Consider the following 57,671-nt stretch of genomic DNA (forward strand, 5'->3'; position numbering starts at 1 on the left):
CCGGGCGACCCGTTCGAGTGGCTCGGCGCGCGCCGTCACGTGCTGACAAGACGCGCGCTGATAGCGGTGGTTCATGCTGCTCACCCCTCGGACCACGGCCTCCCGGCCGAAGGCCCTCCGTACCCCCCGCATCGCCGCCGCCCTGATCGCCGCGGCCGCGTCCACCGCGCTCCTCGCGGCCGGCGCACCGTCACCGGCCACCCCGCTCGGCATCGGCGACCGGCTCTTCCCGCACCTGGGCAACCCCGGATACGACGTCGAGACGTACGACATCGCCTTCGCCTATCACGGTGACAACCGCAAGCCACTGGACGCCGTCACCAAGATCTACGCCCGCGCGACCGACCACCTGGAGCGCGTGAACCTCGACTTCGCGCACGGCACAGTGCGCTCCGTCGAGATGAACGGCGAGCGCGCAAACTTCGAAAGCAGCGGCGAGGACCTGGTCGTGACGCCGACCACGTCGGTCGGGCGCGGCGACCGGATGATGATCACCGTCCGGCACACCAGTGACCCGGTGCCCGCGAAGGGCACCGAGGGCGGCTGGCTGCGCACCGGCGACGGACTGGCCATGGCCAACCAGGCGGACGCCGCTCACCGGGTCTTCCCCTGCAACGACCATCCCGCGGACAAGGCGGAATTCACCTTCCGGATCACCGCGCCCCAGGGGCTCACCGCTGTCGCCAACGGCCTCCCGGCCGGCACGACCCGGAACGGCGCCGCCACCACCTGGGCGTACCGCTCCCACCACCCCATGGCGACCGAGCTGGCCCAGGTGTCGATCGGGCGTTCCACCCTGGTGCACCGGGAGGGGCCGCACGGCCTTCCGGTACGCGACGTGGTGCCCACCAAGGACCGCAAGGTCCTGGAGCGCTGGCTGAAGAAGACGCCCGGCCAGATCGGCTGGATGGAGCAGAAGGTCGGCCGCTACCCCTTCGAGGTGTACGGGATCCTGGTCGCCGACGCGAGGACCGGCTTCGAACTCGAGACGCAGACACTCTCTCTCTTCGAGAGAGACATCTTCACCCGTCCCGAGTACCCGGAGTGGTACGTCGACGCGATCATGGTGCACGAGCTGGCACACCAGTGGTTCGGCGACAGTGTCAGCCCGAAGTCGTGGTCGGACCTCTGGCTCAACGAAGGCCACGCCACCTGGTACGAGGCTCTCTTCGCCGAGGAGAAGGCGGATCGGCCGCTGGCCGACCGGATGCGGAACGCCTACCGCCATTCGGACCGGTGGCGCGCGGCCGGCGGGCCCCCGGCCAGGCCGAAGGCGCCCGCGCCCGGACAGAAGATCAGCATCTTCCGTCCCGTCGTCTACGACGGCAGTGCCCTGGTGCTCTACGCCCTGCGCCAGGAGATCGGCCACGAGGCCTTCGACCGCTTGGAGCGGGAGTGGGTCCGCATCCACCACGACGGCAACGCCGAGACCGCCGACTTCGTGCGGCTCGCGTCCCAGGTGGCCGGGCGTGATCTCGGCGGATTCTTCGACGGCTGGCTCTACGGCGAGAAGACGCCGCCGATGCCGGGGCATCCGGAGTGGAAAACCGGGAAATAACCCGGATGACGAGACGGGCCGTGCCGTGCAACCATCATCGGGTCGACGGCACGCCCGTCAGGGACATCCCCTCGGGGACATCTCAGGGCACCATCGGCCGGTTCCGGGAATCTCCGGACCACGCCGGGCGTTGTCGACTGTGACGGATCCCGCATCCGTCGCCTTTCCCATCGACGAATCGACGTAAGGACCAAATGACCTCCTCTTCTTCCCCTTCCCAGGACGCACAGAGCTTCGCGCAGAACTACCCCGAAGGTCTTCGGGCCGATGCCCTGATGGAAGAGGACGTCGCCTGGAGCCACGAGATCGACGGAGAGCGGGACGGCGAACAGCTCGACCGCTCCGAGCGCGCGGCTCTGCGCCGCGTCGCGGGCCTCTCCACCGAGCTCGAGGACGTCACCGAAGTCGAGTACCGACAGCTCCGCCTGGAGCGAGTCGTGCTCGTCGGAGTGTGGACTTCGGGAACGGTCCAGGATGCGGAGAACTCCCTCGCCGAGCTGGCCGCCCTCGCCGAGACGGCGGGCGCGCTCGTGCTCGACGGCGTCGTCCAGCGCCGCGACAAGCCCGACCCCGCGACGTACATCGGCTCCGGCAAGGCCCTGGAGCTGCGCGACATCGTGCTCGAGACCGGAGCCGACACCGTCGTCTGCGACGGTGAGCTGAGCCCCGGCCAGCTGATCCACCTCGAAGACGTTGTCAAGGTCAAGGTGGTCGACAGGACCGCCCTGATCCTCGACATCTTCGCCCAGCACGCCAAGTCCCGAGAGGGCAAGGCGCAGGTCGCCCTCGCGCAGATGCAGTACATGCTGCCGAGGCTCCGCGGCTGGGGTCAGTCGCTCTCCCGTCAGATGGGTGGCGGCGGCGGTGGCGGCATGGCCACCCGTGGACCCGGTGAGACCAAGATCGAGACGGACCGGCGACGGATCCGCGAGAAGATGGCGAAGATGCGCCGGGAGATCGCGGAGATGAAGACGGGCCGCGACATCAAGCGGCAGGAGCGCCGGCGCAACAAGGTGCCCTCGGTAGCGATCGCCGGCTATACGAACGCGGGCAAGTCCTCGCTGCTCAACCGCCTCACAGGCGCGGGCGTACTGGTGGAGAACGCGCTGTTCGCCACCCTCGACCCCACCGTGCGCCGGGCCGAGACGCCGAGCGGCCGGGTCTACACCCTGGCGGACACCGTCGGGTTCGTGCGGCATCTGCCGCACCACCTCGTGGAGGCCTTCCGCTCCACGATGGAGGAGGTCGGCGACTCGGACCTCATCCTGCACGTGGTGGACGGTTCGCATCCGGTGCCCGAGGAGCAGCTCGCCGCGGTGCGCGAGGTGATCCGCGACGTGGGCGCCACCGACGTGCCCGAGATCGTCGTGATCAACAAGGCGGACGCGGCGGACCCCCTGGTCCTCCAGCGCCTGCTGCGCAACGAGAAGCACGCGATCGCGGTCTCCGCGCGGTCCGGTGCCGGAATCGAGGAGCTGCTCGCGCTCATCGACACCGAGTTGCCGCGCCCCGAGGTCGACATCGAGGCCCTCGTTCCGTACACCCACGGCCAGCTCGTCTCGCGGGCGCACGCCGAGGGCGAGGTGCTCTCCGAGGAGCACACCGGCGAGGGCACGCTGCTCAAGGCCCAGGTGCACGAGGAGCTGGCCGCGGAGCTCGCTCCGTATGTGCTCGCCGCGCACTGAGCCGAGCGCCTGACCCGGTAGCGCACGTGGCGAAGGCCCGCCCCCTTTCGTAGGGGGCGGGCCTTCGCCGTGTCAGGTGTGCCGTGCGGCTACTGAGCGCCGTACTTCTTGCTCATCATGTCGTAGACCTGCTCGGCGCCCCTGCCGAGCTGGGGGCCGGCCAGCCAGGTGTTCTCGGCCGGGCCGATCGAGGTGTTCGACACGAGCTTCGTCTTGCCGCCCACCATCCGGAACCAGCCGCCCCCGGACGAACCGCCGGTCATGGTGCAGCCGATGCGGTACATCGTCGGCAGGGACGGCGACAGCGAGAGCCGACCCGGCTTGTCCACGCACTTGTGCATGTTCAGGCCGTTGTACGGCGGGGCGGCCGGGTAGCCCCAGGCGCCCATCGAGCTCACGCTCTGCGCGGCCGGGGTCGAGAAGTCGACGTCGAGCGCGTTGCCGACCGTCTCCTCCAGGGACTTGCCGCCCTGCTCCGGCTTCACGTGCATGACGGCGTAGTCGTACGTCGCACCCGCGCCACCCGTCGGACCGCCGTCGTTCATCCACTCGCTCGAGGTCGAGACCCAGTCCGCCCAGTACTGGCCGTAGGGGGCGATTTCCTGCGGGGCCGCGTTGCGCAGCTGGGCCTCGGACTTGCCCAAGTCGTTGTAGGACGGCACGAAGGCGATGTTGCGGTACCAGCCGCCGTTCTGGCCGGCGTGCACGCAGTGGCCCGCGGTCCACACGAGGTTGGACTTACCGGGGTTGCGCGGGTCCTTCACGACCGTGCCGGAGCAGACCATCGACCCCTCGGGGGAGTCGAAGAAGATCTTGCCGACCGGGGCGGCGTGCTTGTGGTACGGCGTCTTCTCGGGCTTGGCCTGGACCGGAGTCGGCTCCGGATCGGTCGCGCCTTGGCCGGCGGACGCGTCCTTCGCGGCGATCGTCTTGTTCGGGTCCTTGGCCTTCCGCATCCGCTCGGGCTTCCAGAGCCCTTCGATGACCGGGTTGGCGAAGTCCTTGGCCTCGCGCACCCAGTCGTCCTTGTCCCAGTTCTTCCAGGCGCCGTTCTTCCAGTCGTCCAGGTTGATCCCGTTGTCCTTCAGCTTGTCGGCGAGGCCGTCGGGAAGCTTGGTGTCGGAACCGGAATCGGAGCCGTCGGCTCCCTGGGACTCGGAGCCGTCGGCTCCCTGGGACGTGGTGGTGTCCGGCTTGTCGCTCGCCTTGTCGTCGCTCGGGCCACAGGCCGTGGCGGTGAGCGCCAAGGTCGCCGCGAGCCCGGTGGCGGCGAGCGCGACCCGCCGTCCACGGCTGCGCGCCAACGGCGCACGAGTGGAACGCATGGTGCTGGTACCCCCGTTGAAACGTGTGATTGCCATGTACGTGTCATGCATCGGCGCAGGGCTCCGTGGCACCCGCTGTGACGCGACACCTCACTATGCCTGTGAGGTTGGGGACGAACGGCGGCGGGGTCGTGAAGGTTTTCGGCGCCCCGCCGCCGTGCTTCTCCAGCGGACTTCTCCGCTGGGCTTGTCTTCCGGCTTTGTCTCCCGGGGCCGCCGCGGGCTTGTCTCCCGGGCCTGCCCCAGAGGGGTGTCTACTGGTCGGCGAACTTCTTGCTGACCGCGCTGTAGATGCCCTTGGCCTCCTTGCCGAGGCGCGGACCGGCCAGCCAGCCCGCCGTCACCGGACCGATGGAGGTGTTCGACACCAGAGCGGGCTTGCCGTCCTGGCCCTCGGCGACCCAGCCACCACCGGACGAACCGCCCGTCATGGTGCAGCCGACGCGGTACATCGTCGGGTCGGGCTTGCTCAGCGAGAGCCGGCCCGGCTTGTCCGCGCACTGGAACAGCTTCTGGCCGTCGTACGGCGGCGCCGCCGGGTAGCCGGTCGCCGTCATGGTGTCGATCTGGGGCACCGCCGGGGCGTCGAAGTCCACCGGGAGCGCCGAACCGACCGTCTCCTCGAGCGACTTGCCCTCGCTGCCCTTCTCCGGCTTCACGTGAATGACCGCGAAGTCGTACGGCGCACCCTTGCCGCCCGTCGGACCGCCCTGCTCGATCCACTGGTCGGAAGTCTGCGCCCAGTCGCCCCACCACACGCCGTACGGAGCGACCTCTTCCTTCGGAGCGTTCTGCAGCTCCTCGGCCGACTTGCCGCTGTTGTTGTACGAGGGGACGAAGATCATGTTGCGGTACCAGCCGCCCTCGGCGCCCGCGTGCACGCAGTGACCCGCGGTCCACACCATGTTGGACTTGCCCGGGTGGGCCGGGTCCTTCACGACGGTCGCGGAGCAGACCATCGAACCCTTGGGGCCGTCGAAGAAGAGCTTGCCGGACTCGGCTGCCCGGTCGTGGTACGGCGCGCTCACGGCGGCCGCCCGCACGGGCTTGGGCGTCGGGTCGGTGACGCCCTGGTCACCGGAGATGTCGCTGTCGTCGACGCTCCGGTCGGGGTTCTTGTCAGCGTCCCGCATCCGGTCCGGGTCCCAGAGGTCCTCGATGATCGGGTTGACGAAGTCGCCGGCCTCGCGCAGCCAGTCGTCCTTGTTCCAGTTCTTCCAGGCGCCGTTCTTCCACTCGTCCAGATCGATCCCGTTGTCCTTGAGCTTGTCCTTCCAGGCGTCCGGGATCTGGATCTTGTCGTCACCGTTGCTGTCGCCGGGCTGTGCCGAGGACGAGTCGCCGCCGGCGTTGTCCTCGGTGGGACCGCAGGCCGTGGCGGTCAGAACGAGCGCCGCGCCGAGCGCCACAGCCGCCACGGGGGCGGTCCTGGTGCGCGCGCTCCTCCTATTGCGAACGGTGAAGAGCGGACGTATGGGTCGCATCGTGAGAATCCCCCTGGGCCTCGAAATTGTTTCAAAGTGCTGGACATCCGGGTGTGGAACACCCGTCGCCACCGGTGCGGCACCCCTTGGCCATGCTTGCGTTGGGTTTGCTCTGATTTGCTCGGGGGAGCGGTGCACCTGTCGCTGATGAACGGCCCCCACACTATGCCGGTGCCGTTGGGGACGGCCGACGGAAGGGCAACGGTTCCGTCACGGCAAGGATCTTCGGGTTGCCCGTGATCCCCCGGCGTTTTCGTCGTTGGTACGTACGGGGGAGTCGCGGCCTGCGTTCATCCCCCTGCCAACTCGCCCGCGCAGCCGCCCACATGAGCTCCCCGAGCCGCATCGGACGGACGCGCTCGTCCGCAGCGGGAGGACCAACAGTCGTGGCCGTGACCGAGCCTGCGCCCGCGGCAGTGTCCGCAGGGAACTCCGCAACGCAGTCCGTGGCGCAGTCCATGGGGCAATCCACCGCGCAATCCGCAGCCCACGAGGGGATCCTGCGCCGCCAGTCGGCGCGCGAGTCCGCGGCGCGTACCTACGCGCGCGCCCTGCCGATCGTGCCGGTGCGGGCCCGCGGCCTGACGATCGAGGGCGCGGACGGGCGACGCTACCTCGACTGTCTCTCGGGCGCCGGGACGCTGGCCCTCGGCCACAACCACCCCGTGGTGCTTGAGGCGATCCGGAAGGTCCTCGACTCCGGGGCGCCGCTGCACGTCCTCGACCTGGCCACACCGGTCAAGGACGCCTTCACCACCGAGCTGTTCCACACGCTGCCGCGGGGCCTCGCCGAGCGTGCGCGCATCCAGTTCTGCGGCCCCGCGGGGACGGACGCGGTGGAGGCGGCGCTGAAACTCGTCCGTGCCGCCACCGGCCGCAGCCACCTGCTCGCGTTCACCGGCGCCTACCACGGGATGACGGCCGGGGCGCTCGAAGCATCCGGCGGCGCATCCGATGTACGGGTCGCGCGCCTGCCCTATCCGCAGGAGTACCGCTGCCCGTTCGGCCTGGGCGGCGCGCGCGGCGCCGAGCTCTCCGCCCGGTGGACCGAGAACCTCCTGGACGACCCCAAATCAGGCGTGACGACACCCGCCGGCATGATCCTCGAACCGGTCCAGGGCGAGGGCGGAGTCCTCCCCGCTCCCGACGCCTGGCTCCGCCGGATGCGCGAGATCACCGCCGCGCGTGACATCCCCCTCATCGCGGACGAGGTACAGACGGGCGTCGGCCGCACCGGAGCCTTCTGGGCCGTCGAGCACAGCGGCGTCGTCCCGGACGTGATGGTTCTCTCCAAGGCGATCGGCGGCAGCCTTCCCCTTGCCGTCGTGGTCTACCGGGACGACCTCGACGTCTGGCCGCCCGGCGCGCACGCCGGCACCTTCCGCGGCAACCAGCTCGCCATGGCAGCGGGCGCGGCGACCCTCGCCTACGTCCGCGAGAACGGCCTCGCCGAACGCGCCGCCACCCTCGGCGCCCGCATGCTCGCCCAACTACGCTCCCTGGCCGCCCAGCACCCCTGCATCGGCGAGGTCCGCGGCCGGGGGCTGATGATCGGCGTGGAACTGGTGGACCCGGCTGCGGAGCCAGGGGGGCCGGATTCGATGGCCGGACCGAAGGTGAGGCCGGAGCCGGGAATGATCCCGTCACCCACCACGCCTACCACGCCCACCGCGCCCGCCCCGCAAGGGCGCCCAGAGACTCCGTCAGCGGTCACCCGGGCCGGAGCCGCGCCCACCCCGCCAGGCGCCACCCGGCTCAGCCCACCCCAGGCAGCCGCCACCCGGCTCAGCCCACCCCCGGACGACCCCTTCGCCGCCTCACAGCCCCGCCCACCGGCCCCCGATCTGGCCGCGGCCGTGCAGCGCGAGTGCCTGCGACGTGGCCTCATCGTCGAAATCGGCGGCCGCCACTCCAGCGTCGTACGACTCCTGCCTCCCCTCACCCTCACCGACGAACAGGCGACCGCGGTCCTCGACCGCCTCGCCGACGCGCTGGCCACCGCGGCGCGTGCCCACCACGCATAGCCAAGACGGACCCGGGCCGCTCCGGCTGACACGAGTCGCCGAGCGCGTACCCGTCCCGTTGCCACACGGAGCCCCGAACAACCTCACAAGGAAGCCCTCTTGAACGCCACCCCCGCATCCGAAGGCCGCCCCCAACCCCACGCCCCGGGTGCGTGCGGCGCACACACCTCACTGGTGGCGGAGTCCAACACGGTCCCCCGGCAGAAGGGTGGCGGCCAGGACGCCGAACGCCTGCGCGGCACGTCCACCGACCTGTTGGAGCACCCCGACCCGCACGTCGCCGCACAGACCGCGGCCGTCGAGAACCTCCTGCGCTGCTGGGTCAGGGAGAACAACATCCCCGCTCCGGACCGCGGCGTCCTGCGCATCCCTCTCCAGGCCAGCGGAACGGCCCTGCTCGTCCCCGTGCACTACTGGTCGGCCACCGGCTGGCACCGCTTCAGCCTCCCCTATCTCGAGGACGGCCCTGCGAGCGCCCCACCCGTGGACGCCGTCACCGTCGCCGCCCTCCTCGGCCGCGAGACGGCCCGCCGCGCCACGGATCCGCCACCGGACGGTGCGACCGAAACGACTGCACCGACCGAATCAGCCTTGACTGAAGCGGCCGAGCCGGGCGAGCCGACTGACCCGGGCGACGGTGCCGACCTGGTCGGCCGGGTCGCCGACTCGGTCCGGCGCACAACCGCGTTCATCGCCTACCGCCGCAACAGGCCCGACGACGAGCCCGACCTCTTCCTCGCCGCCGAACAGTCCCTGCTCCTCGGCCACCCCCTGCATCCGACCCCCAAGAGCCGCGAGGGCCTGTCCGACACCGAATCCCGCCTGTACTCCCCGGAGTTGCGCGGCGCCTTCGCGCTGCACTGGCTGGCCGTCGACCGCTCCGTACTCGCTTCCGACTCGGCCTGGACCGAACGCGGCCGCGCCGTCCCCGCCGACCAGCTCACCGCCCGCCTCGCAGGTCCGGACCTGCCGCTCCGCGACGATCGCGTCGCCCTGCCCGTGCATCCCTGGCAGATCCGCGAGCTCCGGCACCGCTCCGCGACCGCCGCGCTCCTCGACGCCGGACTGCTCCAGGACCTCGGCCCTCATGGCGCCCCGTGGCACCCCACCTCCTCCGTCCGCACCCTGTACCGCTCCGGCGCGGCCGCCATGCTGAAGCTCTCGCTCGGCCTGCGCATCACCAACTCCCGCCGGGAGAACCTCCGCAAGGAACTGCACCGCGGCGTCGAGGTCCACCGGCTGCTGCGCAGCGGCCTCGGCGAAGAATGGCAATCGGTCCACCCCTGCTTCGACGTGGTGCGCGACCCGGCATGGCTCGCCGTCACCGGTCCCGACGGCACGCCGGTCCTCGGGCTCGACGTCATGATCCGACACAACCCCTTCCGTCCCGGTGACGACGCCACCTGCATCGCCGGCCTGGTCTCGCCGAGGCCCACACCGCTGCCCGCCTGCCAGGAACCTCGTGCGATGCGCTCCCGGCTCGCCGAGACCGTCACCCGGCTCGCCGGACGAACGGGCCGGTCCCGGGGGGCCGTTGCCACCGAGTGGTTCCTGCGCTACCTCGAAGCCGTTGTGCGCCCTGTGCTGTGGCTCGACAGTGAAGCGGGCGTCGCCCTGGAGGCGCACCAGCAGAACACCCTCCTCCTGCTCGACCCCGACGGGTGGCCCGTGGGCGGCCGCTATCGGGACAACCAGGGCTACTACTTCCGCGAGTCCCGCCGCGCCGAACTCGAACGACGCCTTCCCGGCATCGGCCAGGACAGCGACACCTTCGTCTCCGACGAGGTGACGGACGAGCGGTTCGCCTACTACCTCGGCATCAACAACGTGTTCGGCCTCATCGGAGCCCTCGGCGCCGAACGGCTCGCGGACGAACGGCTCCTGCTCGCCGCCTTCCGCCGCTTCCTCGGCGATGTCGCGACAGGGCCCGACAGGCTGCGCAGCTCTCTGCCCACGACCCTGCTCGACTCACCCGCGCTGCGGTGCAAGGCCAACCTGCTGACCCGGTTGCACGGCCTCGACGAGCTCGTCGGCCCCGTCGACACCCAATCCGTCTACGTCACCATTCCCAACCCCCTTCATTCCTGAGGAACATGCCCCACCTCTGCTGACAGGAGCGACGACGTGCCTCCCACCGATGCGAGCACCGATGCCGGGACCGAATCCGCCGCTGCCGGCGCCGACTGCACGGACACCCTCGACCTGCGCCTGCCCGAGGAGCTCGTCGCCCTGCTGGCCGAGGGCGACGGGCATGGGGCCGCGGTGGAGGACGATCTCCTGGACGGCGTCGGAGGCTGGGGCCCTGTCACCACTGCCGCCGGTGTCTTCCAACTCGTACCTGTACGTCTCGAACGCGACCTCCCGCTGATCAGCCGATGGATGAACGACCCCGCCGTGGCGGCCTTCTGGGAACTGGCGGGGCCCGAAGCCGTCACCGAGGCCCACCTGCGCCGACAGCTCGACGGGGACGGGCGCAGCGTCCCCTGCCTCGGCGTGCTCGAGGGCATGCCGATGAGCTACTGGGAGATCTACCGGGCAGACCTCGACCCCCTGGCCCGTCACTACCCCTCGCGTCCGCATGACACAGGAATCCACCTCCTCATCGGCAGAGTCGCCAACCGCGGCCGAGGCCTCGGCACCTCGCTGCTCAGAGCCGTCGCTGACCTGGTGCTCGACCGTCGCCCCGCATGCGCACGCGTCGTAGCTGAACCCGACCTGCGCAACACCCCCTCCGTCTCCGCATTCCTGAGCGCCGGCTTCCGCTACTTCGCCGAAGTGGAACTGCCCGACAAACGCGCGGCCCTCGTGGTCCGTGATCGGGCCCTGCGCGCCGTGCTCTGACCCGATCACTCTTAGTACACCGCTCGCCCCGATCCGGTTCCCTCCCCGAGGAGTCCCCGTGCCGAATCCGTCCCCCAGCCCGATTCCCAGCCCCTCCGCAGAGCTGTACGACCCACCCGAGCTGACCCAGGACAGATGGCGCGAGGCCGGGCGCCGCTTGCTGGCCAAGATGATCGGAGAATTCGCGTACGAGGAGATCATCCGGCCCGTACCCGTACATACAGCCATTCCCGTACACGCGCCCATGCCCGTATCCGCACCCGAACCCGCATCCGCAGCGGACGGGAAGGTGGGCACCTACCGGCTCCACCTCGAACCGGCCGAGCCGGAGGAGCCCGCCGCGTCGGTGGGGGAGCAGGACGGGGCAGCCATGCCGACGGGGGAGCAGGACGGGGCAGCCACGTCCACAGGTGAGCCGAACGGGACGGCCAGGGCGGCCCGGCGGCAGGGCGCCTGCCTCACTTTCCGCGCGCGCCGCGGCTCGTACGGCAGTTGGCATGTGGACCCGGTCAGCCTGACCCTCACCGAGGGCGACGGGCCGGCCGTCTCCTTCAGCGACCCCCTGCGGTTCCTGGTCATGGCCCGCAGGACCCTGGGCCTGGACGGTGCCACACTCGGACACCTGATCCGCGAGCTCACCGTCACGCTGAGCGCCGACACCCGCATAGATCACACGGCGCTCAGCGCCGCCCGACTGGCCGACCTCGGCTACGCGGAACTCGAGGGGCACCAGACCGGCCATCCCTGGCTCGTCCTCAACAAGGGACGCATCGGGTTCTCCGCCTGCGACACCGATCGATGGGCGCCCGAGGCCCGCCGCTCCACGACTCTCCCATGGATCGCCGTCCACACCAGTCTCGCCGTGTACAACGGGGTCACGGGACTGGAGACCGCGCAAAGCCTCTATGCCCGCGAGCTCTCCGCCGCCACCCGCACGTCCTTCGCGGACTTACTCCGCGCACGCGGACTCAATCCGCAGGAGTACCTCTACCTCCCCGTGCACCCCTGGCAGTGGGACGAGATCGTGCTGCCGCTCTTCGCTCCGTCCATCGCCGCGGATGCCATCGTCCCGCTCTGCAGTGACGGTGACCTACGCCTGCCTCAGCAGTCCATCCGTACGTTCCTCAACGCTTCCCGCCCCGACCGGCACACCGTGAAGCTTCCGCTGTCGGTCCTCAACACGCTCGTGTGGCGAGGTCTCCCCACAGGCCGCACGGTCGCCGCGCCCGCCGTCACGGCCTGGATGCACGCGCTGCGTGACGCGGACCCCTTTCTGCGCGACGAATGCGGAGTGATCCTTCTGGGTGAAGTCGCGTCGGTGGCCGTCGAGCACCCTCTGTACGACGAATTGGCGGAAGTGCCCTACCAGTACAGGGAATTGCTGGGCGCCATCTGGCGTGAGCCGGTCAGCCGGTACCTCGCACCGGGTGAACGCGCCCGTACGCTCGCCTCGCTCACGCACACCGACCCCGACGGCCGTGCGTTCGTCGCGGAGCTCGTGGAGCGCTCAGGGCTGACTCCCAGGGTATGGCTGAAGCGGCTCTTCGCCGCTCTGCTGCCTCCGCTGCTGCACTTCCTGTATCGCTACGGCACAGTGTTCTCCCCTCACGGGGAGAACACCATCGTCGTCTTCGACGACAAAGACGTCCCCGTCCGGCTGGCGGTGAAGGACTTCGTGGACGACGTCAATGTGAGTGCCGTGCCGCTTCCCGAACAGGACTCGATGCCGGACGACGTCCGCGACGTGCTCCTCACCGAGCCCCCCGGCTTCCTCACCCAGTTCATCCACTCGGGTCTCTTCGTAGGCGTCTTCCGGTATCTCGCGCCCCTCTGCGAGGAGCAACTCGGCGTTCCGGAGCACGACTTCTGGTCCTGTGTGCGTGCGGAGATCCTCCGGCATCAGGCCCGCGCCCCGGAGCTGAAGGAGCGGTACGAGATGTTCGACCTGCTCACACCCCGTATCGAGCGGCTCTGCCTGAACCGGAACCGGCTCCACCTCGACGGGTACCGCGACCGGCCCCAGCGCCCGCACGCCGCCGTGCACGGAACCGTGCCCAACCCTCTCCACCAGCCTTGATCGCCGGATTGTCAGTGGGGCACCGTAGGGTGGTCGCGCTATGACGAAGCCCTCCCTCCCCGAGCTCCTGCACGCCGCCGTCACCGCTGTCGGCGGCACGGAACGCCCTGGCCAGGTGTCCATGGCCGAGACCGTCGCCGAGGCGATCGACGACGGCTCACACCTGCTGGTCCAGGCCGGCACCGGCACGGGTAAATCCCTCGGCTATCTGGTGCCGGCCCTGGCCCACGGTGAGCGCGTGGTGATCGCGACGGCCACCCTCGCCCTGCAGCGCCAGCTCGTGGAGCGAGACCTGCCGCGCACGGTGGACGCGCTGCATCCGCTGCTCCGCCGCCGCCCTCAGTTCGCGATGCTCAAGGGCCGCTCCAACTACCTGTGCCTGCACCGTCTCCATGAGGGCATGCCACAGGACGAGGAGGAGGGGCTTTTCGATCAGTTCGAGGCGGCCGCTCCCACCAGCAAGCTGGGCCAGGACCTGCTGCGCATGCGGGACTGGGCGGACGAGACCGAGACCGGCGACCGCGACGATCTGACCCCTGGGGTGTCCGACCGTGCCTGGTCCCAGGTCTCCGTCTCCTCCCGGGAGTGCCTGGGCGCTTCGAAGTGCGCCTATGGGGCGGAGTGCTTCGCCGAGGCGGCCCGCGAGCGCGCCAAGCTCTCCGACGTCGTCGTCACGAACCACGCGCTGCTCGCCATCGATGCCATCGAAGGCGCACCCGTGCTGCCCCAGCACGAGGTGCTGATCGTGGACGAGGCCCATGAGCTGGTCTCCCGCGTCACCGGCGTGGCCACGGGCGAGCTCACCCCGGGGCAGGTCAACCGCGCCGTGCGGCGTGCGGCGAAGCTCGTCAACGAAAAGGTGGCGGACCAGCTCCAGACGGCGTCGGAAGGTTTCGAGCGCCTGATGGAGCTGGCTCTGCCGGGTCGCCTGGAAGAGATTCCCGAGGACCTCGGATATGCGCTGATGGCCCTGCGGGACGCCGCCCGGGGGGTCATCACGGCGCTCGGTTCGACCCGCGACAAGTCGGTCCAGGACGAGGACGCGGTCCGCAAGCAGGCGCTCGCCTCCGTGGAGTCGATCCACGACGTGGCGGAGCGCATTACGAACGGCTCCGAGTACGACGTCGTCTGGTACGAGCGCCACGAACGCTTCGGCGCCTCACTGCGTGTGGCCCCCATGTCCGTGTCGGGCCTCCTGCGGGAGAAGCTCTTCGCCGACCGCTCGGTGGTCCTCACCTCCGCCACGCTCAAGCTGGGCGGCGATTTCAACGGCGTGGGGGCCTCGCTCGGCCTGGCACCCGAGGGCACCGAATCCGAGGACGCCCCGGTCTGGAAGGGCCTCGACGTCGGCTCCCCCTTCGACTACGGCAAGCAGGGCATCCTGTACGTCGCCAAGCACCTGGCCCGGCCCGGGCGTGAAGGCACCCGGAGCGACATGCTCGATGAGCTGGCCGAACTGATCGAGGCGGCCGGTGGCCGCACGCTCGGCCTGTTCTCCTCCATGCGGGCCGCTCAGGGCGCGGCGGAGGAACTGCGGGAGCGACTGGACATGCCGATCCTCCTCCAAGGTGAGGAGACCCTGGGTGAGCTGATCAAGGGCTTCGCGGCGGACGCGAAGACGTGCCTCTTCGGGACCCTCTCGCTCTGGCAGGGCGTCGACGTGCCCGGTCCCAGCTGCCAGCTGGTGATCATGGACAAGATTCCGTTCCCGCGCCCCGACGATCCGCTGATGAGCGCCCGCCAGAAGGCGGTCGACGAGGCCGGCGGCAATGGCTTCATGGCGGTCGCGGCCACCCATGCGGCACTACTGATGGCGCAGGGTGCGGGACGTCTCGTACGGGCGTCCGGCGACCGCGGGGTGGTCGCTGTCCTGGACCCCCGGCTGGCCACCGCGCGCTACGGCAGCTACCTGCGGGCTTCGCTGCCCGACTTCTGGTACACGACGGACCGTAACCAGGTACGTCGCTCTCTGGCCGCGATCGACGCTGCGGCGAAGGCGGACGGGGCGTAGCGGGGCAGGGCTGTGGCGACGGGGGCGCTGTGGCCGCCGGGCTGCGGCCACTCAGGCGGCTGCGCCCGCCGAGGTTCGCCCGCTCTGTGGGCGTCCGGCTCCAGACGCAGCAGGGCCCCGGAACCGGCGCAGTTGGTTCCGGGGCCCGGTCAGGGGCGGGGCCTCACACCCGCCGCAGCACCGCCACGACCTTGCCGAGGATCGTCGCCTCGTCGCCGGGGATCGGCTGGTACGCGGAGTTGTGCGGGAGCAGCCAGACGTGGCCGTCCTCGCGCTTGAATCGCTTGACCGTCGCTTCGCCGTCGAGCATGGCGGCCACGATGTCGCCGTTCTCCGCGACGGGCTGGCGGCGCACCGTGACCCAGTCGCCGTCACAGATCGCGGCTTCGATCATCGAGTCACCGACGACCTTCAATACGAAGAGCTCGCCGTCCCCCACGAGCTGGCGGGGGAGGGGGAAGACGTCCTCCACCGACTCCTCGGCGAGGATGGGCCCACCGGCCGCGATACGGCCGACGAGCGGGACGTACGACGCGGCGGGCTTGCCGGTGGTGTCGGTCGGCTGGCTGCTGGGCTGGTCCGAGCCCCGCACCTCGTACGCGCGAGGGCGGTGTGGATCGCGGCGCAGGAAGCCCTTGCGCTCCAGGGCCATCAGCTGATGGGCGACGGAGGAGGTGCTGGAGAGGCCGACGGCCTGCCCGATCTCCCGCATCGACGGCGGGTACCCGCGCCGCTGCACGGAGTCCCTGATGACCTCGATCACGCGGCGTTGCCTGTCGGTGAGCCCCGAGCTGTCGGCTCGGATGCCTGGAGGTCGGCCCGGCAGGGAGCGAGTGGGCTTGGGCCCCTCCTGGTTCGTGGCTGCGTCATTCATGGCATGCACCGGCTCGAGTCGGCTCTGGGAGCGGTCCTGGGCAGTGATGGTGGCGCTGTCTGCGGTGGTGGTCACGTCGGTCGGCCCCTCTCGAGATGTTCTCTCCCTAGCTAGCCAACGGTAGTTGCTTTCGAAAGGTTGCGCCAAACACACGTTCGAGTGAAAAAACGCAGATTACCCGCCGTGATCATGTGTTTGGGTGTATGGCTGGCGCTCGGGCCGAACGGCATTTCGGTTCATTACGGTACGCTTCACCGCCGGGACCGTGAGCCCCTCGACGGGGCTCCCATACTGCCACTCGGCACCCCGTCAACCCGGCACCGGCCCCCCGCCGCGAGCGGCGTGAGTGACGGCCCTGTGCGGTTGATGTCTTTCGAGGCGGTACGACACGCGCGGTGCTGAAAAAGCAGCCAAACCCCAGATCTAGTGGTTGGATTGCCGCAGCAGCCCAGAAGTTGTGGTCCCTGGTCTTTCAGGGGCTCCGGGATCGCCTATGCTTGGGGCTGCTTCGAGGGCCCCGAGGGCCCGTTGAGGCTTATGAGTCGTGCCGTGAAGGAGGGTTGGAAGTTCCATGCACTGCCCCTTCTGCAGGCACCCCGACAGCCGCGTGGTCGACAGCCGCACCACCGACGACGGCACGTCGATCCGCAGGCGCCGTCAGTGCCCCGACTGCTCCCGTCGTTTCACGACCGTGGAGACGTGCTCACTGATGGTGGTCAAGCGCAGCGGCGTGACGGAGCCCTTCAGTCGCACCAAGGTCATCAACGGCGTCCGCAAGGCGTGCCAGGGACGGCCGGTGACCGAGGACGCCCTCGCCCTGCTCGGCCAGCGGGTCGAAGAGGCGGTGCGGGCCACCGGAAGCGCCGAGCTGACCACTCACGACGTGGGTCTCGCCATACTCGGCCCGTTGCAGGAGCTCGACCTCGTCGCCTACCTGCGCTTCGCGTCCGTGTACCGGGCCTTCGACTCGCTCGAGGACTTCGAGGCTGCCATCGGGGAGCTGAGGGAACAGCGGCTCCAAGCGGAGCCGTGCGACGCGGGCGGAGAGCGCGTCGTGAACGACTGCGGGCCCGGAGGGACTGTCGAAGTCCCGGTGCCCGCCACTGCCGCCGACTGACCGGCTGACCGACCGGCCGGCGGCGAACCAGACCTGTTGAGGGCGTCCTCTGCGATGTCCGCAACATCAGACACACATCCGTGCCACGGGAAGAACGTGGCACTTCAGGGCGTTTTAGCCTGATACAGGGAGGCGGCATGACCGAGACGACGAGCGGCCCGGCACGAGGTTCCCGCGCGAAGGGTTCCAAGGCCAAGGGTCTGCGTATCGAGCGCATCCACACGACGCCCGGCGTGCATCCGTACGACGAGGTGGCCTGGGAGCGCCGTGACGTCGTCATGACCAATTGGCGCGACGGCTCGATCAACTTCGAGCAGCGTGGCGTCGAGTTCCCCGACTTCTGGTCGGTGAACGCGGTCAACATCGTCACCAGCAAGTACTTCCGCGGGGCCGTCGGTACCCCGCAGCGTGAGACCGGCCTCAAGCAGCTGATCGACCGCATCGTGAAGACCTACCGCAAGGCCGGTGAGGACTACAACTACTTCGCCTCGCCCGCCGACGCCGAGATCTTCGAGCACGAGCTGGCCTACGCCCTCCTGCACCAGATCTTCAGCTTCAACTCGCCGGTCTGGTTCAACGTCGGCACGCCCCAGCCGCAGCAGGTGTCCGCCTGCTTCATCCTGGCCGTCGACGACTCCATGGAGTCGATCCTCGACTGGTACAAGGAAGAGGGCATGATCTTCAAGGGCGGCTCCGGCGCCGGCCTGAACCTGTCCCGCATCCGTTCCTCCAAGGAACTGCTGTCCTCCGGAGGCAACGCCTCGGGTCCCGTCTCCTTCATGCGCGGTGCCGACGCCTCCGCCGGAACCATCAAGTCCGGTGGCGCCACGCGCCGCGCGGCCAAGATGGTCATCCTCGATGTCGACCACCCCGACATCGAGGGCTTCATCGAGACCAAGGTGAAGGAAGAGGAGAAGATCCGCGCCCTGCGCGACGCGGGCTTCGACATGGACCTGGGCGGCGACGACATCACGTCCGTCCAGTACCAGAACGCCAACAACTCGGTCCGCGTGAACGACGAGTTCATGAAGGCCGTGGAGTCCGGCTCCAAGTTCGGTCTGCGGGCCCGGATGACCGGTGACGTCATCGAGGAGGTCGACGCCAAGTCGCTCTTCCGCAAGATGGCCGAGGCCGCCTGGGCGTGTGCCGACCCCGGCATCCAGTACGACGACACGATCAACGCCTGGCACACCTGCCCGGAGTCCGGCCGGATCAACGGCTCGAACCCGTGCAGCGAGTACATGCACCTGGACAACACGTCCTGCAACCTCGCCTCGCTGAACCTCATGAAGTTCCTGAAGGACGACGGCAAGGGCAACCAGTCCTTCGACGTCGAGCGCTTCTCGAAGGTCGTCGAGCTGGTCATCACCGCGATGGACATCTCCATCTGCTTCGCGGACTTCCCGACCCAGAAGATCGGCGAGAACACCCGCGCCTACCGTCAGCTGGGCATCGGCTACGCCAACCTCGGCGCCCTCCTGATGGCCACCGGTCACGCGTACGACTCCGACGGCGGCCGTGCCCTCGCCGGCGCCATCACGTCGCTGATGACGGGCACCTCGTACAAGCGCTCCGCCGAGCTCGCCGCGGTCGTCGGTCCCTACGACGGCTACGCCCGCAACGCGACGCCGCACAAGCGCGTCATGAAGCAGCACGCCGACGCCAACGGCGCGGCCGTCCGCATGGACGACCTGGACTCGCCGATCTGGGCCGCCGCCACGGAGGCCTGGCAGGACGTGATCCGCCTCGGTGAGAAGAACGGTTTCCGTAACTCCCAGGCGTCCGTCATCGCCCCGACCGGCACCATCGGTCTCGCGATGTCCTGCGACACCACGGGCCTGGAGCCCGACCTCGCCCTGGTGAAGTTCAAGAAGCTCGTCGGCGGCGGCTCGATGCAGATCGTCAACGGCACCGTGCCGCAGGCCCTGCGTCGCCTGGGCTACCAGGAGGAGCAGATCGAGGCGATCGTCGCCCACATCGCCGAGAACGGCAATGTGATCGACGCCCCGGGTCTGAAGACCGAGCACTACGAGGTCTTCGACTGCGCCATGGGTGAGCGCTCCATCTCCGCGATGGGCCACGTCCGCATGATGGCCGCGATCCAGCCGTGGATCTCGGGTGCCCTCTCCAAGACGGTCAACCTTCCGGAGACGGCCACCGTCGAGGACGTCGAAGAGGTCTACTTCGAGGCGTGGAAGATGGGCGTCAAGGCGCTCGCCATCTACCGCGACAACTGCAAGGTCGGTCAGCCGCTCTCCGCCAAGAAGAAGGAGGAGGAGAAGGCCGAGATCACCGAGAAGGCCGAGGACACGATCCGTGCCGCGGTCGAGAAGGTGGTCGAGTACCGCCCGGTCCGCAAGCGTCTTCCGAAGGGCCGTCCCGGCATCACCACCTCCTTCACCGTGGGTGGCGCCGAGGGCTACATGACCGCCAACTCCTACCCGGACGACGGTCTCGGCGAGGTCTTCCTGAAGATGTCCAAGCAGGGCTCGACCCTCGCGGGCATGATGGACGCCTTCTCCATCGCCGTCTCGGTCGGTCTGCAGTACGGCGTGCCCCTGGAGACGTACGTTTCCAAGTTCACGAACATGCGCTTCGAGCCGGCCGGTATGACGGACGACCCGGACGTGCGAATGGCGCAGTCGATCGTCGACTACATCTTCCGCCGCCTGGCGCTGGACTTCCTGCCCTTCGAGACGCGTTCCGCGCTCGGCATCCACTCCGCCGAGGAGCGTCAGCGGCACCTGGAGACCGGGTCGTACGAGCCGACCGAGGACGAGGTCGACGTCGAGGGTCTGGCTCAGTCCGCCCCGCTGCAGACCGAGACCCTGAAGGCCGTCGCCACGCCGAAGGCGGAGACCGAGGGTGTCAAGGCCGCGCCGCAGCAGGCGCACACCAGCGCGGAACTCGTCGAGATGCAGCTGGGCATCCAGGCCGACGCGCCGCTGTGCTTCTCCTGCGGTACGAAGATGCAGCGCGCCGGTTCCTGCTACATCTGCGAAGGCTGCGGCTCGACCAGCGGCTGCAGCTGAGACCAGTGGGTCGTGCTTCCGGGCCGGGCCGTGATGCCGGGCCAGTTCCGGGAGTGACCTGACCGCCAAGGGCGGTGGAGCCGATTTCTCTCGGCGCCACCGCCCTTTGGCGTGGTCCCTGTGGCCACGCACCCGGCAGGCGCTCGCCGACCGGGCAGGGCTTGCCCGCCGACGGGTCAGCGCTCGCCGCCCATGAGCGAGGCGAACGTCGTCGGATCGGCATCGAAGCCTCGGATGACCTCGCGGAACGACCACGTCCCGGACTCGTCCCGGGTGAACTCGGCGAGGGTCGCGGCCGTGCAGCCGGCGACACTGGAGAGGTCGCTCTGCGCCAGGTCCGTGTAGCCCTCGCGGATCCTGACCGCGGTGTTCCCGATGTCGCCGAACACCTTTTGCTCCGCCTTCTGCTGTATGGCCACCCCTACGACGACCCGGGCGAACGTGGAGGCGAGACGGTCCAGCTCCAGGGTCATGACCTCGTCGAAACCGAAGCCCTGACCCGTCCTGCTGTCCCGGTTCAAGGTGATGGTGCCGTCAGGGGAGCGGCTGTCGAAGTGCACGAGGTAGACGGGGTTGCCGTACGGAGCGTCCGCGGCGTACGTCGCGGCGATGATGTCGAGGTCGTTGGACGGGGTCCCCGCCGGGCTCGGATCCCACTTGAGCCCGACTTCGACCTTCTTGATTCCCTTGCTGACACTGCTCACTGGACTTCCCCCTCCTCGTGACCTGGCCGCTACGGATTCACCAGGCATGTCCGACACACACGCTACGGCGTATGACTGACAACGACGTAGCGTCGCTGGTCAGAGGCGGACAACAGGGCCGGAGCGGAACGTGGTTGGTGTGCTGTCCGGCGAAGGAGATCATGAACCCATGACATTCAACGGGGAAGAACTCGACATCGAGGCCTACTTGGCGAGACTCGGGCACACGGGCGGGGCCAAGCCGGATCTCGACACTTTGCGCGTGCTCCACAGAGAGCACGTGGCGGCGATTCCCTTCGAGAACCTCGAGATCATGCTCGGCCGTCCGGTGCAGCTGGACCTGTCGGCACTGCAGAACAAGCTGCTGCACAGTCGGCGGGGCGGCTACTGCTACGAGCACAACCTGCTCTTCGCGGCCGCTCTGGAACGCATCGGCTTCGATGTCACCGGGCTCGCGGCTCGGGTCAGGGCCGGGGCATCCTCCACGCGCGCGGTGACCCACATGGTCCTCAAGGTCGAGGTGGACGGCGAAGCGTGGCACTGCGATGTCGGATTCGGCGCCGACGGGCTGCTCGAACCGATCCCGCTGCGCGGCGGCGTGGAAATGCAACAAGGAGAGTGGCGTTTCGGGCTCCAGCAGGAGGCCGAGGGCGTCCTGGCGCTGCGGACATGGCACTCCGACGGCTGGCTCGACCTCTACGCCTACACCCAGGAGCGGCGCCTTCCCGTCGACTACGTAGTGATGAACCACTACACGTCGACGCACCCCAGGTCGTCGTTCATCAGGCGCCCGGTGGTGCAGAAGGCGGCTCCAGAGGTGCGCCGCAAGCTGGTGGGCGATCAGCTGACGGTGGTGCACCCGGACGGTTCTGTGGACGAACGAAGCGTTCCTGTGGGCGAATTGACGGATGTTCTCGACCGGGAGTTCGGTATTGAGCTGGACGCTGATGACTCAGCCGAGCTGATCCGGGTGCACTACGCCGGAGCGTGACCCGGGCTGCGCTCCGCGCCGTACGATGGCGCGGTGCTGGTCAAGTGGATTCGCTGCACCGTGGTGGACCGTCGGGGGTTCGAACGAGGGCAGCGAAAGTGGGCGGGGCTTTTGGGCGAGCCGGGGTTCCGGGGGCAGGGCGGGGGGTGGAGCCGGGGCCGTCCGGGTGTCGCTCACGTCTTCGCCTTCTGGGAGAGCCGGGCCTTCTACGACTCCTTCATGGCCCGCTCGCACGACCGCCTGGCGGCCGCGCAGTCGGGCACCTACAAGAACCTCCAGGCCAAGCTCTTCGACTACCGCTTCGACGTGAAGACCGGGTTCGAACCGCGCTTCACGGACGTGGATGTGGTGCGAGTGGCGCACTGCCGGGTCCGGGAGGCGCGGGTGGAGCACTTCGCACTGATGCAGGAGAAGGTGTGGAACCCCGCGATGGCCGGCTCCCCGGGAATGGTGCGCGGGCTTTTCGGCGAGGCGCCGGGGCACGAATTCCTGGTGCTTTCCATGTGGCAGTCGGCGGCTGAGCACGGCAAATACCGCGCCGAGCGGGTGGAGCGTCTCTCGCTGCGGGCGCAGACGGACGCCGATGTCTCCGCGCTTGCGGGCGACATCGTGCACTTGGAGCCGTCGTGGACGGTCTGACTCCTTACCGGCCTCTGACCTGCCCCTTTCCTGACTCCTGCCCGACTCTTTCCCCGTCTCTACTGAAGCTCCCCTGACTTCCGTGTCGCTTTCCGGGTGGCTCCCCTACTGCTCGGGTCATCGCCGGGCGAACGCGCCCTCACGGGTGGCGGCGACGGCTGCCGCCGCGGCTTGGTCCGCCAGCGCCGTGTCGATCGGCTCGCGGGTGATGAACACGCGGAGCAGCAGCGGGGCCGAGACGGCGCGGACCAGTGCCGCCGCGTCGGTGTCCGGCGGCGCGTCGCCGCGTGCGACGGCGCGGGCGACGACCGCCTCGCAGCGGCCGAACCGGTCGGCGTAGAAAGCGTGCAGGGCCTCGGCGGCCCGTGCCGACTGGAAGGAGGCCGCGACGAAGGCGGTGGGGGCCGCGGCAGCCGCGTCGTCGGAGAAGGAGTCGACCACTTCGCGGGCGAGCTCACGCAGGTCGCCCTCGAGGCTTCCGGTGTCCGGCGGGGTCCAGGTGTCCTCTCCCGCCATGTCCAGGGCGTCGGCCACCATGCCTTCGAGGCCGCCCCAACGCCGGTACAGCGTGGTCTTGTGGACGCCCGAGTGATCGGCGATGTATTCGATGGTGAGCCCGGGATAGCCGTGGTCGGCCAGGCCGCTCAGCACGGCGTCCCGGACGGCGGCGCGGGTGCGGGCCGTGCGGCCACCGGGGCGGCGGGTGCCGGGAGCGGGTGACGGAGGAGCTGCTTCCGCCTCCTTGGGCGCCGGCGCTGCTGCTTTCGCGGTCGCTTCTGCTCTGGCCGGTCGGGTTGCTTGTGCTTTCGCAGTCGCCGCTGATCCGGCAGGTCGGGTGGCTTCTGCTTTCGCCGTCCGTGCCGAGCTGCGCTGCTGGGCCTCGCCGCGGCGGGATCCGTCCCTTCCGGCCCCGCTCCGCCCCGCTGTTCCACTGAGCCCGCGATGCTCGGCGCTGGCTGCGTCACCGCCCTGACCAGCTGCGACAGGCTTGTCCGCCATGGATTCGGCCCTTCTCCGTCGTCCCACCCGAAAAGTAATCACAACTTGCGTTGCGTTAGGTCGGTCAGTGTGTCACACTCATCGTAATGCGACAGGCGTTGCGTTTGTCCGAGGTGGACGCGAAATCGGGGGTGCTCTTGCCTACTCAGATCTCTCTGCATGGCGTGACCAAGACTCGTGGAGATCGGCTGCTGCTCGACGGGGTCTCCCTCGCGGTCCGGCCGGGCGAGCGCATAGGCGTCGTGGGGGAGAACGGCGCGGGGAAGTCCACCCTTCTGCACCTGATGTCCGGGGACGAACGGCCCGACGACGGCGAGGTCGTGACCGTCGCCGAGCGCGGGGCCGGGCTTCTCGATCAGACTCCCCGGCTCCCGGCCGACCGTTGTGTCGGCGACGCGATCGACGCGGCGTTGGTCGAACTGCGGGCAATGGAGCGCCGGTTGCGCGGCATGGAAGCGGACCTCGGTTCCGCGACGGAGAAGGAGCTGACGGAGTACGGTGACCTGCTCACGGCCTTCGAGCTGCGCGGCGGCTATGAGGCGGACGCCCGTGTGGACAAGGCGATGCACGGACTGGGGCTCGGCCACATCGGGCGGGACAGGGTTCTGGGCAGTCTGTCCGGCGGTGAGCAGGCTCGGCTGGGCCTCGCCTGCCTCCTCGCGGCAGCCCCCGAAGTCATGCTCCTGGACGAGCCGACCAATCATCTGGACGAGAGCGCCCTGGACTGGCTGGAGGGCGCCCTGTCCGCGCATCGCGGAACCGTGGTCGCGGTCTCCCACGACCGCACCTTCTTGGAGCGCGTGGCCACCGCGATCCTCGAAGTGGACGCCGACCGCCGGACGGTGGTGCGACACGGCGGCGGCTATCAGGGCCTCGTGGTGGAACGGGCAGCCGCCCGACTGCGCTGGGAGCAGCAGTACGCGCAGTGGTGCGAGGAGACACGCAGCCTTCAGGAGTTCATGGCGACCACAGCCCACGCGGTAGCCGGCGGCCGGGGTATGAAGGACAACAACAAAATGGCGTACGACCGCGCCGGGGGCCGAGTCCAGGCCTCGGTCTCCGGACGCGTGCGGAACGCGCAAGAGCGGCTCCGCAGACTGCGGGAGAACCCGGTGCCGAGGCCTCCGGAACCTCTGCGCTTCACGGCACGCCCCGTGACAGGTGCGACCGAAGGGGCCCTGGTGACCCTGCGGGACGTGCGGGTGGGGGAGCGGCTGGCCGTGGAGTCGCTCACTGTCTCGGCCGGCGACCGACTGCTGATCCACGGAGGCAACGGCGCGGGGAAGTCCACTCTGCTGCGCACCATGGCCGGCGTGCTCGAACCCGACGAAGGCTCCGTCGTCCGCAGAGGCCGGATCGGCTATCTCGCCCAGGAGATACCGGTACGACGTCCCGCCGAGCCCGTCCTCGAAGTGTTCGGCAAGGGTCTGGGGCTGACCGAGGAGGAGCAGCGGGCGCTGATCCTCTCGTACGGTCTGTTCCGACCCCGCGACCTGCACGTACCGGTGGGTTCCCTGTCCGCAGGGCAGCGCCGGAGGCTGGCCCTGGCGCGGCTGCTCGCCAGACCCGCCGACCTGCTGCTGCTCGACGAGCCCGCCAACCACCTGGCACTCGGCCTGGTCGAGGAGCTGGAGGCGGCACTCGACCAGTGGACGGGAGCGCTGGTCGTCGTCTCGCACGACCGGCTCCTCCGCCGACGCTTCAGGGGCCGAATACGCCGGATGGAGGCCGGACGGCTACCCGACTGAGCAGCCCACCAGGGACCCGATCTAGGGTTTCCCTATGGCACGCCCGCGGCGCATCATCCTGGTCCGGCACGGCGAGTCGGCGGGAAACGCCGACGACACCGTGTACGAGCGCGAGCCCGATCACGCGCTCGCGCTCACCGAGTCGGGGTGGTCCCAAGCGGCTGACACGGGGAAACACCTGCGGGAACTGCTAGGTCGTGAGCGGGTCAGTGTGTACGTCTCGCCGTACCGCCGCACGCACGAGACCTTCCAGGCGTTCCGGCTCGACCCCGAGCTGGTGCGCGTGCGGGAGGAGCCGAGGCTGCGGGAACAGGACTGGGGCAACTGGCAGGACCGGGACGACGTAAGGCTGCAGAAGGCGTACCGCGACGCGTACGGGCACTTCTTCTACCGCTTCGCGCAGGGAGAGTCGGGGGCCGATGTCTACGACAGGGTGGGAGCTTTCCTGGAAAGCCTCTACCGGAGCTTCGAGGCCCCTGACCACCCGCCCAACGTCCTGCTGGTCACGCACGGATTGACCATGCGACTGTTCTGCATGCGCTGGTTCCACTGGACGGTGGCGGAGTTCGAGTCGCTGTCCAACCCGGGCAACGGTGAGATGAGGATGTTGGTGCTCGGTGACGACGGCAAATACACGCTGGACCGACCGTTCGAGCGCTGGCGCGAGCCGGAGCCGTACGGGGTCACCGGATAGAGTGGGCAGGGCGATGACCGCTGACTCCTCTCCCGACCGGCGCCTTGAGCGCGCCATGGCCAGCCTGCGCGGACTGGCGGTGGGGGACGCGCTGGGCTCACAGTTCTTCGTGCCCGCGCACTACCCGCTGCTGAAGCGCCGAGAGCTGCCCGACGCCCCTTGGCAATGGACCGACGACACCGAGATGGCCTGCTCCGTGCTGGCCGTCCTCAGGAAGCACCGTCGGATCGACCAGGACGCACTCGCGCAGTCCTTCGCCGAGCACCATGACGTCGACCGCGGATACGGCCCTGCCGTGAACCGGCTGCTCGGGCAGGTGCGGGAGGGCGGGGACTGGCGGGAGCTGGCCTCCGCGCTCTTCAAGGGGCAGGGATCCTGGGGGAACGGCGCGGCGATGCGGATCGCGCCGCTCGGCGCCTGGTACGCCGACGACCCCGAGCAGGCGACGCACCAGGCGGAGATCTCGGCGTACCCCACACATCAGCACCGCGAGGCGGTCGTCGGGTCGATGGCGGTGGCTGCCGCCGCGGCGCTGACGGCCGACCCCGCTGGGCCGCCGACGCCGAAGGAGCTCCTCGACGGGGTCATCGAGCTGGTGCCCCGCAGCGCTGTGGGAGCGGGGCTGCGCCGGGCGCGGGACATGCTCGACTACGGCGATGCCGGGACGGTCGCGGCGGTGCTGGGTTGCGGTCGGCGTACGACGGCGCATGACACGGTGCCGTTCGCGTTGTGGTCGGCGGCTCGTGGGCTCGGGGCGTACGAGCGGGCCATATGGGACACGGCGCAGGTGGGCGGCGACATGGACACGACCTGCGCCATCGTGGGTGGCGTGGTCGCGTGCGGTGACGGTGGAGCGCCGCCCGCGGAGTGGCTGGCGCGCACCGAGGCGCTGCCCGGCTGGGTCACCGGCGACGCGGTCTGACCTCCAGGCGGCCGCGCCCGGCGCCGAATACGCCCCGAAGGCGGGGCTCAAGGGCTGGGCTGGGGCTGGGCCCATCCGGGCAGGCAGAGCCGGACTGAGGCGGGCTGCTAGTTGTAGTTGATCTTGACTTGCGTGCGTTGAACGAGGTGCCGGTGTCGGCAGCTCTCTGGCCATTGGCGTGTGTCGCGTGCTGCTGCCTGCGTGCGTGCACCGGCCGGAAGGGATCCCGTGTCCGATACATGCGACAGGGCGCTGGCGTCACGCCGCAGGGCGCGGGCGTCGGCGGCACGTCCTCCGTGCGCCGGCGCCCGCGGCCCGTCGTGTCGGCTGCCCGCGGCCCCGCTGCGTCAGCCGTTCGTGGCCCGGGCCCGTCAGCCGCCTGCGGGACCCGCGGCGCTCGCTGTGCCGGCGAGGGCGTCGAGGTCGCTCTTGCGTACGCGGATCACCAGTGCGGCGGTGATCAGGGCGAGCACGGCCATGGCGGCGGCCGGTATGAAGGCGGTGGAGATGCCCTCGGACAGCACCTCGTGGCCCCAGGGTGCGGGGAGCTCATGAGTCTTGGCGAACTCGGCCTTCTGTTCCGGTGTCGCGTGGGCCATGAAGTCCGCCATCTGTTCCTTGGCCTCGTCGCGGCTGGCCGTGCCGAAGACCGTGGTGAGGATGGAGAGGCCGAGGGAGCCGCCCACCTGCTGGGTGGCGTTGAGCAGGCCGGATGCCGCGCCCGCTTCATGGAGGGCCACTCCGGAGACGGCGGTCAGTGTCAGCGTGACGAAGTTCAACCCCATGCCGAAGCCGAACAGCAGCATCGGGCCGAGCACTCCGCCGACGTACGAACTGTCCGGGCCGATCAGTGTCTGCCAGCCGAGCCCCAGCGCGACGATGACCGAACCCGTCACCATGAACGGCTTGGGGCCGAGCACCGGGAGGAACTTCTGCGACAGAGCCGCCCCGATGGCGATGACGACGGTGACCGGCAGGAAGGCCAGGCCTGCCTCGATCGGCGTGTAGTTCAGGATGTTCTGCACGAAGAGGACGATGAAGAAGAACATGCCGAACATCGCGGCGGCCAGGCTGAGCATGATCACGTACGTGCCGGAGCGGTTGCGGTCGGCGAACATCCGGAGGGGCGTGATCGGCTCCTTCGCGCGCTTCTCGATGAACACGAAGGCCAGAAGAAGGACCACCGCTGCGGCGAACGAGCCCAAGGTGAGGCTGTCGCGCCAGCCCTCCTCGGAGGCGCGGATGAATCCGTAGACCAAGGAGGCCATGCCGAGTGTCGACGTCGTCGCGCCCAGGATGTCGAAGCGGCCGGGGTGACGCTCGGACTCGTTGATGTAGAGCGGGGTGAGGATGGCTATGAGGACGCCGATGGGCACGTTCACGAACAGCACCCAGCGCCAGTCGAGCCACTCGGTGAGCATGCCGCCCGCCAGCAGGCCGATGGCGCCACCACCTGCGGAGACGGCGGCGAAGACGCCGAAAGCGCGGTTCCGCTCGGGGCCTTCGGGGAAAGTCGTCGTGATGAGTGCCAGCGAGGTGGGCGACGCGATGGCGCCGCCGACGCCCTGCAGGGCGCGCGCGGCCAGCAACTGCCAGGGCTCCTGGGCGAATCCACCGAGGAGCGAGGCGGCCGTGAAGAGGATGATGCCGGCCATGAAGACGCGGCGGCGTCCCAGAATGTCACCGGCGCGGCCGCCGAGCAGCAGCAGTCCGCCGAAGGTGAGGGTGTACGCACTGACGACCCAAGTGAGGTCGGTCGTCGAGAAGTTGAGAGCTCCCTGGATATGCGGAAGCGCGATGTTCACAATCGTCGCGTCGAGGACCACCATGAGTTGGCAGGCCGCGATGACGGTGAGAGCCAGGCCGGGGTGTCCCTCTCGGCGGGCGGCCCCCGGATTTTGATTCTTCGTCAGCTGAGAGGTGGTCGTCATGATCCCCCACAAGTTCCTTAGTGAACGGCCCCGTTCACTGTTCTTATGACGGTAGTGACTCCCCTTGAGTGAACGCAAGCGTTCACTCACCCTTCCCGTGTACTCACCCTTGCGTGCTCATGGAGAGAGAATGATGGCTACTTCCCGCTGGGCGGCCGTGCCCGCTCGAACGGTCTCCCCGCGTCGCCGGGGTGCTGTCCTGGAGCAGGCGATCCTCGATGCCGCCCTCGAGCAGCTCGGCACCGTCGGCTGGAGCGGGCTGACTATGGAAGGGGTGGCGGCGGGCGCCCAGACCGGCAAGGCCGCCGTCTACCGCCGCTGGCCTTCCAAGGAGGATCTGGTCGTCCACGCGCTGCGGGCCGGGCTGCCGCGGCTCGACAGCGTCCCGGACCTCGGAAGCGTCCGGGAGGATCTGCTGGAGCTGTGCAAGCGGGTGCGGGTGACGATGTTCTCGCGCCCCGGGCACGCCCTGCGCGCCGTGCTTCACGAGTGCGACACGGCAACGGCCGAGCGCTTCCATGACGTGATCTTCGAAGGCGTCGTCGAGCCGAGCGTGCAGTTGATCAAGGAGGTCATCCGGCGCGGAATCGAGCGCGGAGAGGTGCGTTCCGGGGGGCTCGACGCGTACGTCTGTGACGTCATTCCGGCCATGTTCATGTACCGCTCGAAGGTGTGCGGAAGTGAATGGCGGGACGATGAGTTCGAGGCCTTGATCGACCGCGTGATGGTCCCGCTGCTGCGCCCCTGACCGGGTCCGGAGCTTTTGGGCAAGCCTGGGTGTCGCGGGCGGTTCCCGGCGGCGTAGGCTATTGGCGCCATGCCGTACGAAGCACCCACCCACACCGTCGAGCGCTCCATGCGCGCCACCACCGGAGCGAAGATCGTCGCCGGTGTCGACGAGGTCGGGCGCGGCGCGTGGGCGGGACCGGTCACCGTCTGTGCGGCGGTCACGGGACTGCGCCGGCCGCCCGAAGGGCTCACCGACTCCAAGCTGATCACTCCCAAGCGGCGCACCGCGCTCGCCGCGGAGCTGGAGAGCTGGGTCACGGCGCACGCCCTCGGTCATGCCTCGCACGAGGAGATCGACGAACTGGGGATGACGGCCGCCCTGCGGCTCGCCGCGGTGCGCGCTCTGGAGGGACTGCCGGTCCGCCCGGACGCGGTCATCCTCGACGGGAAGCACGACTACCTCGGGACTCCCTGGCAGGTTCGTACGGTGATCAAGGGTGACCAGTCCTGTGTGGCTGTCGCCGCGGCTTCGGTGATCGCCAAGGTGCAGCGCGACAAAATGATGGCCGAACTGGGCATCGAACATGCAGACTTCGGTTTTGCGGCCAACGCCGGCTATCCGTCGCCGGTGCACAAGGCCGCGCTGGCGGAGCGGGGGCCCACCCCGTACCACCGGCTTTCGTGGGCGTATCTTGATTCGTTGCCCCAGTGGCGACATCTCAAGAAGGCCCGCAGCTGGGCGGACGGAAAAGTTCCGGAAATCGAGGGTCAGCTCGGCTTTGAGTTCTGACGCTTTTCCGGCGCTTCCGATCGCACTCATGTGCCACCCGCCGACGCGAGTCGTGTCGGCGTTTGATAGACAACACTTCATGCCTCTCATTCCCGAGGAGCCTCAGATTCACGAGAGTGCCCAGGGTCCCCGCGCCACGCAGGCCAGTGGCCGCACCGCGCCGACCCCCCGCCCCGTACCCGGTCCGCGTCCCGCGGCTCCGCCGCGTCCCGGCCGTCCGGGTCCTGCCCGGCCGATGCCGCCCGCGCAGCGCGCGCCGCGCGACACGGCCGCCAAGCCCGGGGCGCCCGCCCCGGCTGCCCCCGACGCTTCGGCCTCGGTTCCGCAGGTCCAGCTGATCCCGGCCTCGGCCGAGGGTGCGCTGGACGCGGCCGAGGAAGCCGTCGACCTCCTGCTCGACTCCGGGCGCGCCCCCGGCGACGTCCTGGTGATCAGCACCGGTGACCCGCACCCGTGGGCCGCGCACGAGCTGTCCTTCGGCGAAGCCGCCTACTGGGCTCAGCACGACGCGGGTGACGACGTCTTCTACGCCGACGCCGCCGCACTGCATCGTGCCGCGCCCCGGCCCGTGGTCGTCGTCGCCGTCAACGGCGGCAGCGAAGAGACCGCGGTCGCGGCGCTGCCGACGGCGCTCACGCGCGCGAAGGCGCTGCTGATCGTCTGCGGTGACCCGCAGCGGATCAACGCGATGCTGGGCGCGGGCGTCTGACACCGACGTCCGCGCGGTGGCCGCCTGTCCGGCGGCCGCTTACCGGGCGGCCGCTCGTGCGGTGGCCCTTCGCGCGGCGACACGGTGAGATCACGGCTGCGCTGGAGCAGCCGAAAGCACAGTGCGGTGGCCGACGTGTGCCGTGGGCTTCCGTGCCGTGCGTTCGGTCGCCGGTGAGCCGAACGGGCCGTGCGGGCCGACCGTGCCCTCCGTACGGAAGGCGTCGCGCTTGGCGCGGGACAGGAGCCCGCCGTCAGCGTGCCGCCGCGCGCCGCAGTACTTCGGAGGCGGCGCCTCCGGTACGTGTCGTGGGCGGATCGGCCTCGCCGAGCTCCTCGGGCAGTGACCCCGCGCTCGGCCGGCGGCCGCCGCGTCCCTCGCCGAGCACCTGCCAGCCGTCGCGCGTCAGCGTGATGTACGCGCCGCAGCGCAGCCCGTGCAAGGTGCAGGCGTCCCGCAGCCCCCACATCCAGGCCCCGTCCTCCTGGGTCCAACGGGCGTCCCCGTCACGGCAGTAGAGCAGTACGGCGGTGCGCACCGGGGTGCGGCGCCGCAGGTCGTGCGGGATGATCCGGCGCAACTGCGTGAGCAGCGCGTTCCGGAAGACCCAGCCGTCCGTCACGGTCGCGCGCCGGCTGAACGAGGCGCTCGCCCGCAGCCGCTCGTCCGGATCGAGCACGGCCACGACGGCCGTCGCCGGGGTCGGCCGATGGCGTGCGTGCAGACCGCTGACGACCTCCCTGGGGTTGCGCAGCAGCGGGATCCCCGCGGCTGACCACTCGGAGGGCTCCAGCATCCGGGCCAGTCGGTGGTCGGAATCGGCGTACAACTCGGCCGAGGCCGGGGGCTCCGGCACCGGTACGGCAGGGGACGAAGCGAATCCGAAGGTCACGGTCCTCCCTTCGGCTACGCGCCCTGGTGCGGGCGGGGTCGGACTGGGGGAGCGCAGCGCGGCACAGCCCTACCGGACCACGGGGAGCCGCACGGGGGAGCGACTCCGATTCTTCCCGTCGCAGTCGTCGGCGGCAACGAGCAATCGGCACCGCATGCCGGTATCGGATGATGCGCTGCTTATATCCCTGCCCAGTTCATGGTCTTCCGACGCTTGCGCCCTCCTCGCACGGCAGGAACCAGTGGCAACGCACGGCAGGAACCAGCCGCGACGCGCGGCCGCAAGCAGCGCCAGCGCACGCCCAGGAGCAGCGACAACACGCCCATTGCGCGGAGCGCGCCGTGGCAGATTGGGCGATTGTCAGTGGCATCGGGTTGCATGGGGTCATGGACAACCTGGAACTCCGCACCGAAGCCGACGCCATCCTCGCCGAGCTCGTCGGCGACCCCGGGGGCTCGGCGCGGCTGCGCGAGGACCAGTGGCAGGCGGTGGCGGCGCTGGTGCGGGAGCGGCGGCGCGCTCTGGTGGTGCAGCGCACCGGCTGGGGCAAGTCGGCGGTGTACTTCGTGGCCACCGCTCTGCTGCGGCGGCGCGGTGCGGGACCGACGGTGATCATCTCGCCGCTCCTCGCGCTGATGCGCAACCAGGTCGAGTCGGCGGCCAGGGCCGGCATCCAGGCCCGCACCATCAACTCGGCGAACCCGGAGGAGTGGGACACGATCTACGGGGAGGTCGAGCGCGGCGAGACCGACGTCCTCCTCGTCAGCCCGGAGCGGCTGAACTCGGTGGACTTCCGCGACCAGGTGCTGCCCAAGCTCGCCGCCACCACCGGACTCCTCGTGGTGGACGAGGCGCACTGCATCTCCGACTGGGGGCACGACTTCCGGCCGGACTACCGCAGGCTGCGGTCGATGCTGACCGAGCTCCCGGCCGGCGTGCCGGTCCTCGCCACCACCGCGACGGCGAACGCCCGCGTCACCGCGGACGTCGCCGAGCAGCTGGGCACCGGCGCAGGCGAGGCCCTGGTGCTGCGCGGCCCGCTGGACAGGGAGAGCCTGCGCCTCGGCGTGGTCCAACTCCCCGACGCCGCACACCGGCTGGCCTGGCTAGCCGAGCACCTGGACGAGCTGCAGGGCTCCGGCATCATCTACGCACTGACGGTCGCCGCGGCCGAGGAGGCCACCGCCTTCCTGCGGCAGCGCGGCTTCAAGGTGGCCTCGTACACGGGCCGCACGGAGAACGCCGACCGGCTGCAGGCCGAGACCGACCTCCAGGAGAACAAGGTCAAGGCGCTCGTCGCCACCTCGGCGCTCGGCATGGGCTTCGACAAGCCGGATCTCGGATTCGTGGTCCACCTCGGCTCGCCGTCCTCCCCGATCGCGTACTACCAACAGGTCGGCCGTGCGGGCCGCGGCGTCGAGCACGCCGATGTGCTGCTGCTGCCCGGCAAGGAGGACGAGGCGATCTGGCGCTACTTTGCCGATACGGCGTTTCCGCCCGAGGCGCAGGTCCGCCAGACCCTCTCGGCCCTCGCGGATGCCGGGCGGCCGCTGTCCGTGCCCGCCCTGGAGGCCCTGGTCGAGCTGCGCCGCACCCGCCTCGAGACCATGCTGAAGGTGCTTGACGTGGACGGCGCGGTCAAGCGCGTGAAGGGGGGCTGGATCTCCACCGGCGAGCCCTGGGTCTACGACTCCGAGCGGTACGCCTGGGTCGCCAGGCAGCGCCAGTCCGAGCAGCAGGCCATGCGGGACTACGTGAGCACGGCCCAGTGCCGCATGGAGTTCCTCCGCCGGCAGCTGGACGACGAGGGGGCCACCCCGTGCGGCCGCTGCGACAACTGCGCGGGTCCCTGGACCGATTCGTCCGTGTCGACGGAGGCACTGTCGGGCGCGGCGAAGGAGCTGGACCGCCCGGGGGTCGAGATCGAGCCGCGCAGGATGTGGCCGACGGGCATGCCCGCGCTCGGCGTCGACCTCAAGGGCCGCATTCCGGCGAAGGAGCAGTGCTCAACCGGGCGCGCCCTCGGCCGGCTCTCGGACATCGGCTGGGGCAACCGCCTGCGCCCGCTCCTCGCCGACGGCGCGCCGGACGGTCCGGTCCCCGACGACGTCCTGCGCGCCGCGGTGGCGGTCCTCGCCGACTGGGCGCGCTCTCCCGGGGGGTGGGCGTCGGACGCCGCGGATGCCGCCGCCCGGCCGGTGGGTGTCGTGGCCGTGCCGTCCCTGACCCGTCCGCAGCTCGTCGGCTCCCTCGCGCAGGGCATCGCGTCCGTCGGCCGGCTGCCCTTCCTGGGCACGCTGACATACACGAGCCCGGACGGCGCGCACGCGGCGCGCCGCAGCAACTCCGCCCAGCGGCTGCGGGCGTTGTCCGGCGCCTTCAGCGTCGAGGGGGAGCTGGCCGCCGCCCTGGCGGGCGCACCGGGACCGGTCCTGCTGGTGGACGACTACACCGACTCCGGCTGGACCCTCGCGGTCGCCGCCCGCCTCCTGCGCCGGGCGGGCGGCGAGCAGGTGCTGCCCTTGGTCCTCGCCGCAGCGGGCTGAGCGGCGGGCCGAGCGGCGGGCTCGGCCCACGGCCCCGGCCCGCCGCGGCGACCGCTCAAGGGCGACTCCCCAAAGGGCGACCCGTCAAGGGCGACCGCTCAAGGATGACCCCTCAAAGGATGCCCCATCGAGGGCGACCGCTCAAAGGGCAACCCCTCAGGGGCGGCTGGTCAAGTAGCCGCCCATGGAGGTGAAGTACTCCGTCGCGGGCAGCTCACGGCCGTCCTCGGTCCGGACGCGCGTGATGGCCAGGCCGTGGTTGCGGCCGTGCCGGGCGTCGGCTCCGGCGACGATGACCACGCCGTCGCCCTCGCGGTAGAAGATGCGTCCGGGCGTACCGCCGTAGCGGCCCTCGGAGACCACCGCGGAGACGATCTCCAGCCGCTTGCCCTTGTGGAAGGCGAAGGCGCTGGGGTACGGCGCGGACTGGGCGCGGATCAGGCGCTCCAGGTCCTCGGCCGGCCAGGTCCAGTCGATGCGGATGTCCTCGGCGGACCGCTTGTGGAAGAAGCTCGCTTGCGAGCGGTCCTGCTTGGTGAACTCCGTCTGGCCGCTCGCGATGAGGTCGAGCGCGCCGATGGTGACCGGGGCGATGAGGTCGACCGTCTTGTGGAAGAGGTCGGTCGCGGTGTCCTTCGGTCCGACCGGCACGGCCTCCTGGCGCACGATGTCACCGGCGTCGAGCTCGTCGTCCATCATGTGCGCGGTCACGCCGACTTCGGACTCGCCGTTGATCATCGCCCAGATGATCGGGGAGAAGCCGGCGTACTTCGGCAGCAGCGAGTCGTGGACGTTCAGCGTGCCGTGGCGGGGGAGGCCGAAGATGCGCGGGGGAATCCACGTACGCCAGTTGTTGGCGACGATGATGTCCGCGTCCGCCTCCTTGAGGCGCTCGAACAGCTCCTCGTCGTCGGGGCGGTTGCGGATCAGCACCGGTACGCCGTGCTCCTCGGCCAGGTCGGCGACGGAATCGCTCCAGATCTTCTCGTACGCGTGCTCGCTCTTGGGGTGCGTCACGACCAGTGCCACGTCGTGTTCGGAGTCCAGGAGGGCTTGCAGGGTGCGGTGCCCCCAGGTCTGGTAACCGAACATGACGACCCGCATGGGGTTCCTCCTCAGAGCAGGGAAAGGCAGGGAAAGACAAAGAAAGGCAGAGCAAAGCTGACGATAAGTAAAGCAAGCCTTACCTTAGTATGCAACGAGTCTACTTTGCGCCTCAGTTGACGAGACCGGATACCCGCACCAAAGGGCCGGTTGTCCGTTTTGCCCGGTCGACAGTCGCGTCTGATTAGCTTAGGCTCACCTAAGTTCGAGTGGGTCGCTCTGTCGACGTGCCCACCATCTGTACCTTCCCCACGCCTGACAGGCGGCTTCCCCGCACGATGGGAGTGACATGTCACAGGTTCTTCCTGGCGACGCACCACTGGTCCACGACCTCATTGGCATCGGCTTCGGCCCGTCCAATGTGGCGATGGCGATCGCGCTCAGCGAGCACAACGCAAGCGTCGGCAGGGAGGAGACGGTCACCGCTCACTTCTTCGAGCAGCAGCCGAGCTTCGGCTGGCACCGCGGCATGCTGATCGACGACGCGACCATGCAGGTGTCCTTCCTCAAGGACCTGGTGACACAGCGGAACCCCACCAGCGAGTTCAGCTTCCTCTGCTACCTGAAGAGCAAGGGAAGGCTGACCGACTTCATCAACCACAAGAACCTCTTCCCGCTGCGGGTGGAGTTCCACGACTACCTGGAGTGGTCGGCGGCCAAGGTCGACGACATGGTCTCCTACGGTCACGAGGTCGTCGGCGTCACGCCGTTCGTCCGTGACGGAGTCGTGGAGTACCTGGACGTGACGGTCCGTTCGGCGGAGGGCCTCGCGGTCCACCGCGCCCGCAACCTCGTCATAGGCACCGGCCTCCGCCCCCTCATGCCGGAGGGCGTGGAGCGCGGCGACCGCGTCTGGCACAACTCCGAACTGCTCACCAAGGTCGAGCAGTTGGAGGGCACATTGCCCTCCCGCTTCGTCGTCGTGGGCGCCGGCCAGAGCGCCGCCGAGAACGTCGCCTACCTGCACCGCCGCTTCCCCGAGGCCGAGGTCTGCGCCGTCTTCTCCCGCTACGGCTACAGCCCCGCCGACGACAGCAGCTTCGCCAACCGGATCTTCGACCCGGACGCCGTCGACGAGTACTTCGAGGCGCCCGAGGACGTCAAGCGACGGCTGATGGACTACCACGGCAACACCAACTACTCCGTGGTGGACATCGACCTGATCGACGACCTGTACCGGCAGATGTACCAGGAGAAGGTCCTCGGCACCCAGCGGCTGCGCTTCCTCAACGTCTCCCGCCTCACCGGCGTCAAGGAGACCGCCGACGGCGTCCAGGCCGCGGTGAAGTCGCTCGTCACGGGCGAGGAGAACCTCGTGGACGCCGACGTCGTGGTGTTCGCCACCGGTTACAGCCCCGCCGATCCCGTCGGCCTCCTCGGCGAGGTCGCCGACCGCTGCCTCCGCGACGACCAGGGCCGCGTCCGCGTCGAGCGCGACTACCGCATCACGACCGACCCGGACCTGCGCTGCGGCATCTACCTCCAGGGCGGCACGGAGCACACGCACGGCATCACCTCGTCGCTGCTGTCCAACATCGCGATCCGCGTCGGTGAGATCCTGGACTCGGTCCGCGCCCGGGGCGCCGAGTCGTCCGCCTCCGCTGCCGCCGAGGCCCGCCCGGTCGCCGGCGAAACCGGCAGCGCCGCCCGCTAGTCCGGCCGCCACCGCGCCCACGGCTCGGCTCCCCGCACACCGGGAGCGCCCCACCCGGCCGTGCGGCGCGGGCCGATCAAAGGGATAACGTACGTCGACATGAGCACGACTGCAGTGGAGCGCCCCGTGCCGAAGGGCGTGACGGAGGCCCGAAGGCGGCGGGTTCTGGGCCTTGCCCTGCTCGCCGTGGTCCTGGTGGTCGCGGCGGCGGTGTCGCTGGCCGTGGGCGCGCGCGCACTGAGCCCCGCCGAGGTGTGGCACGGGCTGTTCGCGGCGCCGGAATCCGACCAGCGGCTCACCGAGATCAGACTCATCGTGCAGACCGTGCGGGTGCCGCGGACCGTGCTCGCGATGGTCGCGGGCGTCGCCCTCGGCGTCGGCGGGGCGCTCATCCAGGGCTACACGCGCAACCCGATCGCGGACACCGGACTGCTGGGGGTGAACGCGGGCGCGTCGTTCGCCGTGGTGTCGGTGATCGCCTTGTTCGGCTTGTCCAACCCGTTCCAGTACGTATGGTTCGCCTTCCTGGGGGCGGCCGTGGCGGGTGTCGTCGTGTTCGGCCTCGCGAGCATCGGCCGCGGGGCCGGCAACCCCCTGACGCTCGCGCTGGCCGGGCAGGGCATCACGGTGTTCCTCGCGGCGATGACGACGGCGGTCGCGCTCTCGGACCAGAAGTCCCTGAACGCGCTGCGGTTCTGGAACGCGGGCTCCGTGGCCGGTGTCGGATTCGACGTCATCTGGCCGGTGGCCGCGTTCATCGCGGTAGGGCTCGTGCTGGCCATGACGACGCTGCCCGCCCTGAACCTGCTCAACCTGGGTGAGGACGTGGCGCGCGGGCTCGGCGTGAACATCGCCGTCAGCCGTACCGTCGGCATCCTCGCCATCACGCTGCTGGCGGGCGCGGCGACGGCGGCCTGCGGCCCCATCGCGTTCCTCGGACTCATGGTCGCGCACGTGGCGAGGTACTGGACCGGCCCCGACTACCGCTGGCTCGTGCCGTACGCGGGACTCCTCGGCGCCGTCGTCCTGCTGGTCTGCGACATCGTGGGCCGACTGGTCGTGCGGCCCGGCGAGTTGGAGGCGGGGGTCGTCGTGGCGCTGCTCGGGGCGCCGTTCTTCGCGGTCCTGGTGTGGCGAGGAAAGTTCAAGAGCGCATGAGCGGGACGCGAGGGCACATGAACGCGACAGAAGCCGACGCGACAGAGACCAACGCGACGGAAGCGAACACGACGGAAGCGAACACGACACAAGTGAACGCGACGGAAGTGAAGGCATCCGTGGCGCCGGGCGTGCGGCTCGGCCAGATGTCGTTCGTCTGGCGACCCTGGCTCGTCCTCGTCACGCTGCTCCTGATGGCGGCGACCTTCCTGGTGTTCTGTCTCTCCATCAGCGTCGGGGACTTCTCCATCGGTCTGTCCCGGGTGATGGCCACGCTCGTCGGCCGGGGCGAGCAGGTCGACGAGTTCGTCATCATGGATCTGCGGATGCCGCGGGCGCTGGCCGGGCTCGTCGTGGGGATCGCGCTCGGCGTCTCCGGCGCGATCACCCAGTCCGTCGCGCGCAACCCGCTGGCCAGCCCGGACATCCTGGGGATCACCGGGGGCGCCAGCGCGGTCGCGGTGTTCTCGGTGACGGTGTCGGGCGGCACCGCCGCGGCGGTCGTCGACTCCGTGGGCCTCTCCGCGGCGGCGCTCGCCGGCGGTCTCGGCACGGGACTCCTCGTGTACTTCCTGGCCTGGCGCCGCGGGGTCGACGGCTTCCGGCTCATCCTCATCGGCATCTCCGTGAGCGCCGTGATGGAGGCGATCACCACCTGGCTGCTCGTCTCCGCCGACATCAGGGACGTGGCCCGCGCCCAGGCGTGGCTGGTCGGTTCGCTGGACAACCGGTCGTGGGACGAGGTGTGGATCGCGCTCTGGTGCTCACTCGCCCTGTTGGTCGTGGTGGCCTGCGCCGCCTTCCAGTTCAAGCCGATGCACCTCGGCGACGACGTCGCCGCGGGACTCGGCGTCCGGCACACGCGCGTGCGTGCGGTCCTGCTGCTGTGCGCGGTGCTGCTGGCCGCGGTGGCGGTGAGCGCGGCAGGACCGGTGCCGTTCGTCGCGCTCGTGGCGCCGCAGGTGGCGATGCGTCTGACACGGCGTCCGACGCCCCCGATGGTGGCGTCCGGCCTGGTCGGAGCGCTGCTGCTGATCGGCGCCGACCTGACGACGCGCGTCGTGCTGCCCAACAGCCTGCCCGTCGGCGTGGTCACCGCCGCGATCGGCGGGCCCTTCCTCGTCTACCTGTTGGTGCGGGCGAACCTCAAGTAACCGCGGGCCACTCGATCAACCACGGGCCACTCGATGGCGGCTCCGGCTCGAATAGCTGGTACAAAGGTGAGGCAAACCTAATAATAGGGGGGCTTGTGGTCGCTCAGTACATCACCGAGATCGAGTCGAAGGTCGAGGACGCCGACACCACCGCACGGCTGGCCGCCAAGGGCGTCTCGGTCGGCTACGGCGGCCGGACCGTCATCGACGACCTCGACGTGACCATCCCGCCCGGGGTGATCACCACGATCATCGGCCCCAACGGCTGCGGTAAATCGACCCTGTTGCGCACCCTCACGCGGCTGCTCAAGCCGGTCAAGGGCTCCGTCGTGCTCGACGGCAAGGACATCGACAAGCTCAAGACCCGGGACGTGGCGAAGAAGCTCGGCCTGCTGCCGCAGACGCCCGTCGCGCCGGAGGGCCTGACGGTGGCCGACCTCGTCGCGAGGGGACGCCACCCGCACCAGAGCTGGCTGCGCCAGTGGTCGTCGGACGACGCGGGCGTCGTGGAGCGCGCGCTGGCCATGACCGGCGTCTCCGACCTCGCCGACCGCCCGGTCGACTCGCTCTCCGGCGGGCAGCGGCAGCGCGTCTGGATCTCGATGACGCTGGCCCAGGGCACCGACCTGCTGCTCCTCGACGAGCCGACCACCTACCTGGACCTGGCGCACGCCATCGATGTGCTCGACCTCGTGGACGACCTGCACGAGTCGGGGCGCACGGTGGTCATGGTGCTGCACGACCTGAACCTGGCCACGCGGTACAGCGACAACCTCGTCGTGATGAAGGCGGGTTCGATCCTGGCGCAGGGGCACCCGCGTGAGGTGATCACGGCGGAGCTGCTGCACGAGGCGTTCGGGCTGCGCGCCAGGGTGGTCGACGACCCGGTGGGGGACCGGCCGCTCATCGTGCCCATCGGCCGTACACACGTCCAGCTCGACTGACCGGGCGCTCCGAGGTTCCTCAACTCGACCTGTCCCGCCCACGAATACTCCGGTAAGGCTAGGCTAACCTCATCTCAGCAGGTTAAGGTTTGGCTGCCCTTAGACACGGGGCGCAGCGGTCAGCGCGAAAGCAAGGGAATCCGGATGCTCCTCAACCGAACGAAGCTCACGACGCCACGGCGGCGGCTGGCGGCGGTACTGACCGCCGCGACCCTCGGCGTCGGCCTTCTCGCGGGATGCGGTTCCGACTCGGAAGACAAGGCGGGCGAGGAGACCCCGGCGGCCGCCGGCGGTGGCACGTTCCCGGTCACCGTGGACCACGCGTTCGGCTCGACGAAGATCACCAAGGCTCCCAAGCGCGTCGTGACCGTCGGCTACACCGACGACCAGACCGTCCTGGCGCTCGGCACCAAGCCGGTCGGCATGGTCGACCAGTACCCGAACCCGGAGGGCAAGTCCCCCGACATCAACACCCAGTGGCCCTGGGTGAAGGACAAGTGGGGCAGCACCAAGCCCGAGGTCGTCATGAAGAACGGCGACAGCGGCCCCAACTACGAGAAGATCGCCTCGCTGCGGCCGGACCTGATCATCGCGGTCTACTCCGAGATCGACAAGGCCGCCTACGACAAGCTCTCCAAGCTCGCCCCGACGGTGGGTCGCACCAAGGGCGAGAAGGAGCTGTTCAGCGCTCCGTGGCAGGACAACGTGGTGCACATCTCCAAGGCGCTGGGCAAGGAGGACGAGGGCAAGAAGATCGTCCAGGGCGTCGAGGACAAGCTGGCCGAGGCCAAGAAGTCGCACCCGAAGTTCGCCGAGCAGACCTCCGTCGCGCTGTCCTGGTACAAGGACTCCATCAACCCGTTCACCTCCACCGACGTGCGTGGACGGCTCCTGACGGGCATGGGCTTCAAGTACCAGACCAAGATCGACAAGATCGCGGGCGGCAAGTTTTCCACCGAGCTCTCTCCGGAGCGCACGGACCTGATCGACGTGGACCGCATCGTCGTCATCAACGACAAGGCGGACACGGAGGCGTTGAAGAAGTTCAAGCTCTTCAACAACCTGGACGCCGTGAAGAAGGGCAACGTGTCCTACCTCCTGGACAGCGAGGGCCCGGCTGTGGGCGCCGCGATGTCGCAGGGCACCGCGCTGTCCCTCCCGTACGCGATCGACGAGCTCGTCAAGTCGGTCGAGTAGAAATGCTGTTCAACCCGTCCCGTCCCCGTCCCGACTTGGCCACCGCGTGAGCACCACCGAAACACCCACCGACATCGGCACCGCCCCGGCGACTCTGCGCACGGCGACCGGACGCGAGGCCACCAGGTGGGTCTCGGCGCACTGCCGCGAAGTGCCGTGGCTGACCACGGCCACCGTCGCCTCGACGGTGGCCGGGGCGGCACTCCAGATCCTCCCGGTCCTCCTGCTCGGCCGGGTGGTCGACGGAGTGGTGGAGGGCGATTCGCGCTCCGTCCTGGTCACGATCGGGGTCTTGATGGGAGCCGCCGCGCTGCTCGGCGCGGCGGCCACCGCGGCGTCGACCTACCTGATCGGGCGGCTCGGCGCCGACCTCCTCGCGCGGCTGCGCGAGGGTGCCGTCCGTGCCGTGCTCGGGATGCCGAGCGCCCGGATCGAGCAGGTCGGCCGGGGTGACGTGCTCTCCCGGGTCGGTGACGACGTGGCCGTGCTGTCCAAGGGAATCCGGACGGCCATCCCCACGGTGTTCTCGGCCGGCGTGCTGGTCTTCATCGCCACGGTCGGCATGTTCGGCCTCGACTGGCGACTCGGCCTCGCGGGTGCCGGCGCGCTGCCGGCGTACGCGCTGGCCCTGCGCTGGTACCTCCCGAGGTCCGCCCCGCTCTACCGCAAGCAGCGGGTGGCGCAGGCCGACCGCGCGCAGGCGCTGATCAGCGGTCTGAACGGGATCGACACGGTCCGGGCCTACCGCCTGGAGGACTCCGTCCGGGAGAAGGTCACCCAGGAGTCGTGGCGGGTGCGCAATCTCGGTATCGACGTGTTCCGGTTCTTCGGCCGGTTCGTGGGCCGGGAGAACCGCGCCGAGTTCATCGGGCTCGTCCTCATCCTCGTCGTCGGGTACGCCCTGTTGGAGGCCGACGCGGCCAGCCTGGGCGAGGTGTCGGCGGCCCCGCTGATGTTCCACCGCCTCTTCACGCCGCTGGGCGCCATCATGTTCACCTTCGACGAGGCGCAGAAGTCGGGCGCGAGCCTGACCCGGCTCGTCGGCGTCCTCGGGGAGTCCGGGGACGAGCGGCTGGTGGGCGACGCGTCCGTGAAGGTGGCGGACGCCGTGCCGCACCAAGTGACGGTGGAGGGGCTGACGTTCAGCTATCCCGGCACCGACGAACCGGTTCTGCGGGACGTCGACCTGACGATCCCGGCGGGCGGTTCGCTGGCCCTGGTCGGGGCGACGGGCGCGGGCAAGTCGACCCTGGCCGCGCTGATCGCGGGCATCGGGGCGCCGCAGGCCGGCTCGGTGCGCGTGGGGGAGCACGATCTCGGCGGCCTGGACGAGGCCGGGGCGCGGGCTCTGGTGAGCATCCTGACGCAGGAGACGCACGTGTTCTCCGGTCCGCTCGCCGAGGACCTGCGGCTCGCCGCGCCGGAGGCGACCGACGCCGAACTGATGGCCGCCTTGCGCACGGTGGGCGCCGACGGGTGGGTGGAGCACCTTCCCGAGGGGCTGGACACCATGGTCGGCGAGGGCGGTGAGCGCCTGGACGTCACCAAGATCGCCCAGATCGCCCTGGCCCGCCTCGTGCTGAGCCGCACGCCGGTGGTGGTGCTCGACGAGTCGACCGCGGAGGCGGGCAGCGAGGGCGCCGCAGAGCTGGAGCGCGCCGTGCTGGCCGCGTGCGCGGGCCGGACCACGCTGTTCGTGGCGCACCGGCTGACGCAGGCGATGGCGGCCGACCGGATCGCCGTGCTGGACGCGGGGCGCGTGGTGGAGCTGGGCACGCACGACGAACTGGTGGCGCTCGGTGGCCGGTACGCGCGACTGTGGCGGGCCTGGCGAGAGGGTAGTTAGGCAAGCCTAATTTAGGTTAGCCTTACTGCGATTACCTGGAAGGGACGCTGAGTCTTCGATGATGGAACCGAGCGCCGGCCTCGTGCTGCTTTCCCCCGCCCGCCTGGCCGACGTACGTCGGCGCGCCGGCGACTACTCCGACCGGACCGTCGCCGAGGCGTGCGCCATCGGCCTCTCGTACTGGGCGACCGGCCGGAGCCCCGAAGGCATCGAGCTCACCCCCGGCACCCTCTTCGCCGACGTCCTCGGCTGGGTCGACAACGGCGGTACGGGGCCCGGCAGTCGGGACGCCGGCGCGGACGGCTGGCACGTTCCCATCCCCGACGGCGTCGAGCCCGCCGACGCGCAGCTCGCCCTTGACGACCTCGCCGACTTCCCCGACCGGCCCCTCGGCACCATCAGTCCGTCCGGTCAGGCGGCCAGGCTCAAGGCCCTCGCCGAGTGGAACGACACCCACGCCGACCGGGTCCGCCCGACCATCGTCGAGATGTTCCACGAGCAGGCGCGGCTCAGGCCGGACGCCGTCGCCATCGTCGACGAGCACCGCTCCCTGACCTACCGTGAGGCGGCCGAGCGCTCCGCCCAGTTGGCCCACCACCTCGTCGCGCGCGGCCTCACCGCCGAGCAGGTCGTCGGCATCTCGCTGAGCCGCTCCGCCGACATGGTCGTCGGTCTGCTCGCCGTGCTCCAGGCGGGCTGCGCGTTCGTGCCGCTCGACCCGCAGTGGCCCGCCGCGCGCCGGTCCGTCGTCATCGAGGACGCCCGCGTCGTGCTGCAGCTCAACGCCTCGGGCGAGCACGACCCGCAGGAGCCGGAAGCCGTCGCCGTCGACCTCGGCGCCTGGCGGTTCGGCTCCCTCCCCACCGAGCCGACCGGGATCACCGTCTCCGGCAACGCCCTCGCGTACGTGATCTTCACCTCCGGCTCGACCGGGCGGCCCAAGGGCGCGATGATCCGCCACGAGGCGATCAGCGAGCGCCTGCTCTGGCAGGTCGACGAGATCCTGCACTTCGGCCCCGACGACGCGTCACTGTTCAAGGCGCCGCTGTCCTTCGACATCTCCATCAACGAGATCTTCCTGCCGCTGGTCTGCGGCGGCCGCGTGGTGGTCCTGCGGACCGGCGGCGAGCGCGACCCGCACCACCTGCTCGGTGTGATCGCCGAGCAGCGCGTCACCTTCACGTACCTGGTGTCGTCCATGCTGGACGTCCTCCTGGAGATGGCGGGCGACTCCGGCCGCCTCGACAGCCTGCGCCACGTCTGGTGCGGCGGCGAGGTGCTGACCCCCGAGCTGTACGAGCGGTTCCGCACCCGGCTCGACATCCCCATGTACCACGGCTACGGCCCGGCCGAGACGACGATCGGCGTCTCGCACGTCATCTACCGCGGCGAGGCCGAGCGCCTGTCGACGTCGATCGGCAAGGCCAACCCCAACACCCAGCTGTACGTCCTCGACGACGAGCTGCGCCCCGTCCCGGTCGGCGTCGGCGGCGAGCTGTACGTCGGCGGCTTCCTCCTCGGGCGCGGCTACGTCAACGCGCCGGGCCTGACGGCCTCCCGGTTCGTCGCCAACCCCTTCGCCTCGGACGGGTCCCGGCTCTACCGGACCGGCGACCTCGCGCGGTTCGCCCCCGACGGGTCCCTCGACTTCCTCGGCCGGGCCGACAACCAGATCAAGATCCGCGGCATGCGCCTGGAGATCGAGGACGTCGAGGTCGGCCTCGCCGAGCACCCCCGCGTACGTCACACCTGCGTCGTCGCCAAGAAGAACACGGCGGGCGGCACCTACCTCGTGGGATACGTCATCCCGGCCGCGGGCCACGAGGAGTTGCGGGCCGACGAGGTCAAGGCGTGGGCCGTCGACCACATGGTCGAGTACATGGTGCCCACCCACATTGTCGTCCTCGACGCGTTCCCGCTCACCGCGAACGGCAAGCTCGACCGGAACGCGCTGCCGGAACCGACCACCCCGAAGGGGACCGTCGCCCCGCCCACCACCGAGAACGAACGCGTGGTCTGCGCCGCTGTCGCCGCGGTGCTCCAGCTCGACGAGGTCGGCGTCGACCAGGACTTCTTCCAGCTCGGCGGCGACAGCATCCTGACGATCTCGCTGCTGAGCGCGTTGCGCGACGCCGGTCTCTACGTCACGGCGCGGCAGATCTTCACCAACAGCGTCGTGGGCGCGCTCGCCGCGGTGGCGAGCCGCGAGGACGTCTCCACGGTCGACCACGGCGACGTCGCCACCGGTGCCGTGGCGGGCTCGCCCATCGTGCAGTGGCTCGGCGAGACCACGGACGCGATCGACGGCTTCGTGCAGTCGGTCGTCCTGAACACCCCGGCGGAGCTGACCGCCGAAGCGCTCGACCGGATACTCGGCGCCGTCCTCGCACGGCACGACATGCTGCGCGCCAGACTGGTGCGCGGCGACCGCTGGAGCTTCGACATCCCGGCGGCGGCCCCCGCCGCCCCGGCGTGGCAGGAGAGCGACCTGCCGCTCGACGACTGCGTCGCCCTCGCCACCGACGGGCTCGACCCCGACAACGGCGTGATGCTGCGTGCCGTCTGGCGCCGGGAGGCGCGCCAGCTGGTCATGGTCGCCCACCACGTGGTGGTCGACGGCGTGTCCTGGCGGGTCCTGATGGAGGACCTGGCCACGGCGTGGCGCCAGTTCACCTCCGGCGCGGCCGTCGAACTGCCCCCGGTGGGCACGTCGTTCCGCCGCTGGACGCAGCTCTTGGAGCGTGCGGGCTTCGAGGCCGACCTGCCGTACTTCCAGCGCCCCCTGCCCGGGCCGGACCAGCCGGTGGGCAGGCGCGCCCTGACCGCCGCCGACACCGTCGCACGCGAGCGGCTCCAGACCGTCTCGGTCGGCCCCGAGGTCACCGCCGCGCTTCTCGGCGAGATCCCCGCGAAGTTCCACGCGGGCGTCAACGACGTCCTCCTCACCGCGCTCGCCGTCGCCCTCGCCCGGTGGCGCCGTGACCTCGGCCAGGATCAGACGTTCGCGCACATCGAGCTGGAGGGCCACGGCCGCGAGGGCCGCTTCGTGGCGGACACCGCCGGCTTCGAGCCCGAACTGTCCCGCACGGTCGGCTGGTTCACCACCCTGTTCCCGGTGACCGTGGACCCCGGCACCGCCGCCGACCTCACCGCCCCCGAGTACCTCGCCGCCGCCCTCAAGGCGGTCAAGGAAGACCTCTCGCGGGTGCCGAGCAACGGCATCTCGTACGGCGCCCTGCGCTACCTCGCCGACGCCGAGTTCGACGCCCCCGCGCCGCAGGTGCTCTTCAACTACCTGGGCCGCTTCGACGCGGGCGCCGCCGGTGACTGGCAACTCGCGGGCACCACGGGACAGTTGGGCGAGAAGCGCGACCCGAACATGCGCCTGCCGCGCGCCCTGGAGTTCAACGCGATCGCCGAACCGGCCTCCACCGGCGGCGAGTACGAACTCGTCACCACCGTCTCCTGGCCCGACGGCATGTTCACCGACGAGGACATCGCGACGCTCGGCGGCTACTTCCGGGTGGCCCTCGCCGGCCTCGCCGCGCTCGACGAGGGTGGCCACACACCCAGCGACTTCCCGCTGGTGCCGCTCACCCAGGCCGACGTCGACGCCCTGGACGGCCCGGCCCTGCGGGACGTACTGCCGCTGACGCCGCTCCAGGAAGGCCTCTACTTCCACTCGGTCTTCGACGACGACTCGGCGGGCGCGTACGTCGAGCAGCAACTCCTCACGCTGGACGCGCCGGACGGCGAGGTGGACGCCGACCGGCTCGCGGCCGCGGCCACCCGACTGCTCGCGCTGTACCCGAACCTGGCCGCGCGGTTCACCGCCCTCGCCGACGGCCGCGTCGTCTCCGTCCTGGAGAACGGCGTCCAGGCGCCCTTCACCACCGTGGACCGCCCCGGCATCACCGACGAGGAGATACGCGACCTCGCCGAGCGGGACCGCCGCGCCGGGTTCGACCTGGCCACCGGCCCGCTGATGCGGTACACGCTCGTCCGCGCCGGCGACGGCAGGAACGTCCTGGTGCAGACCGTGCACCACATCATCGCCGACGGCTGGTCGGTCCCGCCGATGCTGCGCGCGCTCCTCGCCGAGTACCACGCGCCGGGGACCGTGTACCCGATCGGCGGCTTCCCCGACTACGTGCACTGGCTCGCCGGACGCGACGACGACGAGAGCGACCGGGTGTGGCGCGAGGAGCTCGCCGAGCTGCCCGGGCCCTCGCTGGTCGCCGAGGGACACACCCCCTCCGACCGGTTCGCCGACACCGCCGTCGAGGCGGAGGGCGACATCGACGCGGCCGTCCGGACGGCCGGCGTGCCCCTGAGCGTGGCCGTGCACAGCGCCTGGGCGGTGACGCTCGGCGGCATCCTGCACGGTGAGGACGTCGTCTTCGGCTCCACGGTGTCCGGCCGCGACGCCGACGTGCCCGGCATCGGCGACATGGTCGGTCTGTTCATCAACACGATCCCGGTGCGCGCCCGTTGGTCCGCTTCGACCACGGCCCGCGAACTCCTCGCGTCCGTGCGGGAGCACCAGAGCGCCGTCCTGCCCCACCAGCACGTGTCGCTCGCGCGCATCGGCCGCCAGGCGGGCGTCGGCTCGCTCTTCGACACCCTCGTGGTCTTCGACGTCGCCACCGACCTGGACGGCCTGCGCACCGCCGACGCCGAACTCGTCATCGCCGACGTCGTCAACGAAGGCGCCCCGCACTATCCGCTGACGCTCGTCGTCGAGCGCGCGCTCGACGGCCGCCCGCGCTTCAACCTGATCTACGACGGCGAACTCCTCGGCGAGACCACCGCCCAGGAGATCCTGCGTACCTTCACCTCGACCCTCACCGGTCTCCTCACGCGGCCGGACACCCCGGTCGCCGACCTGGCACCCGCCGACGCCCGCCGTCCCGCGCGCGTCGAACCGACCACCCTGGGCGGCCTGTTCGACGCCGCCGCCCGGCGCGACCCGGCGGCCACCGCCGTCACCCAGTGCGCGCTCGACGGCTCCACCCGCTCGCTGACGTACGGCGAACTGGCCGCCGCCAAGGACGAGTTGGCCGCGTCGCTGCGCGCGGCGGGCGTCGGCCCCGGCAAGCGGGTCGCCGTCGCCGTGCCGCGTTCCGTGGAGCAGGTCGTCGCCCTGGTCGCGATCGTCGCCGCGGGCGGTGCCTACGTACCGCTGGACCTGGCGTACCCGGACGAGCGCCTGGAGTACATCCTCGCCGACGCCGCTCCGCAGGTCGTGCTCGTCGACCGCGAGCAGCGGGACCGCTTCGCCGCACTCCTCGACCGCACGGGCGTCCCGGCCCGCGTCCTCGTCCAGGGGGAACAGCCGTCGACGGAGGCCACCGAGGCGCAGGAGCAGGCGCCGGGGGCGGGCTGGCACGACCCCGCGTACGTCATCTACACGTCAGGGTCGACCGGCCGCCCCAAGGGCGTCGTCGTCCCGCACTCCAGCGTGGTGACGCTGCTCGCCAACACGCGGCCCGACATGGACTTCGGACCGCACGACGTGTGGGTGCAGTTCCACTCCTTCTCCTTCGACTTCGCGGTCTGGGAGCTGTGGGGCGCGCTGGCGCACGGCGGTGAACTGCTGGTGCCGGAGTACGGACTGACCCGCTCCCCGGTCGACTTCCACCGCCTTGTCCGCGAGCGCGGCGTGACCGTGCTCAACCAGACGCCGTCGGCGTTCTACCAGTTCATCGAGGCCGACCGGCACGCCGGCGAGCCGCTGCCCGCGCTGCGCCGGATCATCTTCGGCGGCGAGGCCCTCGACCTCGGGCGGCTGCGCGGCTGGGTCGAGCGGCACGGCACCGCGTCGCCCGAGCTGGTCAACATGTACGGCATCACCGAGACCACCGTCCACGTCACCCACCGCGTCCTGACCGACGAAGACTTCACCCGTGGAGAAGACGTCAGCCCCATCGGCGGACCGATCCCCGGCCTCGTCACCTACCTGCTCGACGACCGGCTTCGGCCGGTGCCGCCGGGCCGGGTCGGCGCCATCTACGTCGCCGGCGACCAGGTGTCGCTCGGCTACCTGGGCAGGCCGGGCCTGACTGCGGGCCGGTTCGTGGCGAACCCGTTCGCGGACGACGGCTCCCGGATGTACCACACGGGCGACCTCGCCCGCCGTACGCTCGACGGCGAGCTGGAGTTCGCCGGGCGCGCCGACGACCAGGTGCAGCTCAAGGGCTTCCGCATCGAGCTCGGCGAGGTCGAGTCCGCGGTCCGGGAACTCGACGGCGTGGTCGACGTGGCCGTCACCGTCGCGGACAGCGGCGACCACCTGGTCGCGCACGTCGTGGGCAGCGCGCCCGAAGACCTCGCGGGACTGCTCGGCGCCAAGCTGCCCGTGCACATGGTGCCGGGCCGGGTCCTCACGGTCGACGCCCTGCCGCTGACGGTCAACGGCAAGCTGGACCGCAAGGCGCTCGCCGAGCGCGCCGCGCGCGACGACGACGCCCCGGCCGTCGCGGGCGATGCGGTGCCGGCCGACGTCGCGGGCGACTCCGTACTGGCCGCACTGGTCGGCATCTTCTCGGAGACGCTGCCCGGCGACACCACCGCGGACGCCGACACCGACTTCTTCGCCGCCGGCGGCGACAGCATCGTCGCCATCACCGTGATCAACCGGGCCCGCGCGCTCGGCCTGCGGATCGCGCCGCGGGACGTGTTCCTGTTCAGGACGCCCCGCGCACTCGCCGAGCACCTGGGGTCGAACGCACCGCAGGCCGGGGCATCCGCGTCCGCGTCCGCCCCCGCTCGCCGCGAGGACGGCCCGCTGGCACCGACGCCGATCGCCCTGCGCCAGCGCGAACTGGGCGGCTCGCTCGACCGGTTCGCCCAGGCCAGGACGCTGGTGGCGCCCGAGGGCACCGGATTCGCCGACGCCGAGCGCGCCGCGAACGCCGTCGTGGCCGCGCACCCGGCGCTCCGGCTGCGGCTGCGCGTGGAGCACGGCGTGTGGGCGCTGCGCACCGAGCCCGCGCGCGAGATCGCCGTCGTACGCGGTGACACGACCGACGCGACCGTCGCCGCGAACGAGGCCGCCGGACGGCTCGATCCCGAGGCCGGGGACGTCATCGCGTTCACCTGGCTGGAGGCGAGCCGCACCCTGGTCGTCGCCGTGCACCACCTCGCCGTCGACGCGGTGTCCTGGCTGATCCTCCTCGACGACCTCGCCACCGCCATGGGCGGCGCCGACCTGGCACCGCCGACCACGTCGTACGCCGAGTACGCCGAGGCGCTGACGCTCGGGGCCGCCGACGCGATCGACGACCTCGGGCACTGGATCACCACGCTTCAGGCCCCCGGCCTGCTGCCGGCGGTCCGGAACCCGCGCGAGACCACCGTCGTCCTCGCGCCCGACACCAGCGACCGCGTCACCCGCACCGCGCCCGCCGCGCTCGGCGTCGGCCTCACGGAGCTGCTGTGCGGCGCGCTGCGCACCGCGCTGACCCATGTGCAGGCGTCGCCCACCGACCTCGCGGTCGAGCTGGAGCGGCACGGCCGGGTCCCGGTCCTCGAACAGCACGACTACAGCCGTACCGTCGGCTGGTTCACCTCCATCGCGCCCGTACGGCTCACCGCGCACACCGACCCCGTCGCCGCCGCGCGCGAGGTCGCCGAGCGCCAGCCGGACGAGCGCGGGCACCTCGCGTACGGCCAGCTGAAGTACCTGAACCCGCAGACGGCGCCGCTCCTGACCGCCCGCCCGCAGGTCCTGTTCAACTACCTCGGCCGGGGCAGCGAGTCCCAGGCGGTGCACATCACCGGCGGCGACCATGGCAGCCCGTACGCCGTCGAGGTCAACGCCTGGGTCGACGACGCCACCGGCAGCCTGCACGCGGCCTTCACCCTCGCCGACGGCATCCCCGACACGATCACCGAGCACTGGTCGAACGCCCTGGAGCGCGTCGCCGACGCCGCCACGACCGCCGAGCGCACCGCGCCGGTCACCCCCCTCCAGCGGGGTCTGTTCTTCCAGGCCCAGATGGCGGGCGAGGCCGGACACTACGTCGCGCAGAGCTGGTTCACCTTCGACCGGCGGCTGGACGCGGACGCGTTGGCCGAGGCGATGGCGCACGTCATCGCACGGCACCCGGTCGTCGGCGCCGGCTTCACCACCGACGACGACGGCGACCCCGTCCAGGTCCTCAAGGCCGGGCGCCGGGTCGACGTCCGCACGGTCGAGCTGACGGACGACGCGGAGGTCGAGGAGCTGCGCACCCGCGACCGCGACGCCGGATTCGACCCGGCCGAGCCGCCGCTGATCCGCCTCACCGTGGTCCGCCTGCCCGGCGGCCACGACGGCCTGCTGCTCAGCTACCACCTGCTGCTGTGGGACGGCTGGTCCCGCGAGATCGTGCTGCGGGACCTCTTCGACGCCTACGAGGCAGTCGTCGCGGGCGAGCCGCTCGACGACGCCCCGGCCACGCCGAGCTTCGAGGAGTACGCCAGGGCGCTCGACGCCAAGGACGCTGCCGCATCGGAGCGTTTCTGGGCGGAGCACCTGGCCGGACTCCCCGGCCCGACCCTGCTCGCAGGCCCGGCACCGGCCCTCTCGCAGGACCTGCCGCCCGCGCTCGTCCACACGCTCTCCGCCGAACAGTCGGAGCTGCTGCGTGACGCCGCCAAGGCGCACGGCGTCACGCTGAACTCGGTCCTGACCGGCGCGTTCGGCCTCCTGCTCGGCGCGCACACCGGCCGCAGCGACGCCGTGTTCGGCGTGACCGTCTCCGGCCGCGACGGCGAGGGCCTGTCCGACATCGTCGGCGTGCTGCTCAACACCGTGCCGCAGTGGACGAAGGCGAGGCCGGACGAGACCGTCCGCGACTACCTGACGGCCGTCCAGGCGGCCCGTGTCGAGGCGATGGAGCACGAGCACCTCGGGCTCGGCGAGATCCAGCGCGCCAGCGGGCACGACACCCTGTTCGACAACCTGTTCGTGCTCCAGAACTTCCTGGACATGGACGCCTTCGCCGAGATGAACTCCCGGCACGGCATCACCTCGGTGAAGGCCGACGACTCCACCCACTACCCGTACACCTGGGTCGTCACCCCCGGCGACCGGCTCACGGTCAAGCTGGAGCACCGCTACGGCGACACAGACAGCGCCCGCAGGCTCCTCGACGACTACGTGCGCGTCCTGGAGGACCTGGCCCGCTCCACAGGACCGGTCGGCGCGCTGCCCGGCCTCGGCCGGCTCCCCGAGCCCGCCGCACGCACGGACGTCGGCACGGACACCGTCGTCGACCGCTTCGACCGGGCGGCCGACCGAGACCCGGAGCGGGTCGCCCTGGTCGCCCACGGCGCGACGATGACCTTCGCCCAGCTCCGGGACCGCAGCCGCGCGGTGGCGGGTGTGCTCGCCGGGCGCGGGCTCGGCCCCGAGACGACCGTGGGGCTCGCGATCCCGCGCTCCCTCGACTCGATCGTGGCGCTGTTCGCGGTGCTGCGCGTCGGCGCCGCGTACGTACCCCTCGAACTGGACCACCCCGACGAGCGGATCGCGGCGATCGTCGCGGACGCCCGCCCGGACGTGATCCTCACCGTGAGCGCGGTGTCGCCCCGGCTCACCGGCGGTCCCGTCGGGACCGGTGACCTGATCGAGCTGGACCGTCCGCTGCCCGCGGCCGAGCCGTTCGTGACGTTCGCGCCGGACGACCCGGACCGGCTGCGCCACCCCGCGTACACGATCTACACCTCCGGTTCGACCGGCAAGCCCAAGGGCGTGGTGACCGAGTACGCCGGACTCACCAACATGCTCGTCAACCACCAGCGCCGGATCTTCGAGCCGGTCCTCGCCGAGCACGGGCACCGGACCTTCCGGATCGCGCACACCGTGTCGTTCGCCTTCGACATGTCGTGGGAGGAGCTGCTGTGGCTCGCCGACGGCCATGAGGTGCACATCTGCGACGAGGAGCTGCGCCGCGACGCGCCCGGCCTCGTCGAGTACTGCCTGGAGCACGCGATCGACGTCATCAACGTGACGCCGACGTACGCCCAGCAGCTGGTGGCCGAGGGCCTGCTCGCCGACCCGGCACGGCGCCCGGCGCTGGTCCTCCTCGGCGGCGAGGCGGTCACGCCGACGCTGTGGCAGCGGCTCGCCGAGACCGAGGGGACCGTCGGCTACAACCTGTACGGCCCCACCGAGTACACGATCAACACCCTCGGCGTCGGCACCTTCGAGTGCCAGGACCCGGTGGTGGGCGTCGCGATCGACAACACCGACGTGTACGTCCTCGACCCGTGGCTGCGGCCGCTGCCGGACGGTGTTCCCGGTGAGCTGTACGTGGCGGGCATCGGCATCGCCCGCGGGTACCTCGGCCAGGCCGCGCAGACCGCGCACCGCTTCGTCGCCTGCCCGTTCGGCGCCCCCGGCGAGCGCATGTACCGCACCGGTGACCTGGTGACGCGCCGCCCCGACGGCAACCTCACCTACCTGGGCCGCACCGACCAGCAGGTCAAGATCCGCGGCCACCGGGTCGAACTGGGCGAGGTCGAGGCCGCGTTCGCGGCCCACCCCGCGGTGCGGTTCGCCGCCGCGGTCGCCCAGCCCGACCCGCAGGTCGACGGGGCGTACCGCCTCGCCGCCTACCTCGTGCTCGACGGCTCCGACCTGGCCGCCGTCGCCGCCGAGGTCGGCACCGGACTGCCCGACTTCCTGCGCCCCACCCACTACGCCGAGGTGGACAGCATCCCGCTCACCGTGAACGGGAAGGCTGACACCAAGGCGCTGCCGGAGGCCAAGCCCCTCGGTGCGCTGACCACGGCGGGGGAGCGCGGCCCCGAGACCGAGACGGAGACGGTGGTCTGCGAGTTCTTCGCCGAAGCCCTGGACCTCGACGACGACGAGGTGAGCGCGGTGAGCGATTTCGTGTCCCTCGGAGGACACTCCATGCTGGCGGTACGGCTGATCGGCCTGCTCCGCCGCGAGTACGGTCCCGTGATCACGATCCGAGACCTGTTCACCCTGCGAACCCCGGAAGCGATTGCCCGCCACCTCGATGAAAACTGAGACTGCGACACCTCCGAACAGCCCTGACGCGAAGCGGCCCCGCCGGCCCCACCCGGGGTCCGACATCCTCAGGACCGCCCTGCGCCGCAACATCGGCGCGATGGTCTGGGGCACCGTCCTCATGGGCCTGTACCAGGCGGGTGAGACGGCCTTCCCCATCGCGCTCGGCATGATCGTCGAGCACACGATGCGGGACGACCGCACGCTCACCGCGCTCGGCCTGTCCATCGGCGCGCTCGCCGTGATCATCACGACGGTGTCGCTGTCGTGGCGGTTCGGCATGCGCATCCTGCAGAAGGCCAACACGACGGAGGCGCACCGCTGGCGGGTGAAGGTCGCGGGCTGCGGCCTCCAGCCGGTGGCCAGGGACGTCGACCTCAAGTCCGGCGAGGTCCTCACCATCGCCACCGAGGACGCCGACCAGACCGCCGACATCATCGAGGTGGTGCCGCTGCTCATCAGCTCGATGGTCGCGGTGCTCGTCGCGGCGGTCGCGCTGGGCATGGCCGACTACCGGCTCGGTCTGCTCGTGATCGTGGGAACGGTCGCGATCCTCTCCATCCTCAGCGTGATGTCCAAGCGGATCGGGTCCAGCACGCGTGAGCAGCAGGCCCGGGTGGCCAGGGCCGGGGCGAAGGTCGCCGACCTGATCAGCGGCCTGCGCCCGCTGCACGGCTTCGGCGGCAACCACGCGGCGTTCCGCTCCTACCGGACCGTCAGCACGGAGGCGAAGCACCAGGCGATCACCGTCGCCAAGGTGAACGGCGTGTACGCGGGCACCGCGCAGGCCCTCAACGCGGTCCTCGCGGCCGCGGTGACCCTGACGGCGGGCTGGCTGGCCTTCGAGGGCCGCATCACCATCGGCGAACTGGTCATGGCCGTCGGCCTCGCCCAGTTCATCATGGAACCCCTCAAGATGTTCTCGGAGATGCCCAAGTACGTGATGATCGCGCGGGCGTCGGCGGAGCGGATGGCGCTGGTCCTCTCGGCTCCCCCGGTCACCGCCCCCGGCCCCGAACGCCCGTCGACGGGCGGCGACCTGGAGATCGACGGCGTCCGTTACGGCTCGTTGCGCGACCTGAAGTTCACGGTGGCGGCCGGCGAGTTCGTGGCGATCGCCGGCTACCAGCCGCGCGCGGTGGCCGACCTGGCGTCGATCCTGGCGGTGAACGTGCCGCCGGACGCGTACGAGGGAGTGGTGCGGGTCAGCGGCCAGGAGCTCGCCGCCCTCTCCGTCGAGGCGGTCCGCGAGCACATGCTGGTCAACCCGTACGACGCGGAGATCTTCGCCGGCACCCTGCGCTCGAACATCGACCCGTCCGGCACGAGTGTCTCGGTCCCCGAGGCGGTCGAGGCGTCCATGCTCACGGACGTCGTCGCGCTGCACCGCGAAGGCCTCGACTACGCCGTCCGCGACCGCGGCGCGAACCTCTCCGGCGGACAGCGCCAACGCCTCTCCCTGGCCCGCGCCCTCGCCGCCGACACGGAGGTCCTCGTCCTGCACAACCCGACGACGGCCGTCGACGCGGTCACCGAACAACTCATCGCCCGCAACATCGCGAAGCTCCGCAAGGGCCGCACCACGCTGGTCATCACCAGCAGCCCGGCCCTCCTGGACGCCGCCGACCGCGTCCTGATCCTGACGGACGGCACCATCACAGCCGAAGACACCCACAGAAACCTACTCGCCACAAACGAGGCCTACTGCGCAGCAGTGGCCCGCTAGCGAGGCCCTGCCCAGGGGGGCGGGGCCGGGCGCTGGGGGCCGGGGGCCGGGGACGTACACGCGGAAGGGCGGCGGGGGCCCCGCCGGAGGTGCGGGGAACGGTCTTCAGGGGCGGGGGGAGCGGTCTTCAGGGGCGCGGGGAACTGCGCGAGGAACCCCCCACGGGCCGGCAGGCGGGCGACGGCGGTATGGGCCCGGCTAGGGGCGCGGGGAACTGCGCGACAAACCCCCACCGGCCCGCAGGCGGGCGACGGCGGTATGGGCCCGGTCAGGGGCGCGGGGAACTGCGCGACAAACCCCCACCGGCCCGCAGGCGGGCAACGACGGCCTGGGCCCGGTCAGGGGCGCGAGGAACTGCGCGAGAAACCCCCACCGCCCCGCAGGCGAACGAGGACCGCTTATCCAGGGGCGCGGGGAACTGCGCAAAAAAGCCCCCACCGGCCCGCAGACGGGCAACAGCGGCGTGTCCAAAAAGGGGGCGCGGGGAACTGCGCAAAGGCCTCACCGCCCCCCGAGCACACCCCCACCCTCCAGCGAAGCGCCAAGCACCCAACCAACATCCCTGACCAACGCATGCCGCCACCCCACCCGATCATGCCCCGCTGCCCCCCGAGACACCTTGACCTCCGCCCCGGCCCCCCGAACCAACGTCTCGGTCAGCTCACAGTGAGGCAGCATCCGCACCTCGTGCTCCCCGACGTCAAAGGCGACCCGCAGCCCGGACAGGTCGAACCGCCCCTCCGCGAGCCGCGCGGCCACCGCACCCCCCACCGGCCCGCCCAACGGATCCGCCGAGCCCACCGCATCCGGCGTCCACCAGAACGACCCCGACTGACAGGCGACGCGAGACACCAACTCCGGGAACTCCAGCGCCGCGTACACCGCGCTCAGCCCACCGAGGCTCTGCCCTGCGACCACCAGCCGCTCCAAATCAACATGCACGCCGCACTCCGCCACCAGCGGCAGCAGTTCGTCCCGGACGGCCTCCCACAGCGCGGGGTCGCACGCGAACTCGGCCTCCCGGTCCTTGGCCGGCAGGAAGACGAGGGTGACGGGAGGCATGTCACCGGCGGCGACGGCCGCGTCGAACGCGGTCATGGCCGGGTGCAGGTACAGCCAGTCGTCCCCGTCGAGCAGCAGGACCAACGGCCCGCCACCGCCCGCCGCGTGGACCCGCACGGTACGCCGCCCGCCGAGCCGCCGGCTGGCCCACCGGATCCGGGTGCTCGGCAGCGGCAGGATGTCGTCGGGGCCGACGGAGGGCCAGTGGGGCTGGGCCGGGGCGTCCGGGGTCGCGGCGATGGACCGGTCCCCGCCTGCGCCGTCCGGGTTGAACGGGTCGGCGTGCGCCTCCCCGTCCACGAGGATCTGGTAGGTCACCCGCAACCGCGCGGGCATGCGCACTTCCGCGTACCAGCAGTCCGTGTCGGCCCACCGGCGCAGGGGCACCGGCTCCGACCAGCTCTCGAAGACGACGCTCGCGGCGGAACCACGCCACAGAAAAAGCGTCCTCCAGCCACCGCTCCCGTCCCCGTCCCCG

The 57,671-nt window shown here is 70.6% G+C and carries 35 protein-coding genes (1 of these 35 only partly in view); 26 read left to right on the plus strand and 9 right to left on the minus strand.

The window, feature by feature from the left end:
* Window positions 1–73 precede the first annotated feature (73 nt).
* Both ACZ7LU_RS00245 and hflX read left to right on the plus strand, forming a co-directional pair.
* On the plus strand, window positions 74–1,558 hold the full coding sequence (locus ACZ7LU_RS00245; protein ID WP_471915185.1) for a M1 family metallopeptidase: 1,485 nt from the start codon (window positions 74–76) through the stop codon (window positions 1,556–1,558).
* 194 nt (window positions 1,559–1,752) lie between these two features.
* Entirely contained in the window at window positions 1,753–3,243 is a 1,491-nt protein-coding gene (gene hflX, locus ACZ7LU_RS00250) for a GTPase HflX (RefSeq protein WP_398305017.1), read from the plus strand.
* An 89-nt stretch (window positions 3,244–3,332) separates the two neighbouring features.
* Here hflX and ACZ7LU_RS00255 read toward each other — a convergent pair whose 3' ends face one another.
* Both ACZ7LU_RS00255 and ACZ7LU_RS00260 read right to left on the minus strand, forming a co-directional pair.
* Window positions 3,333–4,568 (minus strand): trypsin-like serine peptidase, encoded by a 1,236-nt coding sequence (locus ACZ7LU_RS00255; RefSeq protein ID WP_471915186.1) that lies wholly within the window; start codon window positions 4,566–4,568, stop codon window positions 3,333–3,335.
* 254 nt (window positions 4,569–4,822) lie between these two features.
* Window positions 4,823–6,052, minus strand: coding sequence for a trypsin-like serine peptidase (locus ACZ7LU_RS00260; RefSeq protein WP_468305795.1), 1,230 nt, complete (start codon window positions 6,050–6,052; stop codon window positions 4,823–4,825).
* A gap of 458 nt (window positions 6,053–6,510) precedes the next feature.
* On the opposite strand from ACZ7LU_RS00260, the gene ACZ7LU_RS00265 reads away from it, so the two are divergent.
* From ACZ7LU_RS00265 to ACZ7LU_RS00285, 5 genes are all read left to right on the plus strand, one after another.
* On the plus strand, window positions 6,511–8,076 hold the full coding sequence (locus ACZ7LU_RS00265) for a diaminobutyrate--2-oxoglutarate transaminase family protein (protein ID WP_471915187.1): 1,566 nt from the start codon (window positions 6,511–6,513) through the stop codon (window positions 8,074–8,076).
* 99 nt (window positions 8,077–8,175) lie between these two features.
* Complete coding sequence (locus ACZ7LU_RS00270; RefSeq protein ID WP_471915188.1) at window positions 8,176–10,164, plus strand: IucA/IucC family protein; 1,989 nt, start codon at window positions 8,176–8,178, stop codon at window positions 10,162–10,164.
* A gap of 36 nt (window positions 10,165–10,200) precedes the next feature.
* Window positions 10,201–10,917 (plus strand): GNAT family N-acetyltransferase, encoded by a 717-nt coding sequence (locus tag ACZ7LU_RS00275; protein ID WP_471915189.1) that lies wholly within the window; start codon window positions 10,201–10,203, stop codon window positions 10,915–10,917.
* Window positions 10,918–10,975: 58 nt separating this feature from the next.
* On the plus strand, window positions 10,976–12,994 hold the full coding sequence (locus ACZ7LU_RS00280) for an IucA/IucC family protein (protein WP_471915190.1): 2,019 nt from the start codon (window positions 10,976–10,978) through the stop codon (window positions 12,992–12,994).
* 40 nt (window positions 12,995–13,034) lie between these two features.
* On the plus strand, window positions 13,035–15,005 hold the full coding sequence (locus ACZ7LU_RS00285; RefSeq protein WP_398305038.1) for an ATP-dependent DNA helicase: 1,971 nt from the start codon (window positions 13,035–13,037) through the stop codon (window positions 15,003–15,005).
* Window positions 15,006–15,168: 163 nt separating this feature from the next.
* On the opposite strand, the gene lexA is transcribed toward ACZ7LU_RS00285, so the two are convergent.
* Entirely contained in the window at window positions 15,169–15,954 is a 786-nt protein-coding gene (gene lexA, locus ACZ7LU_RS00290) for a transcriptional repressor LexA (protein ID WP_030778599.1), read from the minus strand.
* Window positions 15,955–16,450: 496 nt separating this feature from the next.
* Here lexA and nrdR point away from each other — a divergent pair, with 496 nt between their 5' ends.
* Together nrdR and ACZ7LU_RS00300 are read left to right on the plus strand one after the other, a co-directional pair.
* A complete protein-coding gene (nrdR, locus tag ACZ7LU_RS00295; RefSeq protein WP_362992630.1) occupies window positions 16,451–16,996 on the plus strand; it encodes a transcriptional regulator NrdR in 546 nt (181 codons plus the stop codon).
* Window positions 16,997–17,133: 137 nt separating this feature from the next.
* Window positions 17,134–20,028, plus strand: coding sequence for a vitamin B12-dependent ribonucleotide reductase (locus tag ACZ7LU_RS00300; protein WP_398305042.1), 2,895 nt, complete (start codon window positions 17,134–17,136; stop codon window positions 20,026–20,028).
* Window positions 20,029–20,204: 176 nt separating this feature from the next.
* Here the strand turns inward: ACZ7LU_RS00300 and ACZ7LU_RS00305 are convergent, their stop codons facing one another.
* A complete protein-coding gene (locus tag ACZ7LU_RS00305) occupies window positions 20,205–20,780 on the minus strand; it encodes a TerD family protein (RefSeq protein WP_468085079.1) in 576 nt (191 codons plus the stop codon).
* Window positions 20,781–20,862: 82 nt separating this feature from the next.
* Here ACZ7LU_RS00305 and ACZ7LU_RS00310 point away from each other — a divergent pair, with 82 nt between their 5' ends.
* Together ACZ7LU_RS00310 and ACZ7LU_RS00315 are read left to right on the plus strand one after the other, a co-directional pair.
* Entirely contained in the window at window positions 20,863–21,723 is an 861-nt protein-coding gene (locus tag ACZ7LU_RS00310; RefSeq protein WP_471915191.1) for an arylamine N-acetyltransferase family protein, read from the plus strand.
* A gap of 33 nt (window positions 21,724–21,756) precedes the next feature.
* Entirely contained in the window at window positions 21,757–22,362 is a 606-nt protein-coding gene (locus ACZ7LU_RS00315; protein ID WP_468085081.1) for a YdbC family protein, read from the plus strand.
* A gap of 117 nt (window positions 22,363–22,479) precedes the next feature.
* Here ACZ7LU_RS00315 and ACZ7LU_RS00320 read toward each other — a convergent pair whose 3' ends face one another.
* Window positions 22,480–23,013: a TetR/AcrR family transcriptional regulator gene (locus ACZ7LU_RS00320; protein ID WP_471915192.1), complete on the minus strand. Its 534-nt coding sequence runs from the start codon at window positions 23,011–23,013 to the stop codon at window positions 22,480–22,482.
* Window positions 23,014–23,498: 485 nt separating this feature from the next.
* Between ACZ7LU_RS00320 and ACZ7LU_RS00325 the strand changes: the two genes are divergently transcribed.
* Genes ACZ7LU_RS00325 through ACZ7LU_RS00335 form a run of 3 tightly spaced genes read left to right on the plus strand, consistent with a single transcriptional unit; the run spans window position 23,499 to window position 26,725 of the window.
* Window positions 23,499–25,109, plus strand: coding sequence for an ABC-F family ATP-binding cassette domain-containing protein (locus ACZ7LU_RS00325; RefSeq protein ID WP_471915193.1), 1,611 nt, complete (start codon window positions 23,499–23,501; stop codon window positions 25,107–25,109).
* 34 nt (window positions 25,110–25,143) lie between these two features.
* Window positions 25,144–25,803: a histidine phosphatase family protein gene (locus ACZ7LU_RS00330; RefSeq protein WP_468085084.1), complete on the plus strand. Its 660-nt coding sequence runs from the start codon at window positions 25,144–25,146 to the stop codon at window positions 25,801–25,803.
* Window positions 25,804–25,816: 13 nt separating this feature from the next.
* Window positions 25,817–26,725: an ADP-ribosylglycohydrolase family protein gene (locus tag ACZ7LU_RS00335; RefSeq protein ID WP_468713508.1), complete on the plus strand. Its 909-nt coding sequence runs from the start codon at window positions 25,817–25,819 to the stop codon at window positions 26,723–26,725.
* Between the two features lie 371 nt (window positions 26,726–27,096).
* On the opposite strand, the gene ACZ7LU_RS00340 is transcribed toward ACZ7LU_RS00335, so the two are convergent.
* Complete coding sequence (locus tag ACZ7LU_RS00340) at window positions 27,097–28,656, minus strand: MFS transporter (RefSeq protein WP_398305065.1); 1,560 nt, start codon at window positions 28,654–28,656, stop codon at window positions 27,097–27,099.
* A 133-nt stretch (window positions 28,657–28,789) separates the two neighbouring features.
* Between ACZ7LU_RS00340 and ACZ7LU_RS00345 the strand changes: the two genes are divergently transcribed.
* From ACZ7LU_RS00345 to ACZ7LU_RS00355, 3 genes are all read left to right on the plus strand, one after another.
* The gene (locus ACZ7LU_RS00345; RefSeq protein ID WP_398306016.1) at window positions 28,790–29,404 is read left to right on the plus strand and encodes a TetR/AcrR family transcriptional regulator; all 615 of its coding nucleotides are present in this window, start codon (window positions 28,790–28,792) and stop codon (window positions 29,402–29,404) included.
* A gap of 69 nt (window positions 29,405–29,473) precedes the next feature.
* Window positions 29,474–30,175, plus strand: a complete 702-nt coding sequence (locus ACZ7LU_RS00350; RefSeq protein ID WP_471915194.1) for a ribonuclease HII — start codon at window positions 29,474–29,476, stop codon at window positions 30,173–30,175.
* A gap of 79 nt (window positions 30,176–30,254) precedes the next feature.
* Window positions 30,255–30,884, plus strand: coding sequence for a hypothetical protein (locus ACZ7LU_RS00355; protein WP_398305070.1), 630 nt, complete (start codon window positions 30,255–30,257; stop codon window positions 30,882–30,884).
* A gap of 253 nt (window positions 30,885–31,137) precedes the next feature.
* Here the strand turns inward: ACZ7LU_RS00355 and ACZ7LU_RS00360 are convergent, their stop codons facing one another.
* On the minus strand, window positions 31,138–31,776 hold the full coding sequence (locus ACZ7LU_RS00360; RefSeq protein ID WP_398305073.1) for a hypothetical protein: 639 nt from the start codon (window positions 31,774–31,776) through the stop codon (window positions 31,138–31,140).
* Between the two features lie 386 nt (window positions 31,777–32,162).
* On the opposite strand from ACZ7LU_RS00360, the gene ACZ7LU_RS00365 reads away from it, so the two are divergent.
* Window positions 32,163–34,322 (plus strand): RecQ family ATP-dependent DNA helicase, encoded by a 2,160-nt coding sequence (locus tag ACZ7LU_RS00365; RefSeq protein WP_398305075.1) that lies wholly within the window; start codon window positions 32,163–32,165, stop codon window positions 34,320–34,322.
* Between the two features lie 156 nt (window positions 34,323–34,478).
* On the opposite strand, the gene ACZ7LU_RS00370 is transcribed toward ACZ7LU_RS00365, so the two are convergent.
* Window positions 34,479–35,426 carry a methionyl-tRNA formyltransferase gene (locus ACZ7LU_RS00370; RefSeq protein WP_468085089.1) on the minus strand — a complete coding sequence of 316 codons (948 nt, stop codon included), beginning with the start codon at window positions 35,424–35,426 and terminating at the stop codon, window positions 34,479–34,481.
* A gap of 289 nt (window positions 35,427–35,715) precedes the next feature.
* Between ACZ7LU_RS00370 and ACZ7LU_RS00375 the strand changes: the two genes are divergently transcribed.
* From ACZ7LU_RS00375 to ACZ7LU_RS00410, 8 genes are all read left to right on the plus strand, one after another.
* The gene (locus ACZ7LU_RS00375) at window positions 35,716–37,080 is read left to right on the plus strand and encodes a lysine N(6)-hydroxylase/L-ornithine N(5)-oxygenase family protein (RefSeq protein ID WP_471915195.1); all 1,365 of its coding nucleotides are present in this window, start codon (window positions 35,716–35,718) and stop codon (window positions 37,078–37,080) included.
* A gap of 99 nt (window positions 37,081–37,179) precedes the next feature.
* A complete protein-coding gene (locus tag ACZ7LU_RS00380) occupies window positions 37,180–38,238 on the plus strand; it encodes a FecCD family ABC transporter permease (RefSeq protein WP_398305084.1) in 1,059 nt (352 codons plus the stop codon).
* 92 nt (window positions 38,239–38,330) lie between these two features.
* Window positions 38,331–39,392, plus strand: a complete 1,062-nt coding sequence (locus ACZ7LU_RS00385; protein WP_471916444.1) for a FecCD family ABC transporter permease — start codon at window positions 38,331–38,333, stop codon at window positions 39,390–39,392.
* A gap of 95 nt (window positions 39,393–39,487) precedes the next feature.
* Window positions 39,488–40,336 carry an ABC transporter ATP-binding protein gene (locus ACZ7LU_RS00390; RefSeq protein ID WP_468085091.1) on the plus strand — a complete coding sequence of 283 codons (849 nt, stop codon included), beginning with the start codon at window positions 39,488–39,490 and terminating at the stop codon, window positions 40,334–40,336.
* A gap of 144 nt (window positions 40,337–40,480) precedes the next feature.
* Window positions 40,481–41,533 carry an iron-siderophore ABC transporter substrate-binding protein gene (locus tag ACZ7LU_RS00395; protein WP_471915196.1) on the plus strand — a complete coding sequence of 351 codons (1,053 nt, stop codon included), beginning with the start codon at window positions 40,481–40,483 and terminating at the stop codon, window positions 41,531–41,533.
* Between the two features lie 46 nt (window positions 41,534–41,579).
* Window positions 41,580–43,379, plus strand: a complete 1,800-nt coding sequence (locus ACZ7LU_RS00400; protein ID WP_471915197.1) for an ABC transporter ATP-binding protein — start codon at window positions 41,580–41,582, stop codon at window positions 43,377–43,379.
* A gap of 58 nt (window positions 43,380–43,437) precedes the next feature.
* A complete protein-coding gene (locus ACZ7LU_RS00405; RefSeq protein ID WP_471915198.1) occupies window positions 43,438–54,405 on the plus strand; it encodes a non-ribosomal peptide synthetase in 10,968 nt (3,655 codons plus the stop codon).
* The gene (locus ACZ7LU_RS00410; RefSeq protein ID WP_471915199.1) at window positions 54,395–56,131 is read left to right on the plus strand and encodes an ABC transporter ATP-binding protein; all 1,737 of its coding nucleotides are present in this window, start codon (window positions 54,395–54,397) and stop codon (window positions 56,129–56,131) included. Before ACZ7LU_RS00405 ends, ACZ7LU_RS00410 begins: the two co-directional genes overlap by 11 nt.
* A gap of 501 nt (window positions 56,132–56,632) precedes the next feature.
* On the opposite strand, the gene ACZ7LU_RS00415 is transcribed toward ACZ7LU_RS00410, so the two are convergent.
* Window positions 56,633–57,671 carry the 3' portion of an alpha/beta hydrolase-fold protein gene (locus ACZ7LU_RS00415; protein WP_471915200.1) on the minus strand. It continues 143 nt past the right edge of the window, so only the last 1,039 of its 1,182 coding nucleotides appear in the window; its start codon lies off the right edge, out of view; the stop codon is at window positions 56,633–56,635.

The organism is Streptomyces sp. NPDC039462 (assembly GCF_055639375.1).

Excerpts from the sequence above, each read along its gene's own strand:
- ACZ7LU_RS00355 (WP_398305070.1), top strand. The coding sequence starts at position 30,255 with ATGCCTCTCATTCCCGAGGAGCCTCAGATTCACGAGAGTGCCCAGGGT.
- ACZ7LU_RS00340 (WP_398305065.1), bottom strand. The coding sequence starts at position 28,656 with ATGACGACCACCTCTCAGCTGACGAAGAATCAAAATCCGGGGGCCGCC.
- ACZ7LU_RS00245 (WP_471915185.1), top strand. The coding sequence starts at position 74 with ATGCTGCTCACCCCTCGGACCACGGCCTCCCGGCCGAAGGCCCTCCGT.
- nrdR (WP_362992630.1), top strand. The coding sequence starts at position 16,451 with ATGCACTGCCCCTTCTGCAGGCACCCCGACAGCCGCGTGGTCGACAGC.
- ACZ7LU_RS00265 (WP_471915187.1), top strand. The coding sequence starts at position 6,511 with ATGGGGCAATCCACCGCGCAATCCGCAGCCCACGAGGGGATCCTGCGC.
- ACZ7LU_RS00305 (WP_468085079.1), bottom strand. The coding sequence starts at position 20,780 with ATGCCTGGTGAATCCGTAGCGGCCAGGTCACGAGGAGGGGGAAGTCCA.
- ACZ7LU_RS00380 (WP_398305084.1), top strand. The coding sequence starts at position 37,180 with ATGAGCACGACTGCAGTGGAGCGCCCCGTGCCGAAGGGCGTGACGGAG.
- ACZ7LU_RS00330 (WP_468085084.1), top strand. The coding sequence starts at position 25,144 with ATGGCACGCCCGCGGCGCATCATCCTGGTCCGGCACGGCGAGTCGGCG.
- ACZ7LU_RS00350 (WP_471915194.1), top strand. The coding sequence starts at position 29,474 with ATGCCGTACGAAGCACCCACCCACACCGTCGAGCGCTCCATGCGCGCC.
- ACZ7LU_RS00405 (WP_471915198.1), top strand. The coding sequence starts at position 43,438 with ATGATGGAACCGAGCGCCGGCCTCGTGCTGCTTTCCCCCGCCCGCCTG.
- ACZ7LU_RS00410 (WP_471915199.1), top strand. The coding sequence starts at position 54,395 with ATGAAAACTGAGACTGCGACACCTCCGAACAGCCCTGACGCGAAGCGG.
- ACZ7LU_RS00255 (WP_471915186.1), bottom strand. The coding sequence starts at position 4,568 with ATGCGTTCCACTCGTGCGCCGTTGGCGCGCAGCCGTGGACGGCGGGTC.
- ACZ7LU_RS00285 (WP_398305038.1), top strand. The coding sequence starts at position 13,035 with ATGACGAAGCCCTCCCTCCCCGAGCTCCTGCACGCCGCCGTCACCGCT.
- ACZ7LU_RS00300 (WP_398305042.1), top strand. The coding sequence starts at position 17,134 with ATGACCGAGACGACGAGCGGCCCGGCACGAGGTTCCCGCGCGAAGGGT.
- ACZ7LU_RS00365 (WP_398305075.1), top strand. The coding sequence starts at position 32,163 with ATGGACAACCTGGAACTCCGCACCGAAGCCGACGCCATCCTCGCCGAG.
- ACZ7LU_RS00345 (WP_398306016.1), top strand. The coding sequence starts at position 28,790 with ATGGCTACTTCCCGCTGGGCGGCCGTGCCCGCTCGAACGGTCTCCCCG.
- ACZ7LU_RS00260 (WP_468305795.1), bottom strand. The coding sequence starts at position 6,052 with ATGCGACCCATACGTCCGCTCTTCACCGTTCGCAATAGGAGGAGCGCG.
- ACZ7LU_RS00375 (WP_471915195.1), top strand. The coding sequence starts at position 35,716 with ATGTCACAGGTTCTTCCTGGCGACGCACCACTGGTCCACGACCTCATT.
- ACZ7LU_RS00335 (WP_468713508.1), top strand. The coding sequence starts at position 25,817 with ATGACCGCTGACTCCTCTCCCGACCGGCGCCTTGAGCGCGCCATGGCC.
- ACZ7LU_RS00395 (WP_471915196.1), top strand. The coding sequence starts at position 40,481 with ATGCTCCTCAACCGAACGAAGCTCACGACGCCACGGCGGCGGCTGGCG.
- ACZ7LU_RS00370 (WP_468085089.1), bottom strand. The coding sequence starts at position 35,426 with ATGCGGGTCGTCATGTTCGGTTACCAGACCTGGGGGCACCGCACCCTG.
- hflX (WP_398305017.1), top strand. The coding sequence starts at position 1,753 with ATGACCTCCTCTTCTTCCCCTTCCCAGGACGCACAGAGCTTCGCGCAG.